Genomic DNA, 55,840 nt, shown 5'->3' on the forward strand with positions numbered 1-55,840 from the left:
CGATTACAGCTATGCCCGCGACTTCTGGCGCGACGAATATCGGCTGAACGCCTATATCGCCGATTACCCCAAGCCGGTGGTCAGCCTGATGCAGGGCTTTACCATGGGCGGCGGCGTTGGCATCGGCTGCCATGGCAGCCACCGGGTGGTTTGCGAGACCAGCCAGATCGCCATGCCCGAGGCCGGGATCGGTCTGATCCCCGACGTCGGCGGCACTTATCTGTTGTCCCGCGCACCGGGGCGGATCGGCGAATACCTTGGGCTGACCGCGGCGCGAATGGGTCCGGGCGATGCCATCCTGGCAGGCTTTGCCGATCACTATATCCCGCGCGACGCCTGGGGCGATCTGATCCAGGAGCTGGAGGCCTCGGGCGATGCTGCACGTGTGGCGGCCCATGCGGCCGAGGCGCCGCAAGGCGCGCTCGCCCAGCATCGGGCCGAGATCGACCGGCTGTTCGCCGACCGGACATTGGCCGAGATCGTCGCCACGCTCGACGCGGCGGAGGGGGAGATCGCCACCAGCGCGAGCAAGGCGGTCCACCGCAATTCGCCGCTGTCGATGGCCTGCACGCTGGAGATGCTGGCCCGCCTGCGCCTTGAGGAGGCCACCATCCGCCAGGCGCTGGAGCTGGAATATCGCTTTACCTGGCGGTCGCAGCCGGAAAGCGATTTCCTGGAAGGCGTGCGGGCGCAGCTGATCGACAAGGATCGCAATCCGCAGTGGCGCCACAGCCTTGAAACGCTGCCCGCGGCGGCGGTGGAAGACATGCTCGCACCGCTGGGAGAGGCGGCGCTGACGTTCAAAGGGGAGGAGAGGATGATGAAGATCGGATTTATCGGGCTTGGCAACATGGGCGGGCCGATGGCGGCCAATCTGGCCAAGGCCGGGCATGAGGTGACCGGGTTCGACATGGCCCCGGTGCAGATCGACGGCGTGACCATGGCCGGATCGGCGGCCGAGGCCGCCACAGGCGCCGATGTGGTGATCACCATGCTGCCCAATGGCGCCATCCTGCGCGACGTGGCGGCACAGGTGATCCCGGCGATGACGGCAGGCGCCTGCCTGGTCGATTGCTCCACCGTCGATGTGGACAGCGCCCGGGCGGTCGCGGCCGAAGCCGAGGCCGCCGGGCTTCTGGCGGTGGATGCGCCGGTCTCGGGCGGCGTCGGCGGCGCCACCGCCGGCACGTTGACCTTCATGGCCGGCGGTTCGGATCAGGCTTTCGCGGTTGCCAAGCCGCTCTTTGACATCATGGGGCAGAAGGCGGTGCATTGCGGCGACGCCGGTGCCGGTCAGGCCGCCAAGATCTGCAACAACATGATCCTCGGCGTCACCATGATCGCCACCTGCGAGGCCTTTGCGCTGGCCGACAAGCTGGGGCTCGACCGGCAAAAGATGTTCGACGTGGTCTCTACCTCCTCGGGCTATAGCTGGACGATGAACGCCTATTGCCCCGCCCCCGGTGTCGGCCCGCAAAGCCCGGCGGACAACGGCTATAAACCCGGTTTCGCCTCGGAACTGATGCTGAAGGATCTGCGGCTCAGCCAGCAGGCGGCCGAAAGCGCCGATGCCGACACCCCGATGGGGGCGCTGGCGCAGCAGCTCTATGCCCAATTCGTCGAGACCGAGGACGGCAAGGGCATGGATTTCAGCGCCATGCTGCCCCGGTTCGAAAAGCGTCACCGCGAATAATTCCCAAAGACAAAGGCCGCCGCAGCCCCTTGCCGGCGGCCTTTCGCCCAAAACACCCTGGGTTTCGCGTGAAATCCGGCGGCAGACCGCCGGCGCGCCTGCCTCCCCGCCTTTGCCCCTTGGCAGCCTGCCGCGACAGCGTCAGATCCCGGGCAGCTAACGGAGGTACAGCCATGCGCAAGACAATCCCGATCCTGGCCGCCGCCCTGCTGGCGCTGGCCCCGCTGACCGCCGAGGCCGGCGGTGCCAAGGGCTGCCCGCCCGGGCTGGCGAAGAAGCAGAACGGTTGCCTGCCACCGGGCCAGGCGCAGAAGATCTATGGCCGGGGTGATGTCATCAGCGGCGATTACATCGTGATCGGCAATCCCGGGCGCTATGGGCTCGATCCCAACCAGAGCTATTACCGGGTGGGCGATTACATCTATCGCGTCGACCCCGACACCAGAAAGGTGCTGAACCTGATCGGCGCCGTGGCGGCGATTCTGAACTGAGCCGCGGCGCCGGTCGCAAGCCTTTGAAGTGAAAAGATAGGGCGTCCCGCGGATCGGATCGGGCTCGGGTCGAGCATCCGCAGGGCGTCCAGCTTGCATCGGGTCCCATCTCGCCTATGATCGGCGGCAGTTTCATGCGGTGTTATCAGGCCCCCATGCCGTCAGCGGACCGAACCATCTGAATAACGCCCTGCGTTTTGAACCGGGGCAGTCGCGCGTCGCCCTTGGCGGCAGCGTCGTTTTCGCCTGCGCGCGAACACTCAAGACATTCAGAGACCCGCAAATGAAAAACCACTTCGAAAGCCCCTTCCGCGGCGTGACGCTCGACAAGCAGGTCACCAACCCGAACATCATTGTCGGACGGTTCAGCTACTATTCGGGCTACTATCACGGCCACAGCTTCGACGACTGCGCCCGATACCTCTTGCCGGACGAAGGCATTGACCGCCTGGTGATCGGCAGTTTCTGTTCCATCGGATCGGGGGCGGCCTTCATCATGGCGGGCAACCAGGGGCACCGGAACGACTGGATCAGCACCTTTCCCTTCTATTGGATGTCAGAGGTGCCGGCATTCGAAGGGGCCGCAAATGGCTTTCTCCCGGCTGGCGACACCGTGATCGGCAATGACGTCTGGATCGGCGCCGAGGCGATCATCCTGCCGGGGGTGACAATCGGCGATGGCGCGGTGATCGGCACGCGCGCGATGGTGACCCGCGATGTGGACCCCTATGCGATCGTCGGAGGCAACCCGGCCAGAGTCATCCGCAGGAGATTCGAGGACAGGATCGTCGCCCTTCTGCTTGAAATGAGATGGTGGGACTGGTCCGAAGATCAGTTGCAGGGCGCAATGCCCATGCTGACCAGCGGCAATGTCGAACAGCTCCATGATCATTGGCGCGATCACATCCGCACGACCTGATCGGATAGCCCTCGCCCTGCGCCGCCGGGCCATGCCCCGCGGCCAGGGCGGTTTCGGCCTCTCGCTGCGCCTTCTCGACCGGCGGCTCAGGCTATGGCAAGCGCGCCTCCCCCGGAGGGCAAACCTTCGGGCAAGACAGGAAACCACGGCTTCCCCCGATTTCGCCCCCTGCTTTGACGGAGGTTTCATCGGTCCGGGGGATAGGCCTTGCCCCCGCCACCAAGGTGCGCCGCGCGCGATCCGGAGAATTTTCGCAACTCTTTCCCGCCGCGACGGCCGGGTCTTCATGCTTCCTTAAGCCGACCGCGCTGATATCGCAGGAGTGCATTAGCGTAACGGAGCAAGCCCAATGTTTACCCCCAATATGAGCACCATCGACCGCATCGGGCGCATCCTTCTGGGGATCGCATTGCTGATCTGCTATACGGTCTTTTCCCCCGCGCGCGGCAGCGAGTTCTTTCTCCTCGGCCTCTTGCCGATGGCAACCGGGCTGATCGGCTATTGCCCGCTTTACAGCCTGCTGAAACTGAACACCCGCAAGACCGAATAACGCCTAGCGCAGCAGCGCCGTGATCCGATCTTCGGCCGCGCGCGCAATCCGGGCGCCTTCGTCGATGGCATGGCCGGCGCGATAGAACTCCAGCGTCGACATGTCGGTGAGCTGCGCCGCCAGCGCCAGATCGGCCGGGTCCGCAGCCTCGCGGGTCTTGCGCAGATATTCCGTCATCACGTCGATCGAGGCCGAGACCACGTCGAAATAATCCGGCGCCATCGGCTCCTTGCTGCGTTCCGGCAGCATGCGGCGCAGCGGATCGGGAAGCTTGTCCAGCAGCTCCGGTGCGCTGAGCGCGGTCCAGAGCCGCCCCTCGGTGGGTTCCCACAGCGGCCCGCCGCCCTTGTCGTTGGGATTGACCGAGAGGATCCGCCCGGCCCCGAGCGCGCGGGCGGCAGAGACGGGAACCGGGTTGATCAGCCCACCGTCGAGCAGCCAGCGCCCCTCGACCCGATGCGGACAAAGGATCGCCGGCAAGGAGATCGAGGCGCGGACCGCATCGGCCAAAGACCCCTGGCGCAGCCAGACCTCGCGACCGGCGGCCATATCAGTGGCGACGGCGGCATAGGGCACCTGCAAATCCTCGATCCGCTCCGGCAGGCCAAGATCGGCCAAAAGCTCCATGATCGCGCCGCCCCGCATCAGCCCGCTGCGATCGAACCGCAGGTCGATCATTCCCATGAAGCTGGTGGTGGTCAGCCCGCGGGCCCAATCCTCAAGCGCATCAAGCCGCCCGGCCGCCCAGGCGGCGCCGATCAGCGCCCCCATCGAACAGCCGGCAACCATCGCCGGCCGGGCGCCCAGACGCTCCAGCTCGCGCAGCACGCCAATGTGGCACCAGCCGCGGGCACCACCCGATCCCAGCGCCAGACCAAGCGGCTGCGGGCCGCTCATTCCGCCGCCACCCGCTTGGCGTCGAGCAGCGGTTTCAGATAGCGTCCGGTATGGCTGAGCGGATTGGCCGCCACCTCTTCCGGGGTGCCTTCGGCCACCACGGTGCCACCGCCGTCGCCGCCTTCCGGGCCGATGTCGATGATGTGATCGGCGGTCTTGATGACGTCGAGATTATGTTCGATCACCACCACCGAATTGCCCTGATCGACCAATTCGTGCAGCACTTCGAGCAGCTTCTTCACATCCTCGAAATGCAGCCCCGTGGTGGGCTCGTCGAGGATATAGAGCGTGCGGCCGGTCGACCGTCGGCTCAGTTCCTTCGACAGTTTGACCCGCTGCGCCTCGCCGCCCGAAAGGGTGGTCGCCTGCTGTCCGACCTTGATATAGCCAAGGCCCACCTGCATCAGCGCATCCATCTTCTCGCGGATCGAGGGCACCGCCTTGAAGAACTCCTGCGCCTCCTCGACCGTCATGTCGAGAACATCGGCGATGCTCTTGCCCTTGAAGGTGACTTCCAGCGTCTCGCGGTTATAGCGCTTGCCCTTGCAGGTCTCGCATTCGACATAGACGTCGGGCAGGAAGTGCATCTCGATCTTGATCACCCCATCGCCCTGGCAGGCCTCGCAGCGGCCGCCCTTGACGTTGAAGCTGAACCGCCCGGGCTTGTAGCCACGCGCCTTGGCCTCGGGGAGACCCGCGAACCAGTCGCGGATCGGGGTGAAGGCGCCGGTATAGGTGGCCGGGTTCGACCGCGGCGTGCGGCCGATCGGGCGCTGGTCGATGTCGATCACCTTGTCGAGCAGCTCCAGCCCCTTGATCGTCTCGCAGGGCGCCGGCGTCTGGCGGGCGCCGTTCAGCCGCATCGAGGCGGTCTTGAACAGCGTCTCCAGCGTCAGGGTCGACTTGCCGCCCCCCGACACGCCAGTGACGCAGACGAACTGTCCCAGCGGGAAATCGACGGTGACGTTCTTGAGGTTGTTGCCGCTGGCCTTGACCACGGTGATCGCCTTGCCGTTGCCCTTGCGCCGTTCGGCGGGCACCGGAATGCAGCGGGTGCCGGCCAGATACTGCCCGGTGAGCGAGGCGGGATCGGCGGCGATCTGCTCCGGCGTGCCATGGGCCACCACGGTGCCGCCATGCACCCCGGCGCCGGGGCCGATGTCGAAGACGTAATCCGACTGGCGGATCATATCCTCGTCATGCTCCACCACGATCACCGTATTGCCCTGATCGCGCAGGTTCTTCAGCGTCTCGATCAGCCGGTCGTTGTCGCGCTGGTGCAACCCGATCGACGGCTCGTCCAGCACGTAGAGCACGCCGGTCAGGCCCGAGCCGATCTGGCTGGCCAGCCGGATCCGCTGGCTTTCCCCGCCCGACAGCGTGCCGGCGTTGCGGCTGAGCGTCAGGTAATCGAGGCCGACGTTATTCAGGAACCCCAGCCGTTCACGGATTTCCTTAAGAATGGCGCGGGCGATCTCGTTCTTCTGCTTGCTCAGGCTCTCCGGCACGGTGCCGATCCAGCCATGCGCCTGCTTGATCGACATCTCCACCACCTGGCCGATGTGCAACCCGCCGATCTTGACCGCCAGCGCCTCGGGCTTCAGCCGATAGCCGCCGCAGCTCTGACAGGGGCGGTTGTTCTGATAATGTTCGAATTCCTCGCGGATCCAGTTCGAATCCGTTTCGCGATACCGGCGCTCCATGTTCGGGATCACGCCCTCGAAGACGCGGGTGACCTGATAGATCCGGCCGCCCTCGTCATAGCGGAACAGGATCTCCTCATCGCCCGAGCCATAGAGGAACACCTGCTGCACCTTGCGCGGCAGATCCTTCCACCGGGCGTTCTTGTCGAAACCGTAATGCTTGGCGATCGCCTCGATCGTCTGCAGGAAATAGGGCGACTTGCCCTTGCGCCAGGGGGCCAGCGCGCCGTCGGCCACCTTCAGGGTCTGGTCGGGCACCACCAGCCGTTCGTCGAAGAACAGCTCCACCCCCAGCCCGTCACATTCAGGGCAGGCACCATAGGGGGCGTTGAAGGAGAACAGCCGCGGCTCGATCTCGGGAATGGTGAAGCCGGAGACCGGGCAGGCGAAATTCTCGGAAAAGGTGATCCGCTGTGGCTCCGCCTCGCCTTCGCGCGGGGCGGTTTCCAGCACGGCGATACCGTCGGCCAGATCCAGCGCGGTGCGGAAACTGTCGGCCAGCCGGGTTTCCATCCCATCGCGCACCACGATGCGGTCGACCACCACGTCGATGTCGTGGCGGAATTTCTTGTCGAGCGTCGGCGGCGTGTCAAGCTCGTGGAACTCTCCATCCACCTTGACCCGCTGGAACCCCTGCTTCCTAAGCTCCAGGAACTCCTTCTTGTACTCGCCCTTGCGGTCGCGCACGATCGGCGCCAGCAGATAGCCGCGCGTTCCTGCCTCGAGCGCCATGACGCGGTCGACCATGTCCTGCACCTGCTGCGCCTCGATCGGCAGGCCGGTGGCGGGGCTATAGGGCGTACCGGCGCGGGCGAAGAGCAGGCGGAGATAGTCGTAAATCTCGGTCACCGTGCCGACGGTCGAGCGCGGGTTCTTGCTGGTGGTCTTCTGTTCGATCGAGATCGCCGGGGACAGGCCGCTGATGTGATCCACATCCGGCTTTTCCATCATGTCGAGGAACTGCCGGGCATAGGCCGACAGGCTTTCGACATAGCGCCGCTGCCCTTCCGCATAGATGGTATCGAAGGCGAGCGAGGATTTGCCCGAGCCCGACAGGCCGGTGATCACCACCAGCTCGTCGCGCGGAATATCCACGTCGATCCCCTTCAGATTGTGCTCGCGCGCGCCGCGCACCTCGATGTTCTTCAACTCGGCCATGACATCCCCGCAAAACCTGCCCCAGAGATAGGCGAGCGCGGCCGAGTCTCCAACCCAAAAGAGTGAACGTAAGGTGAACAATCGCCGTTTTGCGTTTCGGAGACATTGTATTCCAAATCTCGAATGTTATATCGCAGGCGACTGGCCGGGAGGCGGCCGAGAGACTGAGGAAAGGCACCAGAGAATGTTTTTCAGACAAGCGCGCAAACCGGGCATGACTGCGGCCGAGGCCGTGGCCGGCGCCAAGGCCGGCGATGTGATCGTCATCGACGTGCGCGAACAGGGTGAAGTGGCGATGTCCGGCAAGGCCAAGGGCGCGCTGCACCTGCCGCTGATGCGGCTGCAGGACATGGCCGATCCGCGCCATCCGGATTTCTGCGGCAAGCTGACCCCCGACAGCAAGATCGCCTGCTATTGCGCCAGCGGCGGCCGGTCGGGCCGGGCGGTACAGATCCTGGAACACCTCGGCTATGCCGATTGCCACAATATCGGCGGTCTCGGCAATTGGGTCCAGGCCGGCGGCGAGGTCGAGCGCGGCTGAACCACGGCGGATTTGGCGGGGGGAAAGCGCCCCGCCAGTTCCCCCTGACGGCGAGTCCCGATTGATTTCCGCGGTCTCTGCCCTCTAATCTCTCTCCGGTATTTCAGAATTTTCAGGACGGATCGGCGCTGTTTCGCGCCGGATTAGAGGACAAGATTGATGCGACGCATTTCCGCCGCCGCGCTGGCCCTGGGGCCGGCGCTGGCCTTTGCCCCCATGGCGCTGGCCGACCAACCGCCTTCGACCATTCTCGTGCTGGACGGATCGGGCTCCATGTGGGGGCAGATCGACGGCACGCCCAAGATCGACATCGCCAAGGAGGTGGTGGCCGATCTGCTCGCCTCCCTGCCCGAGGATCAGCCGCTGGGGCTGACCGTCTATGGCCACCGGCGCAAGGGCGACTGTAGCGATATTGAAACCCTTGTCCCCCCGGCCCCCAGCACCCGCGCCCGGATCGCCGAAGCGGTCCAGGGCGTCAGCCCCAAGGGCAAGACGCCGATGCTCGACGCGGTGAAACAGGCCGCCGAGGCGCTGCGCTATACCGAGGCGAAGGCGGTGGTGATCCTGGTCTCCGACGGGGTGGAGACCTGCGACGCCGATCCCTGCGCCACCGCCCGCGCTTTGGAACAGGCGGGCGTCGATTTCACCGCCCATGTGGTGGGCTTCGACGTCGACGATCCGAACGCCCTGGCGCAGATGCAATGTCTGGCGCAAGAGACCGGCGGCAGCTTCCGCACCGCCGGCAACGCCGCCGAACTCGCCACCGCCCTGCAGCAGATCGCCAGTGCCGAACCCCCTGCCCCTGCGGCACCGCCACCGCCGTCGCTGCCCGGCCAGATCACCTTTGCCGCGCATGAGACCTTTGGCGAGGAAACTCGCGACGCCGATGTGGTCTGGGAAATCTTCACCGCCGACGGGCAGCAGGTGATCGACGCCACGCAGGTGGCTTCCGGCGCGGCGGAACTACCGCCGGGCGATTATATCGTCCGCGCCCTGCGCCTGAGCGACGAGGCGGTGGAGGAGCGCCGCGTGAACCTGCGTGCGGACACTGCCGTGCCGGTGGAGATCACCTTTGCCGCGGCACTGCCCGAGGCCAGCCTGACCGCCCCGGCCAGTGGCCCCGCCGGGAGCACGGTGCCAGTCACCTGGACCGGCCCGGATGCCAAGATGGACTATATCGACACCGCCCGCCCCGATGCGGACAGCGGCGTCTATGCCACCTATGCATACACCCAGAAGGGCAGCCCGCTGCAGCTGCGCCTGCCGGCAGAGCCGGGCGACTATGTCATCCGCTATATCCTGGCGGAGGGCATGCAGGTGCTGGCAAAAACCCCGATCACCGTGACCGAACGCGCCTTTTCGGTCGAGGGGCCGGCGATGGCCCCGGTCGGCAGCCTGCAACAGATCACCTGGACCGGTGGCGGCTTTGCCGAGGATTTCCTGACCGTGGCGGCCCCAGGGGGCGATGGCAACGCCCATGTCACCTATGCCTATGTCCGCGACGGCAACCCGCTGCCGCTGCGGATGCCGCTGGAACCCGGTGACTATGAGATCCGCTATATCGTCGGCCAGGACAGCTCGATCGCCGCGCGGCAGGTGGTGACGGTGACCGATATCCCCGCCAGCCTGACCGCCGCCACCACCGCCCCGGCGGGCGGCACCCTGTCGGTCGCCTTCGACGGGCCGGCTCATGACACCGATTACATCGCCTTCGTCACCCCGGGCGACGGGCCGCTGGGCTATGTCACCTATGCCTATACCTCGGCCGGCAGCCCCGTCGACGTGCCGGTCCCCGATCAGCCCGGCGCCTATGAGCTGCGCTATGTCTCGACCGTGGCGGGCGAACGCGTCTTCGCGACGCAGAGCGTGACGGTGGAATAAGAAGACCCCCGCCCGGTCTCTCTCCGGGCGGGGGTTTCAAACAGGCGGATCGGACTTGGATCAGAAGTGGATCGCGCGGCCGTAGGCGTCCAGCACCGCCTCATGCATCATCTCGCTCAGCGTCGGATGCGGGAAGACGGTGTTCATCAGCTCGACCTCGGTGGTCTCCAACGTGCGGCCGATGACATAGCCCTGGATCAGCTCGGTCACCTCGGCGCCGACCATATGGGCGCCCAGAAGTTCGCCGGTCTTGGCGTCAAAGATGGTCTTGATCATCCCCTCGGGCTCACCAAGCGCGATGGCCTTGCCATTGCCGATGAAGGGGAAGCGGCCGACCTTGATGTCATAGCCCAGCTCTTTCGCCTTGGCCTCGGTATAGCCGACCGATGCCACCTGCGGCTGGCAATAGGTGCAGCCGGCGATGCTTTCGGGGCGAACGGGATGCGGATGCTGACCCGCGATCAGCTCGGCCACCATGACGCCCTCGTGGCTGGCCTTATGCGCCAGCCAGGGCGCCCCGGCGATATCGCCGATGGCATAGAGCCCCTCAATGCCGGTCCGGCAATAGTCGTCGACCACCACATGGGTGCGGTCGATCTTGACCCCCAGCGCCTCCAGCCCCAGGCCTTCGACATTGCCGACGATGCCCACGGCGGAGATCACCGTGTCGAACTCCATCGTCTCGACCTTGCCGCCGGTCTCGATATGGGCGGTCACCTTGCCCGGCGCCCGGTCCAGTTGCTTGACCATGGATTTCTCCATGATCTTCATGCCCTGCTTGACGAACTGCTTCTTGGCGAAGGCAGAGATTTCGGCGTCTTCCACCGGCAGCACCCGGTCCATCACCTCGACCACCGTGGTATCGGCACCGAGCGTGTTGAAGAAGCTGGCGAATTCGATGCCGATGGCGCCCGATCCGATGACCAGCAGTTTCTTCGGCATCCGCGGCGGGTTCAGCGCGTGCTTGTAGGTCCAGACCAGATCACCGTCGGCCTCCAGCCCCGGCAGGGTGCGGGCGCGGGCGCCGGTGGCGAGGATGATGTTCTTGGCCGCCAGCTCCTCGGCGCCCTTGTCGGTCTTGACGCTGACCTTGCCCTTGGCCGGCAGCGTCGCCTCGCCCATGATGACGGTGACCTTGTTCTTCTTCAGCAGGTGCCCCACCCCGCCGGCAAGCTGCTTGGCCACCCCGCGCGAGCGTTTCACCACGGCGCCAAGATCATAGCCGATCTTGTCGGCGGAGAGCCCGAACTCCTTGGCGCGCTCCATCAGGTGGAACACCTCGGCCGAGCGCAGCAGCGCCTTGGTCGGGATGCACCCCCAGTTCAGGCAGATACCACCCAGATGCTCGCGTTCGACAACGGCGACGTTCAGCCCGAGCTGTGCCCCCCGGATGGCGGCGACATAGCCGCCCGGCCCGGCCCCGATGACGATCAGATCAAATGTTTTGGCGGCCATGGCAATCCCCCGGCGCAGATGAGTTCCAGAACTAGTTTAACATTAAACTACCATATCCACCTCTGCAACAACCGCGCAGCGGAGAAATCGCCAGCAGGCGTAAAAACGCGCCCCCGCGCGCGGGGAGCAACGGGAGACCGCCGATTTCGCTTCCCTGCCGGGCCGTCATCTGAAACGATCCCGCCCATTGGAAGCCGCAGAACGGCGTCGGCTATCACCCGGTTATCGTTTAGAGAGTATGAGACATTCATGGCAAAAGTCATCAAAGACCTGCTGCTTGCCCTGTTGAACGCCACATTGATCCTGGCCGCGATCTGTCTGTTCCTGTTCTGGCGCGTATCCATCACGACACAGGCAGTGATGCATGACTTCACCTTGGGTCAGCAGATCGTGGCTCCGCTGCGCAATGATCTGAAGGACATGACCGCCAAGCTCGAGGACATGCGCGCCACGCTGGCCCGGCTGGAATGGGACAAGGGCGCCGAATCCCCCGCCGCGATCACCCTGATGAATGCACGGCTCGACACGCTCGACGCGCGGATGGAAATGGCCCAAAGCCGGTTGACCCATCTTGCCAACCTGCCGGGAGAGTTGATGGATCGCGCCATCACCACCGGGGTGGACCGGGTGATGGTCCGGGCCACCGAATTGCGCGGCTGCGTGATGCCGAAGCCCGAGGAGGGCTGAGCCCGGGCTCAGCCCGACAAGGGGAACCTCAGCCCGCCTTCTGCAGTTCCCTGAGCGTCTGCCCATAGCCACCCTCGGCCAGATAGGCCTGTTCCAGAGTGGTCGGGCTGCGCCCCAAGGCGGCATTGCGATAGGGGAAGCGGCCGAAACGCCGGATCACCTCGCGATGGGCACGGGCATGGGTCATGTTGTCGGCACCGGTTTCGGGCATACGCTCTAACATCAGCCGCACGCAGCGGTCCTGATCGGTGACGCATTCCGAATGCATCAGCGGCAGATAGAAGAACTGCCGCGCCGGCTCGTCGATCTTCATGTCCCAGCCCTTGGCGATCGCCGCCTTGGCCGCAGTGATCGCGGCGCGGTCGGTGGCAAAGGATCGCGGGTCGCCGCGGAACATGTTGCGGGGGAACTGATCGGCCAAGATGATATAGGCCAGCACCCCGCTGGGATAGGTCAGCCAGAGCGAGAACCGCCCCTCGCCCACCGCCTCCCAGGTGGTCAGGAAACGGCGCCGGATCTCCTCATCCAGCGCATCCTCCTCCACGTACCATTTCGCCGGGCCCGCCTCGTCGAGCCAGAATTTCAGAATCTCATCGGGACCAACCATCGGCCTTCCTCCCTTGCGCCTCTCCAAACCCCTAGCGCAGCCGGCGCCTCTGTAACACTGCGGTGACAGCGACGACTGGCGACAGCTCACAATATTCCGCGCCAAAACTCAAGCCGCGTCCTCCCCCGCCCGCTCGGCCTGGGCGACCAGAGCGTCTTGCACCTCCTGATCGGCGTTGATGGTATATTCCTGCGCCAGTTCCATCGCCACCGGGGTCGAAGCCGGCGAAACCGTGGTGAATGTCCCGGTATCCTCGACCGGGATCGAGGGGCGCTGGGTCATCCGATAAAGCGCGTAAACCGCCAGTGCGAACAGAAGCCCGGTCATCAGCAGGAAAAAGCCCGGGGGGCCGAAAACCTCGTCGCCCATCAGCCAGCCAGTGATCAGCGGCCCGGCGATCGCCCCCAAACCGTTGATGAAGAGCAACCCGCCCGAGGCGGCCGCCATGTCGTCGGGCTCAAGATAATCGTTGGTATAGGCGATCAGCAGGGAATAGAGCGGGTTGGTCATGCCCCCGATCAGGAAGGCGGCGGCCAGCAGCAGCGCATAGACCCCGCCAAGCGCCATCCCCAGCACCGATCCCAGCCCGCCGGCGGCGGCAACCAGCAGGATCAACAGCCGCCGGTCCATCCGGTCGGAGACCCAGCCGAGCGGGTACTGCATGATCAGCGCGCCGACATAGAAGGTCGCGACGAAGCCCGAAATCTCCACCATGCTGAGCCCGACGCTGGCACCATAGACCGCGCTCATCCCGAATTGCGCCGCAAAGACGCCGCCCATCAGGAACATGCCGACACAGCCCAGCGGCGAGGTGCGCATGAGTTGTTTCAGGCTCATCGGTTTGGTGGTGGCGAAGGCGGGCGTCGGACTGATCGACAGCAGAATCGGCGCAAAGGAGACCGAGATCACCACCGAGGCCAAGACGAAGGTGTCAAAGCCCGCCGGATCGCCCAGCAGCATCAGCGCCTGGGCGGTGACGATGCCAGCGGTCTGCACGATCATGTAAAGCGACAGCGCCTTGCCGCGGTTCTCGTTGTCCGACGCGTTGTTCAACCAGCTTTCGGCGGTGACATAGACTCCCGAGAAGCAGAATCCGATCACCACCCGCCCCAGCGACCAGACGATGGGATCGGTGAAAACCGGATAGAGGATCATCACCGCCGAGATGAAGGACCCCAGCGCCGCGAAGACCCGTACATGACCAACCCTTCGGATCATCTCGGGCGTCAACCGCGAGCCGCCGAGGAAGCCGACGAAATAGGCCGACATCACAAAGGACATCTGCAGGGTCGAGAACCCCTCGATCTCGCCGCGCACGCCCAGCAACGTGCCCTGAAGACCGTTGCCGATCATCAACAGGCCGACCCCCAGCAGCAGCGCCCAGGCGCTGGACAGGACTTGTTTCATCGGGGCCTCCGTTTGCCGATCCCGCGTGCATGCCGGACAGGTCCGGCCGTGCTAAAGCCCCCTGCCTAGCACGTCCGCGCCATAGGCGACAGGTCATGTCGCATTCGCGACCCGTCTAGTGTGCGTCCCCGCCCGGTTCCGGAATCAGCAGCGACGCGTCGCCATAGGAGAAGAAGCGATACCCCCCCGCCACCGCATGGTCATAGATGCGCCGAATGGTCTGCTGCCCCATCAGGGCAGAGACCAGCATCAGCAGGGTCGATTTCGGCAGGTGGAAATTGGTCATCAGGGCATCGGTGACCCGGAAGCGGAATCCGGGATAGATGAAGATGTCGGTCTCACCCTCCCAAGGCGCGATGGCGCCCGTCTCCCGCGCCGCCGTCTCGATCAGCCTGAGCGCGGTGGTGCCGACCGGGATCACCCGCCCGCCGGCGGCCTTGGTCGCGGCGATCTCGGCAGCGGCCGTTTCGCTGACCTGGCCCCATTCGGCATGCATCCTGTGGGTGGTCACGTCATCGGCCTTGACCGGCAGGAAGGTGCCGGCGCCGACGTGAAGCGTGACATAGGTGAAGCCCACCCCGATCTCGGCCAGCCGCCGCAGCAGCGGCTCATCGAAATGCAGGGACGCCGTCGGCGCCGCGACGGCGCCCAGGTTCCTGGCCCAGACCGTCTGGTAATCGGTCTTGTCCTGCTCGTCCGCCGCACGCTTGGCGGCGATATAGGGCGGCAGCGGCATGGCGCCGGCCTCGGCCAGGGCGGCATCGAAATCACCGCCCGTGAGGTTGAAGCGCAGATGCGCCTGACCGTCCTCGACCGCCTCCAGCGTTGCGGAAAGATCGCCGGAAAAGACGATCTCCTCGCCCACGCGGATTTTCTTCAGGGGTTTCAGCAGTGCCAGCCAGCAGCCATCGGCGCGCGGCTCCAGCAGCGTCGCCTCGATCCGCGCGGCGGTGTCGCCCTGCGCCCCCGAGCGATGGCGCAAACCGCTCAGCCGCGCCGGGATCACCTTGGTGTCGTTCAATACCAGCCGGTCGCCGGGGCGCAGCCAGTCGGGCAGATCATAGACATGGGCGTCGGTGATCGCGGTCCCCTCGGCCACCAGCAGCCGCGCCGAACTGCGCGGATGGGCGGGACGGGTGGCAATCAACGCCTCGGGCAGGTGGAAATCAAAATCGCTGAGTTTCATGCGCCGCGCTATAGGCCCGCGCGCGGCCTTTGACCATGGGGCAATCAGAGAGATCACCGGCAGGCGGCCGCCAAGCCGTCACTTGCCCCCCATCGCGCCGTCGATCAGGTTGTGCCCATGCGGCACCGGCGCACCGGGAGAGCCATTCGGCCTCGCGGGCGTATCGGGCACGGCGAAGGAATCGTCGCCCTCCACCTTCGGCCGTTCGCCGCGAAACAGGTTGCGCAGCATCCCAGGCGCCAGGCCGGTCAGCGGATTGACCTGGACCGAGGGCGAGGCCGCCGGCCCGCTGAGCGAATAGTTGAAGCCGATCATCCCCTCGCCCTTGCGGGTCGAGAGCACGCTGCCGATGGCGTTGAGCAGGTAGATCGGCGAAATCACCCCCTGCATGTCCAGCGTCGCGGACTTCAGGTTGTAATAGCCATCCATCGACAGGCCGATCGACGGGCCGACGGCGCTGCTTTCCAGCACCACCACCCGATCGGGTTCCAGCCGGAATTTCGCGTCGACCTCGGCGAACTGGATGCCATTGCCGGCAACCTCGTCGAACAGGCCCACGACGCTGACCGCGTTCAACAGCGCTGCGATCGCCGGGGCATCCTTGACCTGCGTGCCGACCACCTTGAGCACGCCGTCGAAATAGCCCTCCTTGTCAGCCACCGGCAGCAGCGACAGGGTGAAATCGCCGCCATAGGCCTGGTTGAGAATCCCGGCAGAGCGGAACACCCCGCCGCCGTCCTTCGAGGTCAGGAAGACGGCGCTGCGGCCGAATTTCGGCTCGATCCGGCCAGCGACCGTGGTTTGCCCGTTCAGCAAGCCGACGAAGGGGCCCGACAACCCGCCCGAGGTCGAGAACTGGCCCTGAAAACTGGTCAGCGACAGCGCGTCGCTGATCTGCAGCAGGTCCAGCGCGACCTGCAGTTTGCCGCCGTTCCCGCCGCCGCTGGAACTGCCGAACCGCGCCCGCCTGAGATCGAGCCGGCCAGAGAGCACATGCACCTCCGGCGCCGCCTTGCCACGGCCGACCAGCTCCACCCCGGCGTCGAGCCAGCCATTGAGCTTGACCGAGGAAAACCGCGCCCGTTCCATCCCGCCGCCCGGCAGGGTGGTCACGCTGCCGAGGGCCTCCAGCCCCGAGGCCTTCAGCGCCAGCCGGTCGACCTCGGCACGCGGGCCCAGACGCACCGTCACCGCGAGACTGCCGCTGTCGGCTTCGGGCTTGCGCCAACTCAGTTGCGGAATCGCCAGTCCGAGGCCGCGCAGATCGGAGATCAGATTGAGTACTGGCGGCGTCTCCTTGGCGAAATCCAGGGTAAACTGCGCCGTGCCCTGGCCGCTGAGGCTGCCGTCCGGCAGGCCGATCGAAAAGGTGTCGACCGCCTTCTGCGACAATTCCACCTGGCCCTCGACCCGGCTGGTTCCGGGCGCGCCCGGGCCGATCGGCTGGGTCCAGCGCGCCACCATGGGAAGCTGCCCGATCCGGCCGGTGCCGGAAAGCTGCACCTGCCCCTGGTCCGCCTCGAGCATGAGCGCCGAGGCGGTCAAGGTCTGCCCCGGCACCAGAACCGTGCTCGAGACATCGGTGAGCCGGCCATCGGCATAAAAGCTCATCTCCTCGTAGCTCATCTTCGGCTTCATCGGGAAGGACATCGTCCCCTCCACCCGCGCCCGCCCCTGCGCCAGATCCACCGGCAGGGCGGTGTCCTTCAGCGCATGGATGGGCGGACCGGCCAGCAACGCCATCAACGAGGTGATCGACCCATCGGCCCGCAGCCGCAGCACCGCCGGCGCGTCGTCCTTGATGCTGATATCGGGAATGATGAAGGAGGTGCCGGCAATGTCGATCGGGCCGCCCTCGTCCGGGGTGACGGTGCCGGCATCGGCGCTGACGACAAACCTGTCCCGGTTCAGCGTCACCTCGCCGGAGGCCTCGTCGGCGGGCGGCAGGAATTTGTTATAGAGAACCTTGGCGCCGGCGAATTCGAAATCGCCATAGATCTCGGGCTTCTGCCCTTCCTTCAATCGCAGAGCGAAGTCGATGTCGGAGAGGGTGCCGGCGCTGATGTTCTGCACCACCCAGTCGCGCGGCTTCGGCGCCACCCGCTCGGGCCAGAGGGTGAGCAGACGCTCGGGGGTGATCTTGTCGACCTTGGCGTCGACCGAAAGCCGCCAGCCCTCACTGCCGGCCCTGGCTTCGCCCTTCAGGTGAAAGCCGCTGTCGCCGTCGACCACATACATCTGCCCGAGGGTCAGCCGGAAGGGATGCAGCTCCAGCCGGAAATCCACCAGGCCGCCGTCAAGCGTCAGCGGCTGCGGATAAAGCCCCGCCGGGTCGAGCTGCATCCGGTTGACGGTGAACTGCCCCACCAGATCGTCGAGCCGGCCGTCCTCGACCCCGCCAAGATAGGCCTGCCCCTCACCCGAGGAGGAGCCCCAGGCGCTGTCCACCGAGAGCTCGTTGAACACCAGCGTATGGGTGGCGGGGGTATAGGTGAAATAGCTGCGCGCGCCGGAGAAAGGGATCGGGCTGGTCGCATCGGTCGGCTGCAGGGCGCCCTCGCCGATCTGCAAGGTCGCCGAGAGCGGCGCCAATGTCCCGTCGCCGTTGACACTGCCCCTCAGCGCCCCCGAGATCGGCGCCCGCAAGACGTCGAGCCAGGCCAGCGCCACGCTTTGCGCCGCGATGTCGGCCGCGTCGATATCGCGCACGGAAACGCCGAATCCCGCCTGCATCTCGCCGATGCGGGCGGTGTAATTGGCCTCGATCGTGCTGGCGTAATCGCGCCCGCTGAGCAGCGCGAAAGAGGCGCCGATCTGCAGGTCCCGATCGTTGCGATCCAGCCGGAGGCGACCACCATCCAACGTCCAGGCCTTGCCGCTGACCGTATCCTCATACCGCAGGGTGACCGCGTCGACATCGACGCTGACTAGGGCGGCAAGCTGAGGATTGAGAAGCTGCCGGTTCCAGCCGGCGATCAACTGCGGCAGACCTTCGGCGCTTTTCGCCGGCGCCGTCCCCATCCCGAAGGCCAGCGAAACCGCACCGTCCTGGTCGCGCCGCAATGTCGCCAGCACGCCACTCAGGGAAATCCGCTTGGGCTGCACCTGACCATGCAGCAGCGGGCGCATTGCCAGGCTCGCCTCGGCGTTCGAAAGCTGCGCGACCACCTGCCCGTCGGGCTGCGACAACACCACGTCGCGCAGCCTGAGGCGCGGACGCCAGCCCTTGCGGATCACCATCTCGATATCACCGAAGCTGATCTGCAGGCCGTTCAGGCTGCGTTCGATCCGCGCCTCGACCCGCGCGCGCAGCCAATCCGGGGTATGGAGCTGGGTGCCCACGAGCATATAGACCGACACCCCCACAAGGATCGCCATCACCAGCGTGCCGCGAAAGGTCCAGATGCCCGCCCGCCGCGCGACATGGGCGGCGCGGCGGCGCCGGGGCGGTTGAGGCTTCGGCTCGGGCACGCTCATCCGGTCACCCCCGTCAGCGGGCATGCCCCGGGGTTTCCGGTTGCCGAAATCGGCCTAATATGGAACCCATCAGTCCAGTTCATTGCCAGCGGAGTGCCCGATGCCCGATCAATCGCCCGTTCTGTCCGATACCGCCCCCGATTTCACCCTGCCCCGCGACGGCGGCGGAGAGGTGAGCCTGTCGGGCCTGCGCGGCGGCATCGTCGTGCTCTATTTCTACCCGCGCGATGATACGCCGGGCTGCACCAAGGAATCCATCGGCTTTTCCGAAGACTTGCAAACCTTTGCCGAGGCCGGCGCCCAGATCTTCGGCATCTCGCGCGATACCGTGGCCAAGCACGACAAATTCGTCGCCAAGCATGGGCTGACGGTGCCGCTGCTGTCCGACGAGGACGGCCAAGTCTGCGAGGCCTATGGCGTCTGGGTCGAAAAGACCATGTACGGCAAGACGTCGATGGGGATCGAACGATCAACCTTCCTGATCGACGCCGAGGGCAAGATCGCCCGCATCTGGCGCAAGGTGAAGGTGCCGGGCCATGTCGAAGAGGTGCTGGAGGCGGTCCGGGCGCTCAAGGCCTGATCCCCACGCGCAACCGGCGACGCCTCCTGAAGGAGGCGCCGTCCCTGCACGCCCCCTGAAGACGGCCGTTCCACCGGAAAGACGACGATGACAGCCCCCCTCTCTCTCGCCCAACGCGCCGAGGCGGTGTTGCGCACCCCCGACGGGCGCGCCAAGACTGCCCTGTCCCGCCAGCACGCCGCCGCCTGGTTCGCCTCCCGCGGCGCTGGTGCCGCCCCGATGGAGATCGGCACCGCCGCCCCGCCCCGGCATCCCGAGCGCCCCGAGCGGCCGGAACTCCTCTCCCCCCGCGAGGTGCCCAAGCGCAAGCCCGGTTCGCCCGCCGGACGCATCGCGCTGCTGCATGCGGTGGCGCATATCGAGTTGAACGCGGTCGATCTGCACTGGGACATCATCGCCCGGTTTTCACATGTGCCGATGCCGATCGGGTTCTACGACGATTGGGTGAAATCGGCCGACGAGGAGAGCAAGCATTTCAACCTTGTCTGCGACTGCCTAGAGGCGCTTGGCAGCCATTACGGCGCCCTGCCCGCCCATGCCGGCATGTGGCGCGCCGCCGAAGATACCGCCGACGACCTGATGGGGCGCCTCGCCGTGGTGCCGATGGTGCTTGAGGCGCGTGGCCTCGACGTCACGCCGGGAATGATCGAAATCTTCCGCAAAGCGGAAGTTGATCAGGCGGTGAAGGCGCTGGAAACCATCTATGCCGAAGAAGTGGGCCATGTCGCCTATGGGTCGAAATGGTTCCATTTCCTCTGTGGTCGGGAGAATGCCGACCCAAAGGAGGTGTTCCACGCGCTGGTGCGCAAATACTTCCATGGGGCACTAAAGCCCCCGTTCAACGAGGAAAAACGCGCCGAGGCCGGGCTGCCGCCGGATTTCTACTGGCCGCTGGCCGACCAGATACCGGCAAAGCGGTGAAAAATCAGACAGGCGCGCCCGGCCCCGGCCTCTGCCGTGACGCCCGCAGGCAAGCCCTTGAAGTCGGCGGATTTTCGCCCAATGGCCATCCTCCGCCGATGATCTGGCGCAACAGCGGCCAACAAACTTGCCCAATGGTCCCCCCCCGGTTATGCAATCGGCCCATGGGGTCGGACCGCCTGTGCGGGTAGGTCCGGGGATGGGACAAGGACGACGACTTGCGCACGAGATTCGCGATCAAGCTGCATGCGGTTCTGGAGAAATACTTCCCCGAACGACGTGTCTTTCTGAAATCGGATGCGGATACACGATTTATCCGCCTCAGACCGGGGACGCAGCTTGCCGCCTATGCCGGCACCTTCCTGATCGTCGCCTGGGCCATCGTCGCCAGCGCCATCGTGCTGATGGACAGCATCGGCGCCGGCAACTTCCGCGAACAGGCCCGCCGCGATCAACGCATGTACGAACAACGGCTGAACCAGCTTTCGACCGAACGCGACGCCCGTGCCGAAGAGGCGCTCGCCGCCCAGGCCCGGTTCAACAGCGCGCTGGAACAGATTTCGCTCATGCAGTCGGAACTGCTCTCGTCGGAAACCCGCCGCAACGAGCTTGAGACCGGCATCGAGGTGATCCAGTCGACCCTGCGCCAGACCATGCGCGACCGCGAGACCGCGCGCAAAACCCTCGCCGTGCTGAAGGACGAGGGCGCCGCCAGCCCCGCCACCGCCCCCAGCGCCCCGGCGCAGATGGCCTTCATGACCGCCGCCCTGACCGAGGCCGCGGAAGAGCGCGACCAGGTTCGCGCCGATGCCCAGAGCGCGCTGGACGAACGCGACGCGCTGGAAACCGAAATCAAGCTGATGCGCGAGCGCAACGACCAGATCTTCCGCCAGCTCGAAGAGGCGATGGCGGTCTCGGTCGAGCCTCTCAACAAGATGTTCCGCCAGGCCGGCATGGCGCCCGACCGCATCCTTGAACAGGTGCGGCGCGGCTATGACGGCCAGGGCGGCCCGCTGACACCGATCACCTTTTCGACCCGGGGCGAACAACCCGACCCCGACGAGCTGCGCGCCAACAAGCTCCTGAACCAGATGGATCAGCTCAACCTCTATCGGCTGGCCGCGCAGAAGGCCCCCTTCGCCAAACCCGTGCACGCCTCGGTCCGGTTTTCCAGCCCCTTCGGCTATCGCCGCGACCCCAAGACCGGCGGCCGGCGGATGCATAACGGCGCCGATTTCGCCGGCCCCGTTGGCACCGACATCTTCGCCACCGCCGATGGCGTGGTCACCTATGCCGGCTGGATGTCGGGCTTTGGTCGCCTGGTAAAGATCCGCCACGCCTTCGGCATCGAGACCTATTATGGCCATACCTCCCGGCTCTACGTGAAGGTGGGCCAAAGGGTCTCGCGCGGGGATCACATTGCTGATATGGGTAACTCCGGAAGGTCCACCGGCACCCATCTGCATTACGAAGTCCGCGTCAACGGCAGACCGGTGAATCCCATGACTTACATCAAGGCTGCGAGAAATGTTTTCTAAGAGCAAAATCAACGATCCCGGTCCCAAGGCCTCCGAAAGCACCAGCTCCACCGCCCCGGCGACCCCGGCCGCCCCGGCGCCGAGCGATTTCAAATCGACCGCGCCCAAGGCCAAGCCGCCGGCATCGGTGCTGTCCTCGGATCTGCACGTCACCGGCAATCTGAAGACCACCGGCGACATCCAGGTCGAAGGCACCGTTGAAGGCGACATTCGCGCCCATCTGCTGACCGTCGGCGAAACCGCCACCATCAAGGGCGAAATCTCGGCCGATGACGTGGTGATCAACGGTCGCATCGTCGGCCGGGTGCGCGGGCTGAAAGTGCGGCTGACCTCGACCGCGCGGGTCGAAGGCGACATCATCCACAAGACCATCGCGATCGAGAGCGGCGCCCATTTCGAAGGCTCGGTTCAACGCCAGGACGACCCGCTCAGCGCCGGTCCGAAAGCCCCGGCAGCGCCGAAACCCGCCTCCGAGGCGTAAGCAATATAGACCCTCGCGGGACATCCGAGATGTCCCCGCAACGGCGCCGCGGTCTTCTGCGGCGCTTTTTCTTTGCGCCGCTGCCGGCGCCTTCGATCTGGCAAAAATATCCTCGGGGGTGAATTGGCCCGCAGGGACAAGAGGGGGCAGACAGCCCCCTGCCTCACCTCAGCGCGAAGCGGAACGCCCGGCGCAGTTCTGCGGCCCCCTCCGCCCCATAGCAGGCGCCATGGGCCAGGATCACCCGCTCCGGTCCCCAATCCAGCATCTGCCGCACCGAGGCCCCCAGCGCGGGTTTGTCGAAGGTCGCACGCATGTCCGGCGGCATATGGCCGCGCGGCGCGCTGATCCCGGCCAGGCGCACAAGCGGGCGCATCCACCAGGGCAACTTGCGGGGTTCGAAATTCTCGATCAGATCGGTGAGGATCAACGTCCGGCTGGAGCGATGAAAGAACACCGCCTCGCGATGAACCTTGCTGCCCTTGACGATCGTCTGGTCGATCTCGCCCGCCCAGGCCGGCGGAGCCTGGTCGGTCAGCGCGTGATCGAACTGGAGTGCCATGCCGCGCGAGGCGGCGCGTTCGGCCACGCCCGGCGCCGCCCAGCTTTCCGCCTGCGGGAAAGCCGCCTGCCACTCGGCGACGAAAGCGTAGTGGATCCAGTTCGGCGCCACCAGATGGCGCACCGGGCCGAGCGCGGCAATCTCCTCGCGCAGCGGCTCGATCAGCTCGATCGGGGAATGCACCCAGAGCCCGCCATCGGCCAAGCGGATCACCGTCGCGCGGGTGGAAAAGGGCATGTGGTAGAAGCGGATCGCCGGCCCGTCGACAATCCAGAGATCGCGCGCCACCGGCTTGAGCGTATAGAGCGGCTCGTACCCCGTGGCGCGCGGATCGTCGTTCATTCGCTGACCGTGACCTTCGTCATCACGTCCGGCTTGCCGATGACGGCACCATTCTGGCCTTGGCCGCGCTTGATCTTGTCGACCACATCCATGCCCTTAACCACGTGCCCGACCACGGTATATTGCCCATTCAGGAAATAACCCGGCGCAAACATGATGAAGAACTGCGAATTGGCGCTGTCAGGGTTCTGCGACCGCGCCATGCCGACCACGCCGCGTTCGAACGGCAGGTCCGAGAATTCCGCCTTCAGATCCGGCAGATCGGAGCCGCCCATGCCGGCCCGGCGCATGTCGCCGCCGAGCTTGCCATATTGCACGTCACCGGTCTGCGCCATGAAGCCGTCGATCACCCGGTGAAAGACGACACCATCATAGGCGCCCTCTTTCGCCAGTTTGGCGATCTGCGCCACATGCTGCGGCGCCACGTCGTCGGCCATGTCGATGACGATGGTGCCATTGGCCCCCTCGCCGGCGACCTCGATGGTCAGCTCGGTGGCGAGCGCCGGGCCCGCCAGCAGGGCGGCGAAGGCCGCCGAAAGCGCCAGCTTACGCATCGACATCTGCCGCAACCTTGACGCTGATCATCCGGTCGGGCTGTGCCGGCGGCTCGCCGCGGACGATGGCATCGACGAAATCCATGCCCCCGATCACCCGGCCATAGACGGTATATTGGCCGTTGAGGAAATGGTTGTCCTTGAAGTTGATGAAGAACTGCGAATTCGCCGAATTCGGGTTCATCGACCGCGCCGCGCCCAGGGTGCCGCGATCATGCGGCAGGCGGGAGAATTCGGCCGGCAGGTCGGGCAGGTCGGAGCCGCCGGTGCCAGCCTGGCGCAGGTTGAAATCCTTCTCCATATTGCCGTTCTTCACGTCGCCGGTCTGCGCCATGAACCCGTCGATCACCCGATGGAAGGCGACATTGTCATAGGCCCCGGCGCGGGCCAGTTCCTTCATCCGTTCGGAATGCTTCGGCGCCACCTCGGGCAGCAGTTCGATCACCACGGTGCCATCCTTAAGTTCGATCAGGATGGTGTTTTCGGGATCCTTGATTTCGGCCATTTTTCGCTCCTCAATAAGCAATTGCCCAGATACCTAAGAGCAGCGCGGCGGAATGCCAAGTGACGCATTGACGAACGGCGGAAATGCGGAGAAACAACAGCCGGATTACCACCAACTGATTTTGGGATGTAAGATGCGCTGGAACACACTGGATGACATGGAACTTGCCGGAAAGCGGGTGCTGGTCCGTGTCGACATCAACGTGCCGATCGAAGACGGGATCGTCACCGACGATACCAGAATTCGCCGTCTGAGCCCGACCCTTAAGGATATCATGCAGGCCGGCGGCAAGCCGATCCTGCTGGCGCATTTCGGCCGCCCGAAAGGCAAGTACAACCCCGAGATGTCGCTGCTGCCGCTGATCCCGGCGCTGGAAAAGGCCTTTGACGTGCCGGTGAGCTTCTGCGCCGATTGCCGCGGCCCCGCCGCCCGCGCCGCCGTCGCGGCGCTTGATGATGGCGCCATCCTGATCCTGGAAAACACCCGCTTCCACCCTGGCGAGGAAGAGAACTGCCCCGACATGGCGGCAGAAATGGCCCAACTGGGCGATGTCTTTTGCAATGATGCCTTTTCCGCCGCGCATCGCGCCCATGCCTCGACCGAAGGGGTGGCGATGCTGATACCCTCCTGCGCCGGCCGGCTGATGCAGGCCGAACTCGAGGCGCTGCAAGCCGCACTTGGCGAGCCGCAGCGGCCGCTGGTGGCGCTGGTGGGCGGGGCCAAGGTCTCCTCCAAACTGGAGCTGCTGGGCAATCTGATCGAAAAGGTCGATCATCTGATCATCGGCGGCGGCATGGCGAATACCTTCCTCGCCGCCCAGGGCATCAACGTCGGCAAATCGCTCTGCGAACGCGAGATGACCCCGATCGCCGCCGATATCCTCGCCAAGGCGGCAAAGACCGGCTGCCACATCCTGTTGCCGAAGGACATCGTCGTCGCCCGCGAGTTCAAGGCCGGCGCCGCGCATGAGACGCTGCCGGTCACCGCCTGCCCTGCCGATGCGATGATCCTGGACGCCGGCCCCGAAACGGTGGCCGAGATTGCCCAGGTGCTGGAAGAAGCCAAGACGCTGATCTGGAACGGCCCGCTCGGCGCCTTCGAGATCGAGCCCTTCGACGAGGCGACCAATGCCGCCGCCCGCAAGGCGGCCGAGCTGACCCGGGCTGGCCGGCTGGTCACCGTGGCCGGCGGCGGCGATACCGTGGCGGCGCTGAACCAGGCCGGTGTGGCCGATGACTTCACCTATATCTCCACCGCCGGCGGTGCCTTCCTGGAATGGATGGAAGGCAAGACCCTTCCCGGCGTCGCGGCGCTGAACCACAAGTAGGCACCCGGGCGCCGGGCCGCGCGAAGAGCCGCCGGCCCGGTGTCTGCCACCCCCCGGGGGCGCGCAAATCCGTTGCAACACGACGCCCTCTTGCCTATGCACGGGTCTATGCGAGGGGCGAAGGCGAGCGTCCCCCACCCACCGAAAAACACAGTCAATTTGGGCGGAAAACCATATGTCGAAAGAAAAGCAAACCGATCAGATTCGCGCGGCGCAAGGCTTCATCGCCGCCCTCGACCAGAGCGGCGGGTCGACCCCCAAGGCGCTCAAGCTCTATGGCATCGAAGAGGATGCCTATGGCTCTGAATCCGAAATGTTCGACCTGATCCATGAGATGCGCTCGCGCATCATCAAGTCGCCCGCCTTCAGCGGCGACAAGATCATCGGTGCGATCCTGTTCGAGATGACCATGGATCGCGAGATCGACGGCATCCCCACCGCCACCTACCTGTGGGAAGAACGCGGTGTCGTCCCCTTCCTGAAGGTCGACAAGGGGCTCGCTGACGAGGTCGACGGCGTGCGGCTGATGAAGCCGATGCCCGATCTGGACAAGCTGCTGGAAAAGGCCGTCTCCAAGGGCATCTTCGGCACAAAGATGCGCTCGGTCATCGACGCCGCCTCGCCCAGCGGCATCGCCGCCGTGGTCGATCAGCAATTCGAGATCGGTGAGAAGATCCTGTCGCATGGTCTGACCCCGATCATCGAGCCGGAAGTCACCATCACCATCGCCGACAAGGCCGAGGCCGAAAACATCCTGCTGGCCGAGCTGCAAAAGCACCTCGACGCGCTGCCGGGCGACAAGCAGGTGATGCTGAAGCTGACCCTGCCGGAGGTTGCCAACCTCTACAAACCGCTGGTCGATCATCCCCGCGTGATGTGCGTGGTGGCGCTCTCGGGCGGCTATTCGCGCACCGAGGCCAACGACCGGCTGTCGAAGAACACCGGCATGATCGCCTCCTTCTCGCGCGCGCTGACCGAGGGGCTGAGCGCGCAGCAGACGGCGGACGAATTCGATGGCACCCTGGGTGCCACCGTCGAAGCGGTCTATACCGCCTCGATTGCCGGCTGAGGTCGTTTCCCGATTTGACGGATCAAGGCCCGGGCAATCGCCCGGGCCTTTTTCCTGCGGTCTTCTCTGTACCTGTCCCGACCCAGTCCGCGCCGTTCGCGGGATTGCCTGCGCTCGCGCAACGGGGCCGGGCCCAAGGCCACATCCCGCAGAGACTGCAGGGAAATTTTCCAAAATTCCCGGACATTTTCTTTCTCAAGACAATCCGATCGACGGAGGGCATCCCGAAGCCGAGCCCCCCCCGAGCATCCGGCGAGACCTCGCCATCTGGCTGGTTTTACAAAAGTTTTGGGATTCACACGGCGAATCGCCTGTGGCATAGTGATCCCAGACGCCCGAAAAGGGCGCACCCGAGGCAGACCCAAGATAGCAAAGTAAGCGAAGCAGACCCATCGTGACCCGCAGCACCCGACCCGGTTTCGGCCCCCTGATCTTCTTCGCCACCGCCTTCGCGCTTGGCATCTATTTCACCTTTGCCGCCGTGCAGGGGGATTATGGCCTGTTTCGCCGGATCGAGATCGCTGCCGAACAGGAAGGGCTGCAAAAGGAACTGGACCGGCAGAACCAGGAAATCGCCCGGATGGAAAATCTCACTCATCGGCTGTCGGACGATTACCTCGACCTCGATCTTCTCGATCAGCAGGCCCGCTCGGTCCTGGGCATGCTGCGCGCCGACGAGATCGTGATCCGCTGACGCCGCCCCTGAACCGCAGCCCCGGCGTCAGAATCCCCCTCGTCACCGAAGACGAAATCCTGTAATAGATAGTTTAACGTTGAACTATCCTTTTCAGGAGGAGGGGCATCGCCATGGCGACGCGAAAAAGCTCTGTAAAACCAAATGTTTCCGCAGAAGAGCTGCTGACCTATTACCGCGAAATGCTGTTGATCCGGCGATTCGAGGAAAAGGCCGGCCAGCTCTATGGCATGGGTTTGATCGGTGGCTTCTGCCACCTCTACATCGGTCAGGAAGCCGTTGTCGTCGGCCTTGAGGCCGCCGCGGAAGAGGGGGACAAGCGGGTCACCTCCTATCGCGACCACGGCCATATGCTGGCCTGCGGCATGGACCCCAAGGGGGTGATGGCCGAGCTTACGGGACGCGAGGGCGGCTATTCCAAGGGCAAGGGCGGCTCCATGCACATGTTCAGCAAGGAGAAGCACTTCTATGGCGGCCACGGCATCGTCGGCGCCCAGGTGCCGATCGGCGCCGGCCTCGCCTTCTCGGACAAGTACAAGGGCAACGACCGGGTCACCTTCGTCTATTTCGGCGATGGCGCTGCCAACCAGGGTCAGGTCGCCGAGACCTATAACATGGCGCAGCTCTGGGATCTGCCGGTGGTCTTCGTGATCGAGAACAACCAATACGCCATGGGCACCTCGGTGCAGCGCGCCACCAAGTCGCCCGACTTCTGGGAACGCGGCGCCGCCTATGGCATCGCCGGCGAGATGGTCGACGGCATGGATGTGCTGGCGGTGAAGGAAGCCGGCGAAAAGGCCGTCGCCCACTGCCGCGCCGGCAAGGGCCCCTATATCCTCGAAGTGAAGACCTATCGCTATCGCGGCCACTCGATGTCCGACCCGGCGAAATACCGGACCCGGGAAGAGGTGCAGAAGATGCGCGAGGAACGCGACGCCATCGAACATGTGCGCCAGCTTCTGCTGACCGGCAAGCATGCCAGCGAGGACGACCTGAAGGCCATCGACAAGGAAATCAAGGATATCGTCAACGCGGCGGCCGATTTCGCCAAGGAAAGCCCGGAGCCCGCGCTGTCGGAGCTCTGGACCGATATCTACGCCTGAGGGGATGAAGTAACATGGCAACCGAAATTCTGATGCCCGCCCTGTCGCCGACCATGGAGGAAGGCACGCTGGCCAAATGGCTGGTGAAAGAGGGCGATACCGTTTCCTCCGGTGACATCCTGGCGGAGATCGAGACCGACAAGGCCACGATGGAGTTCGAGGCGGTCGACGAAGGCGTGATCGGCAAGCTGCTGATCCCCGAAGGCACCGAAGGGGTCAAGGTCAACACCCCGATCGCGGTGCTGCTGGCCGAGGGTGAAAGCGCCGATGACATCGCCGCCGCCCCGGTGGCGGTCGCCCCCGCAGCCCCCGCACCGGTCGCCGCAGCCGCAGCGGCCCCCGCCGCGCCCAAAGCGCCCGAGGTGGATCTGAGCCCCGACTGGCCGGAAGGCACCCCGATGAAGAGCCAGACCGTACGCGAGGCGCTGCGCGACGCCATGGCCGAAGAGATGCGCGCCGATGATCGCGTCTATCTGATGGGCGAGGAAGTCGCCGAGTATCAGGGCGCCTATAAGGTGTCGCAGGGGCTTTTGGACGAATTCGGCTCGAAGCGGGTGATCGACACGCCGATCACCGAACACGGCTTTGCCGGCATCGCCGTCGGCGCCGCTTTCGGCGGGCTGAAGCCGATCGTCGAGTTCATGACCTTCAACTTCGCCATGCAGGCGATCGACCAGATCATCAACTCGGCCGCCAAGACGCGCTATATGTCCGGCGGCCAGATGGATTCGCCGATGGTCTTCCGTGGCCCCAACGGCGCCGCCGCGCGCGTCGGCGCCCAGCACAGCCAGGACTATGCCGCCTGGTACATGCAAATCCCCGGGCTGAAGGTGGCGATGCCCTATTCGGCGGCCGACGCCAAGGGTCTGCTCAAGACCGCGATCCGCGATCCCAACCCGGTGATCTTCCTGGAGAATGAAATCCTCTACGGCCGCAACTTCGAGGTGCCGGAGATGGAGGATTTCACCGTCCCCTTCGGCAAGGCCCGCATCTGGCGCGAGGGCAAGGACGTCACCATCGTCAGCTTCGGCATCGGCATGCAGTTCGCGCTGGAAGCGGCCGAGAAGCTGGCCGAGGAAGGCATCGACGCCGAGGTGATCGACCTGCGCACCCTGCGGCCGATGGACACCGACACCATCATCCGCTCGGTGATGAAGACCAACCGCTGCGTCACGGTCGAGGAAGGCTGGCCGCAGGGATCGGTCGGCAGCTACATCTCCTCGGTGCTGATGCAGCAGGCCTTTGATTACCTGGACGCCCCGGTGATCAACTGCACCGGCAAGGACGTGCCGATGCCCTATGCCGCCAATCTGGAAAAGCTGGCGCTGATCACCACCGATGAGGTGATCGCGGCGGTCAAGCAAGTGACCTATCGGTAAGGAGCGGAGCGATGCCCACTGAAATTCTGATGCCCGCCCTCTCCCCCACGATGGAGGAAGGCACGCTGGCGAAATGGCTGGTCAAGGAGGGCGACACGGTGCAATCCGGCGACCTTCTGGCCGAGATCGAGACCGACAAGGCGACGATGGAATTCGAAGCCGTCGACGAAGGCATCGTCGGCAAGCTGTTGATCCCCGAGGGCACCGAGGGGGTCAAGGTCAACACCCCGATCGCGGTCTTGCTGGCCGAGGGGGAAAGCGTCGATGACATCGCCGCCCCCGCCGCGACCGCCGCCGCGTCCCCGGTTGCCGCCGATGGCGGCCGCATCTTCGCCTCGCCGCTGGCGCGCCGGATCGCCGCCGACAAGGGGCTCGACCTGAGCGCGATCAAGGGCTCCGGCCCGCATGGCCGCATCGTCAAGGCGGATGTGGAAGGCGCCACCGCCGCGCCGAAACCCGCAGCCGCCCCGGCGGCCGTCACGGCACCGGCAACCCCGGCCACGGCCCCGACGCTTGCGACCGGCCCCTCGACCGAGACCGTGCTGAAGATGTATCAGGACCGAGAATTCGAAGAGGTCAAGCTGGATGGCATGCGCAAGACCATCGCCGCGCGGCTGACCGAGGCGAAGCAGTCGATCCCGCATTTCTATCTGCGCCGCGACATCAAGATCGACGCGCTGCTGAAATTCCGCGGCGAGCTGAACAAGCAGCTCGAATCCCGTGGCGTAAAACTCAGCGTCAACGACTTCATCATCAAGGCCTGCGCGCTGGCGCTGCAAGCCGTGCCGGCCGCCAATGCGGTCTGGGCCGGCGACCGCATCCTGCAGCTGAAACCCTCGGACGTGGCGGTCGCGGTTGCCATCGACGGCGGGCTGTTCACCCCGGTGCTGAAGGATGCCGAGATGAAATCGCTCTCTACCCTGTCGGCCGAGATGAAGGATCTGGCCCTGCGGGCCCGCGACCGCAAGCTCGCGCCGCATGAATACCAGGGCGGCAGCTTCGCGATTTCCAACCTCGGCATGTTCGGGATCGACAATTTCGATGCCGTGATCAACCCGCCGCATGGGGCGATCCTGGCGGTCGGCGCCGGCGTCAAGAAGCCGGTGGTCGATGCCAATGACCAGATCACTGTCGCCACCGTCATGTCGGTCACGCTCAGCGTCGATCACCGGGTGATCGACGGCGCGCTCGGCGCCCAGCTTTTGCAGGCGATCGTCGAGAACCTGGAGAACCCGATGCTGATGCTGGCCTGAGCCGGCAACCTGCAACGATCTGACCCTGCGCCAGTTCCCCGGACGGGCCGCCCTCAGCGGCCCGTTTTCATGTGCGCCAAGCTCCCCGCCGGCCTAGACAGATTATTGTAACAGAAATACCGGCGCAGCCATTCTGCATGCGCATGACCCGGTTGCGATAAGCACAGTTGTGTCACCGGGGCAAAAGGGTAGTTTCGGCCACATCTTCGGTGGCCTTGTCGTCGCCCGTCGATCTGTCTCCTGACAACCTGCTTTCCTTCGGCTGTTCCCAGCCCCCAGCCTTTCGGAGACCGTCATGGCCCGTTCCGACCGTCAGGCATCGCTGACGATCCTCTCGCTCGCCATCGGCGCCTTCGGCATCGGGGTGACGGAATTCGCCACCATGGGGCTTTTGCCCTTCTACGCCAGCGATCTCGGCGTCAGCGAACCGCAGGCCGGCCATGCGATCAGCGCCTATGCGCTCGGCGTCGTCATCGGTGCGCCGGTGCTGTCGCTGCTCGGTGCGCGGCTCGAGCGCAAGCGGCTGTTGATCCTGCTGATCGCCTTCTTCGGGCTCGCCAATCTGATAGGGGCCTTCGCGCCCAGTCTCGACCTGCTGATCGCCGCCCGCTTTGCCGCCGGTCTGCCGCATGGCGCCTATCTGGGGGTTTCCATGCTGTTCGCCGCCGAACTCTCGCCCAGCCGACGCAGCGCGGTGGCAGTCGCCCAGGTGCTGATGGGGCTGACGGTTGCCAATATCGTCGGCGTCCCTCTGGCCGGGGCGGTCGGGCAGATGTTCGGCTGGCGCTGGAGCTTCGTCATCGTCGCGGCGATTGCCGCGCTATGCGCCCTGGCGATCGCACGAACGGCGCCGGCGGTGCGCGACGGCGTTCCCAGCAACCCCGTCAGCGAACTGCGGGCGCTCGCCAATCTGTCGATCTGGCTGACCCTGGGGATCGGCGCTGTCGGCTCGGGTGCCATTTTCGCCGTCTATTCCTATCTCTCGGCGGCGATGATCGACGCCGCCCAGGCCCCGGCCTGGAGCATTCCCCTGGCGCTCTCCTGCTTTGGCATCGGATCAACCGCCGGCAGCTATCTCGCCGGCCGGCTCACCGCCTGGTCGCAATTCGGCGCCTCGCTGCTGCTGCTGATAGGTCTTGCGATGTCAGCATTGCTCTATGCCGCCGTGGTCGGGAGCTGGCCGCTGATGGCGCTGTCGGTGCTGCTGATGGGGCTGATGTCCGGTCTGGTGATCCCGCTGCAGATGCGGCTGATGCAGGTCGCGGGTGAGGCGCAGACCTTGGCGGCCGCGCTGAACCATGCCGCCTTCAACGCGGCCAACGCGCTGGGGCCGCTGCTGGCGGGCCTGGCGCTGTCTGCGGGCTATGGCTGGGCCTCCTCCGGGGTGGTCGGCGCCGGCCTGGCGATCGGCGGCATTCTGGTTCTGGCGCTGGCCTGGGCCCATGCCCGTCGCCCACGTCCGCCGATGGCCGTGCAAAGACCAACAGCACTGTGATCGCGCTTCAGTTCAGTCTATGATAATAGGCGAGCGCGTCTTTCGCGCCACAACCTGAACATGAGCCCCTTTCAGGAGGAACAGATGAGTTGGACAACCACCTTGACCGAAGCCCAAGCCGGGATGGAGGATTTCGCCGCAGGCCAAACCGCCACCGCCGAAAGGTTTGACGCTCTGCACGGCACCTCGATGGAGGCCGGAGCGCTCGACGCCAAGCAGAAGGAACTGATGGCACTGGCGATCGGCATCTCAAAGCAATGCGTCGACTGCATCGCCTTTCACGTCCAGGCCTCGATCGAGGCGGGTGCGACCCGGAAAGAGATCGAAGAGACCATCGGCGTCTGCATCCTGATGGGGGGTGGGCCGGCCTATATGTACGGGGTCAAGGCACTGAAGGCCTTCGACGAATTCACCGCTTCCTAGTCCCCGAAACGACAAGGGGCGCCACCGGCGCCCCGTTCGATATCAGCAAGCCGCTCAGCCGCCGCAGACGCAACCGCTCAGGTTCTGATCCATATTGACCGAAGGTTGCTCGCAGCCCGCCTCACCGACGATCTTGGCCGGCACGCCCGCCACCGTCACACAGGGCGGCACGTCCTGCAACACCACCGAGCCCGCGGCGATACGGCTGCAATGGCCGACCCGGATGTTGCCCAGCACCTTGGCACCCGCGCCGATCAGCACGCCGTCCTCGATCTTCGGGTGGCGGTCCTGCTCCTCCTTGCCGGTGCCGCCCAGTGTCACCGAATGCAGCATCGACACGTTGTCGCCCACCACAGCAGTTTCACCGATGACGATCGAATGGGCATGGTCGATCATGATCCCCTTGCCGATCCGTGCCGCGGGATGAATATCGACGCCGAAAATCTCGGAAATCCGCATCTGGAAGAAATAGGCCAGATCATGCTGCCCGCGCGTCCACAGCCAATGGCCGATGCGATAGGCCTGCATCGCCTGATAGCCCTTGAAATAAAGGATCGGCTGCACCAGCCGGTGGCAAGCCGGGTCGCGCTCGAACACCGCCATCAGATCGGCCCGCGCCGCCTCGACCAGCGCCGGCTGATCGGCATAGGCCTGATCGGCGATTTCGCGCAGCACCATCATCGACATCTCGTTCGAATTCAGCTTGGCCGCGATCCGATAGGACAGCGCCTTGTCGAGGGTCTGATGATGCAGGACACAGGCATGCACCAGCCCGCCCATCAACGGGGCATCACGGATGATGTCCCGCGCCTCGTCGGTGATGCGGTCCCAAACCGGGTCGATCGGGGTGAGGGTTTTGCGCGTTTTCAGCATGGCGAGAAATCCTTTCCTGCGCTCAGAATAGCCATTTAGGATAGATTTCGCCAAAGGCAAAGTTGTGATGCCTTCGATCAGCGCCACTGATGTTTCCGCCGATTGCCGCTCTCGCGTAGAACCGCAGGCCCGCAGTGCCTGCAAGATCAGGATCATGCAGGCGCAATAGTCGGGATCATCAAAGCCGGGCTCCACCGCCAGCGGATATCGCCGCGCCGCCCCCATCAGCGAGCCGTTGCCCCACTGCGGATGCAACCGCCCGGTGCGCAGACGATGACGATCGGCCGCCTCGGCCTGGTCCAGAAACCGCGCGCCCAGCGCCTGACGATCCTCCGCTGCCGCCGCCAGCAATGCCCGAGCGGCAGCGCTGACGTCCCCATGCAAGACCGGGCGCATCGGGCTTCAGGCCGACAGGGCGACCTTGGCCGCCGGCCCGGCCCCGAAGCGGGCGGAAAGCTGCGCCACCTCCAGCACCGCCGGCAACACCAGCCCGTCCGCCGCCTGCGCCGCCATGCCATAGGTCCATTCCGGCGCCGTCACCTGGACCTCGCGGATCAGCGTCCCCCCCTGCAGGACCCGGATGCGATAGGCCTCGACCTCCTCGCCCAGCGGCACCTCCTCCAGCGCCCAGTCGCTGCCGTCGACCAGCCTGGTGCGCCGGATCCAGCTCGCGGTGAAATCGCCTGCGCCGCTCCGCGTCAACTCCAGATGGCAGGGGCGATAGGGCCTGAGGCCGATGCCGTCGAAAGCCTCGACCAGATGCACGTAAGACGGATCGTCATACCCCCGCCGCGCCGGTCCGATCCGGTAATGCCGCGCCACCCGCCGTTGTGCCGAGGTCAGGGTGATCTGCGGTTGCGCCCCATTCAGGAGCGCAAAATAGGATCCCACCGGCCAGATATCGGGCATGATGCCATCCGTCCCCGACTGTCCCCTGAGCCGCCCCGACAGCAGATAGGTGTCCGCCGCCACCAAATCGGCCTGACGGAACTGGAACAGCTCCCAATTGCCCGGCGACCCGTCGCCGATGGCGGCGAGGTTCGCACCATTGAGCACCGCCAGCGCCTCGCGCGATTCCAGTGTCCCGCTCAACAGCTTCACCTGCAGCGCATCGCCCTCGTCCCAGAACCCGGCGCTCGCGGCCCGCATCGGCGTTTCCGTGAGCCCGATGACCGAGCGCATGGCAATGATCTGATCCAACGCATAATTCTCATCCGCCGCCGAGGCATAAAGCGCGACGGTCCCCGGCCAGGGACTGGCCGTCACCGCCAGATGCGGCGCCTGCGGCACCTCGTCCCCGGTGATCAGCGGCAAATCCATGAACAGCGGCAGCACCGGCACCGGGGCGGCAAAGGCGGTCGCATCCGGCAGCCCTTCGATCTGTTCCGAGGGTGTATAGACCGCCGGCTCGATCCGCACCGCCTCGATCAGCTGCGACTCCGCCTGGTCCACCCGGTCGATCCGATAAAGCCCGGTGCCCTCGTCCCCGGGCAATTGCACAATATCCCCGGCGCCCAGCGCCATGCGCGACGGCGGCAGGGCGAACCGGGCGTTGTCACGCGCCACCTGCGCCTCGGTCAGCCAGCGCTCGGCCACCGCCCGCGCCTCGCCCCGGGTCATCGCCAGCGACAGATCGGTGACCGAGATCGCATGGGTCTCTTCATCGGGCAGCACCGCCTCTTCCGCCGCGATCTCGTGATCGCCGCCCCATTCGACGAATTGCACCTGCACCCGGCCCGCCAGTTCGCTATCGGCCTCGCGGGTCCGTTCGATCGTGCCGTCGAGATCGCCGTGCACCGCCAGGCGATCCCGCTCCAGCACCTCCGTCCCCAGCCCGCTGCGGGGCAGGAACCGCAGCACCCCGTCGCGTTCGATGGCATCAAAGCCATAGCGCAGCATCAGCGGTTGCAAGGCGGCGCGGATATCGTCGATCCGGTCGATGGAAAAGCCGCGCACCATGTCGTGCAACCGCGCGGTGTCGGTCTCGGTCACCCCACCGCGCCGGCAAAGCTCTTCCACCACCGAAGCGAGCGTCCTTTGCCCCACCCGCCCGTTCAACCAATGGCCACGGATGTAATTCTCCCCATCGCTCCACAGATCGGTCAGGTTCGGAAAGGCCGGAAAAGGCCGCGCGTCCCAGGCCCAGACATAGGCGTTCTCCAGATCCAGCATCTGTCCGCCATAGACCTCCGAGACCGGGTTATTCCCCGCATCGGCCCAATGGCTCAACTGCGCCTGCAGATAGGCGCGCTGGATCAGATCGTCCCGCAGACCGTTGCTGTACTTCGGCAAGCTCGATTCCGAGGATTTGGGATCGAGGAACTTGTTCGGCTGATTGGTCCCCTTGTCGATGGCGGCACAGCCCAATTCGGTGAACCAGATCGGTTTCATCCCCGGCTCCCACCCCGTGGGCATACTCTGCCTCACCCCGCCGATCCGCTCGTGATGGGCGTTCCCCCACCAGCCGCGCAGATCCTTATAGCGCCATATCCAAGGCTCCCCATGATCTTCATCGACAATAGGCGTCCTGATCTGCGCCGCCTCCGCCGCGCTGGAGTGGTAATACCAATCGTACCCCTCGCCCCCCTCGACATTGGCGTCGAGATAGGCGGGATCATAGATGCTCTCCCAGCCGGCCTTGGCATCCAGATGACCATTGCCATCGCGCCAATCCGACAGCGGCATGTAGTTGTCGATACCCACGAAGTCGATATTCGCATCTCCCCAGAGCGGATCGAGGTGGAAATACCGGTCGCCACTGCCGTCCTGGGGTTGATAGCCGAAATATTCCGACCAGTCGGCGGCATAGCCGATCTTCACCGTTTCCCCCAACAGCAGCCGCACCTCGGCCGCCAGATCGCGCAGCGCCTCCACCGCCGGAAACCCGCTCGCCCCCCGGATCTGGGTCAGCCCGCGCAGCTCGGAACCGATGCAAAAGGCCTCGACCCCGCCGGCGGCGGCGCAAAGCGCTGCATAATGCAGGATGAACCGCCGCAGCCCCCAATCCTCCGGGCCGGTGTAGGCAACCGTCCCATCCCCCACCGCGAAATCACTGGCCGAGGCCACACCGAAGAACGCCGCGACCTCCGCCTCGGCCGCAGCAGTCCGGTCAGGGCTCCCCTCGATCCCAGGCGCGAAGGACAAGGTGATACGCCCCCGCCAGGGCAGAGCAGGCTGCTCCGCCTCGCCGCTCCAGGGGTTGATCAGCGTGTTCCCCGCCATCTGGTCCATCAGGATGAAGGGATAGAACATCACTCGGCTGCCCGCCTCGCGCATGTGGCGGATCGCCTCCACAACAGAGGCATCTGCCGGTGTGCCGCCATAGATCGGCCGCCCCTCCAGCTCGGCGATCTGATCGGCCGTCGCCCGCGTCAGCCCCGAAACCGTCCAGGGCATATTGCTGCCCTCATAGTCCTTCTGCTCCAGCTTGGGCGCGATCCGGCATTCCCCACAGCGCAGATCGCCGCCGAACCAAGACACCACCAGAGAGACCGCGCCGCAATTGGGCAGCTCCTCGGTCAGCTGTTCATAGGACCGCGGCAAATCCGCCATCCCGGCAGGCGTGTTCTGGTTGGCCGCCCAGCGCGCGCCGACACTGCCGTAATAGACTGGCGTGGTGGCCAGCGCATATTCCCCGGTCCCGGGCATCAGCGCCACGCCCCGCACGATCTGCCCCAGATCGCGGGCATACCCCTCGGCCTCGGGCTGTTCGGCCCGCAGCACTTCAAAAGACAACTGCGGCACCCGATTGCCATAGGGCGACAGGTCCAGATCCTCGATCACCACATAGGCGGTGCCGCGATAGGCCGGCACCCTGCCCGCGCCCTCAATCGCCTCCATCAACGGGTCGGCAAGCTGATCGGCGCTGCCGGGATAGACCCGCATGTTCAGATCGCCGCGCGCCACCTCCTCGCCATCGGCCCAGACCCGGCCGATGCTGGCGATCTCCCCCTCGCAGACGGCCACGGCAAGCGACACCGAATAGCTGTATTCGGTCACCTTGGTGCCGGGCGCAGAGCCCTTGCCGCCACCGCTGGTCGTGGCGCTTTCCTGAAAGTCCGAGGCCCAGATCACCTGCCCCCCGACCCGCATCCGGCCATAGACCTGCGAGATCGCCCCCCCTTCGCCCGCCTGCAGCAGGCGGAACCGGTCGACCTTGCCGCTCTCCACCGCCTTCGAGCCAGAACCCAGCAGCCGTTCGTCGATCAGCCGACCCAGGGTTGCCCCCACCGCCCGGCCGATCACCACCGAGGACAGACCGGCGACCGTGCCGCCGATCGAGCCGCCAATCGCCGCCCCTGCGGCGGAAAGAACTATGGTCGCCATCAGACGTCCCCCTCAGGTCCTTCAGGAAAGGCGAACCGCGCCACCACGCGGCGCGCCCAGGGGCCGCTCAGCGGGCTTTCCACCACGCCGTGGCCCGAATAGGCGTGGATGAAGCGCGCGCTCGCGCCCACCTCCGCCACGATCCCCAGATGTTTCGCCACCGATCCCGCCCGCATCCGGAACAGGATCACATCGCCGGGCATCACCGCCCCCCTGCGCTCGCAGAGATAAAGCCGCGCCGCCTGCCACAGCCGTTCCTCCCCCTGCGGTTCGGACCAGTCCATCGTATAGGCGGGCACCTCGGCCGGCTCGCGCCCGCAAACCTCGCGCCAGACCCCACGCACCAGCCCCAGGCAATCGCAACCCGCCCCCTTGCAGGCTGCCTGATGCCGATAGGGCGTGCCGATCCAACCGCGCGCCGCCGCCACCACATCGGCCCGCGGCGGCATCCCCAAATGCAGGCTCACCGCAGGCTCCCCCCAGTATTGGGTCGGGTGGATTTCGGCACCGCCACCACCCAGTCCTCGCCGGGGATATCGGGAAAACCCTGATAGTTCAGAAGGTTGTTGAACTTCAGCCGACAAGTCTCCATCTGCTTGTCGCAGCCGGCCTCCAGCCGCACCCCATCGCCCGCCGCGATCCCGGCCTGCAGCGGCTGCCATAGCTCGATCACCCGGGCGCCGCCCTCGCTCCGGTCCCGCTTGATCAGCGCCCAGAGCCCGGCACCCGCGCCCGAGATCACCACCAGCCGACCGCGCGCGAACCAGCCCGGTTCGAAGCCTGCCAGATCGTCCCAACGGAACACTCGCGCCTCTTCGACCTCCCCGACCACCTTCCCGGCGACATATCCCGGCGTGCCCATGTCGAACCGACACCGACTATCCCCCAGAACCGCCGTGCAGGGGGTCTGGTATATCCGCCCCAACGGCCGGTTCAGCGCCTGGGTCAGCCCGCGCAGATCGGCGCGAAAGGCACCCCCAACCCGCTGAATTTCCCCGATTGCGCCGCGAAACTGCAACCACCGGACCGAGACATCGGCCCAATTGACCAGCCAGGCCCGCACCTCGGCCCCGTCGAACCGCCCCGCCTCGATCTCGGCCTCGCTCAGCCCCGCATCGGTCAAGGCCCCCATGGCCTCGGTATTGTCGACCGACAGCCCGGTCGCCTGCTGCAATGCCGCCGCGGTCAGCCCGGTCTCGGCCCGAAAGGTGAAGCTGTCAAAGCTCAGATCCCGGTCGTGATCGGTAAAACCATATTGCGCGCCGTCCTTTCGCGTCACCGCCCAGCAGCGGCAAAGCGTCGTGATCCCACCCGCGACATGGCTGCGAAACGCCTCCCCCATGGTCATACCCGCACCTCCACCACCGGCACGTTGGGCATTTCGCCAGCCTGAAAGCTCGCCACACTGGTCTGGATGCTGTCAGTATCGAACCGCACCGGCACATCGAATTCGAACCCCGCCGTCACATCCTGCCCGATGCCCGGGGGATGGGCGAAAGTGATCAGCCCAGTCGCTGTGTCGACAGTGTAATCCACCGCCTCCTGCAGCTCGTCCTGCTCCAACCCGATCCGCACACTGCCCACCACGGGTTTCGAGATCGGTCGTTGATAGGTGAAAGCCCCCGACCGATAGGTCTTGGCCAGCTGAAATTCGACCCTCGCCCCATCTCCCTGGGCAATCACCTGATCGTCGAACTGCACTTCGGCCCGGGCGCGACCGGATTTGTAATCCGACCAGTCCTTCCAGCGGAACCCGTACATCTGGCCCATCCGCGCCTCGAAAAACGCGATCAGCGTCTCGATATCGTCAAGCGATCGCATCCCCAGCCCGGCGTCATAGCGCCGCCGCGCATGCGCCCAGGGGGTGTTGCGTTCCTCATACCCGTTGGCGAGCGTGACGATATCCGTCCGCCGCTCGGGCCCGCCGGCCGAACCGAAGCTCAGCGAGGCGGGAAACCGGACCTCATGAAAGTTCATCTCGCCCCCTCACAAATTGCGCGACCCGCGGCCCAGGGCCCGGCTCATCTGTGCGGCGATCTGGCCGCGGCTGCGCTGGAACCCGGCCACATCGGGCGTTGTCACATTCATCACCACACGGACGCCGCCGCCGCCCGACCGCACGCCCAGCCTGCCATCGGCACCGCGCGCCAAGGGCAGGATCGCCTCCGGCCCCGCCTCGCCCATCAGCCCGGTGCCGCCGCGCATCGCGAAAGCCGTGGCTCTCTGCACCACCCCGCCCGAGGCAAAAGGCATCACCCGCCCCTGTGCGAACCCCGCCCCTTTGGCAAAGGGCAACAGCCCCGACAGCAGGCTTTCCACCCCGGTCCCCAGAAAGTTACCCAGCTGATCCGTCACCGGCTTCACCGCCGCGGAATAGCTGGTCTGGATCATCGTCCGCGCCAAACTGTCCAGTGCATCCGACAGGCTCTCACCATCAAAGACCACATCCTCGAAAGCCCGCCTCAACCCCTTGGAGAACCCCCGCTCCAGCGAAGAGACATCGCGCCCCGTCGCCGACAAGGCCGCCCGCATCCGCGTCAGCTCGGTCTCGAATTCCACCGCCATGGTGCTGGCCGCCCCCAGGCTCACCTCCAGCCCATCCGCCGCCGCGCTCAGCGCGTCCACCGCGTCCTCACCCGCCATCGTCCTGATCCTTCTTCCGATCCGGCCAGCGCGCCAGAAGCGCCGCCAGCCCCGCCCGCGTCATCGGTCGCCGGCCATAGCCCTGCCCCAGCATCAGCGCCAGTTCCGCCGGGGTCAGCCGCCAGAACTCCTCGGGCCTGAGCCGCAGCCCCTGCATCCCGGCCCGCATCAGCACCGGCCAGTCGATCCGGCTCATCCGTCCCCCGGCACCGTGAAGGCGCGGGCCAGCAGCGCCGCCGCCGCCCGCGCCGCCACCACCGGGCCGCCCTCGATCTCAAGCCGCAGCAAATCCGCTGCCTCCAGATCGGCACCACCGCCCCGTAACCCGGCCAGGATCAGCGCCATCAGATCGCGGCTGGAAAACCGCCCGCCCTCGAACCGTCCGACCAGATCAACCAGCGTGTCGGCGCCCAGGCGCTCCTCCAGCTCGGCCAGGGCGCCCAGCGTCAACTTCAGCACGCGCCGCTCGCCACCGACCACCAGCGCCACCTCTCCCGCCCAGGGGTTCGCCATGGCTCAGAGCGCCGTGAACACCAGCGCCCCGGCGCTGGCCATCGACATCTCATAGGTCGCCTCGCCGTCGTGATTGCCGGCATATTCCAGCGCAGTCACCTGAAACGGCCCCTCGACCACGCCGAAATCCGGAATGATCACCTGGAACTCCGGCGTTTGCCCGTCGAAGAAGATCTGCCGCGCCCGCTCATCTGTGCCGGCATCCTTGAACACGCCCGAGCCCGAGATCGTCGCCGATTTCACCCCGGCCCCCGACAACAGCTCGCGCCACCCGCCCGAGCTTTCCAGACTGGTGACATCGACACTCTCGGCGTTGAAGCTCACCCGCGTGGCGCGCAGCCCCGCGATGGTCTCGAACAGACCGCCGCCGTTCATATCCACCTTGATCAAAAGATCCTTGCCGTTCTGGGCACCCATCTGCCACCTCTCAGGTTTGCGTTGATCACTCATCCTCGACCCGGGCGCGGAAGATCAGGTCGATCTGCCGTCCCTGGCCAGCGCTGCCGGTACGCCGCGCCACCGCCTTTTCGAACCAGAGCCCGACGACACGGCCCCGGCTCAGGCTCGGGCTCCCACCCTCCAGCGCATCGCACACCGCCGCCGCTACCGCCTTCGACGCGGCGAACCCCGCCGCCTCGGAGATCACCGAAACGGTGAACCGGTGCAGCGCCCCGGCACCGCCCTTGTCGGACTTGTCCTGCACCACCTCGGAGCCAAGGCTCACATAGGTCTCGGGGATGGCACCGGCGGGCAGCCCGTCATAGATCGCCCCCGCCACCAGCGCATCAAGCGCGCCATCGGCCACCAGCACCTGATAGATCGCCGCCTGCAGCGGCCCGGCCAAGGCATAGCTCATGCCGCCACCTCCTCATCGGCGAAACAGGTCAGATAGCGGCCCGCCGCGTCATATTCGGTCACCGCCCGGATCAGATAGAGCCGCGCGCCATCGCGAAACCGCTGCTCCGGCGCCGGCCGCCGCAGTGATCCCACCGGCGCCCCGCGCACCACGATGCGATAACTCACGGTCGAAACCGCCGCGCCCGCCTCCGCCCGCTCGCGCCCGGTACGCGAGCGCACCTCGGCCCAGAGCTCTCCCAGGGTCGACCAGCTCCGGATCGCGCCACCGGCGCCATCCGACAACCGCACCGGCGCCTCCAGCACCAACCGACGGCTGAGAACCGGCACGCTCATCGCACCGCCCCCAGACCCAGCCGCATCCGGCGATAGCGCTCGATCAGGCTGGTGACCCCGAAGGGCATGCAGCCTACCGCAAGCGAGGTCTCGTCGCGATATTCGTAGTAATGCGCCGCCAGCAGCAGCACCGCCTGGCCCAGATCGGCCGGCAAGCCGCCCCAATCCACCGCCATGCCGGCGGTGAACCCGATCCGCGCATATCCGTCTGTCGGAATCGTCGGCAGCAAGACCCCCACCGACCGCAGCAGCGGCACCTGAGCATCAGGCTCCAGCCGATATGCCCCCGCCTCCAGCACCACCTCGCCGCCCTCGGCATCGACCAGAACCACCGCGCTCACCGCAGTGACCGGGGCCACCGGAAAGGGCTCGGCCATCCCGTCGAGCCATTCCTCCACTCGCAGGCTGAACCCCCGCGCGATCAACACCTTGCCGGTCCGCGCCTCGATCGCCGCGACGGCGGCACGCAGAAACCCCAGCAGCAGATCGTCCTGCAAGCCATCCTCGCCAAAGCCGCTACCCAACCGCAGATGGGTCCGGAACTGCGCCACCGGCAGCGCCGCATCGGCATAGCTGCTCACTTCGCTCAACATCATTCGTGTCTCTCCGATACGTGCCGCCGCGCCTCCCGGGCACGGACGCACGCCGCGCTCCCGTGTCGCTCGGACGGAGGGGAGCAGCTAGACAACACGGGGAACGGTTATCCCCGGCGCACGCCCGCCGCGGAGCCGCACCCCGCGGCCCCGCGATCCGACCCGCTCAGGCGGTGCCGAATTTCAGCAGCTTGATCGCCGCGAAATCGCTGACATCGCCGCCGACCCGCTTGGTGGCATAGAACAGCACATGCGGCTTGGCGCTGAAGGGGTCGCGCAGCACCCGCAGGTCGGGACGTTCGGCGATGGTGTAACCGGCGCGGAAGTCCCCGAAGGCGACCGAATAGGAATCGGCGGCGATATCGGGCATGTCCTCGGCGATCAGCACCGGATAGCCCATCAGCCGCGCCGGCTCCCCTGCGGCCAGCCCGTCCGACCACAGGAAGCGGCCGTCCAGATCCTTCATCTTGCGCAGCACACCCGCGGTCTTCGAATTCATCACGAAGGTGCCATTCGCGCGATATTCGGCACCCAGCGCATAGACCAGATCAACCACCGGGTCGGGGTCGGTGATATCCCCCGACACGCCGGTCACGACATAGCCCAGATCACCCCAGGCCCAGCTGTCGTTCGCCACCTTGTCATGATGCAGAAAGCCGGTCGGCTTGTCGGTGCCATTGCCGCTGACAAAGGCCGCCGCCTCGGCCCGGGCGAACCGTTCGGCGATGCGACCGGCCAGCCAGGCCTCGATATCAAAGGCGCTGTCGTCCAGCAGCCGCTGGCTCGCCTTCGGCAGCGCGCTCAGCTCATGCAGCGGGATCGCGATGCGGTCGATCTGCGGCGTGCCCGTCTCCGTGGTCGTGGCGGTTTCCGAGGCCCAGCCGGCGCCCAGCTCGGTATGGTCGATCAGCACGTCGTAGGAGGTCGCCTCCACATGCACCACCGTCGCCACCGCGCGGATCGACGCAGTCGCCCGCAGCACCGACAGCACCGCCTCCGAGGTCTGCGGATCGACCAGATAGCCGCCGTCGCCGTTGACGGCGCTGGACATTGCCTTGCCCTCCAGCTCCAGCCCGCGCAGCCCGTCGTCATCGCCATGACGCAGATAGGCGTTGAAGGCCTTGCGATGCGGGGCACCCGTCTCGGTCATGGCTGCCAGGGGCGGACGCCCGCCGGCAAGAGATTTACGATCCAGCATGGTCAGTCGCTCTTCCGCTTGTTGAAGTTTTCTCTCAATACTCAAACGAAACCCACTGATTTCACTGATGAAACCGGAAAGCTCCCGCTTCATCTCCAGCACCATGGGTCCCGCGCCCCCGGGCATCCCCGGTCCTTGCGTCTCGGTCATTCCCGCCTCCCGTCTTCGGCCTGTTCCCCGGCGCGGTCGCCCCGCGCCATCTCGATCCGTGCGGCGCGCAGAATCTCGGTCAACTGACGCCAACCTTCCGCGCTCTCGTCGCTCTTGGCGGCGATCCGCGCTTCGGGCAGCATCGGGAAGGTCACCAGCGACACCTCCCACAGCTCCACCTCGGTCAGCAGCCGGCCCCCCTCCGCCGCGCGCTCCGCCCGCTTGGTGCGATAGCCGATCGACAGCCCGTCGATGGCGCCGGCCTCGACCAGCGCCGCCGCCTCGCGCCCCCTCTGGGTGGCAGTCAGCAGCCGCCCCTTGACCCAGAGCCCACGGGCATCCTCGCGCAGCTCCTCCCAGACACCGATTGGCTGCGCCGGATCGTGCTGCCACAGGAACTTGACGCTGCGCCCCGCCGCCGCCAGCGCCTTGAGCGATCCCGCATAGGCCCCTTTACGGACCACATCACCACCCTGATCGACCTGGCCGAACAGGCTCGCGTAGCCGGTGATCACCGCGCCGTCCTGCAGGCTCAGCCCCTCGCCGAAGCGCGCGAATTTGGTCTCCAGCCCCAGGCTGGGGCTCCAGTCCTGATCCATCCGTCTCTCCTCAGATTGTCGCCAGCCCTCAGTGGCCGCCGGCCACCAGCATCGACTGCAAGGCCTGGGTCAGGATCACCGCCACCACGCCATAGACGGTCAGCCACAGCCGCCGCTCCAGCCGCTCCATCATCTCTTCCAACCGGTCGAGCCGGCGGCAGATATTGTCGTTCTGGATCTGGCTGACCCGCTCATGCGCCGCCAACCGCAACCCCGGCGCGCAGTCAAAGGGTGCCTCACGCGGGTCAATCATCCGCAGCCGCCCCGGGCCGCGCCGGCAGCCCCAGAAGCACGCGCTTCTCCGCCTCGGTCAGAAACTCCGCCTTGGCGACCCGGGTCCACTGCGCCTCCCGCTCGGCCGCCAAGGCCGGCACCTGATCCAGATCGGGCCGCAGCTCCAACAGCTCACCGGCGAACCGCGCCAACCAATCCGAAAGCGCCGCCACCACCCGGCCTGCCAAAGGCAACACCGTCAGCCGATAGAACGCCCGGTTCGCCTCCTGATAATTGGCGTAGGTCGCATCCCCCGGGATCCCCAGCAGCATCGGCGGCACCCCGAAGGCCAGGGCGATCTCGCGCGCTGCCGCCTCCTTGGTCTGCCGGAACTCCATGTCGCTGGGGCTGAACCCCATCGGCTTCCAGTCCAACCCGCCTTCCAGCACCATCGGCCGCCCGGCGTTCCTGGCGCCGCGATAATTCGCCTCGATCTCCTCCGACAGGCGGCGAAACTGCTCCTCCGCCATCACGCCCTGGCCATCGCCACCGCGCCAGACCAGCGCGCCAGAGGGGCGTGCCGCATTGTCCAAAAGCGACTTCGACCAGCGCGAGGCGCTGTTGTGCACATCCACCGCCATCGCCGCCGCCTGCAGCGGCGAAAACCCGTAATGATCATCCTGCGGATGGAAATTCTTGATATGACAGACCACCGGCACCGGCCCGGCCAGATCGAAGCGATGCTTCTTCGCCCCGACCTCATAGTCATAGGCGACCGGCCAGCCATCCGTCCCCGGCACCACCCGCATCCGGTCAGAGCGCAGAACATGCAGCTCCAGCGGCAGCTCCGCAGGCGCCGGCTCCCGCCGCATCACCGCCTCGACATAGGCGTTGCCTGACAACAGAAGCTGGGCATAGAGCGCCTCCAGGAACTCCGCCCGGCCCTGGCCGGCATTGGGCCGGGCGATCAGCGCCAGGATCGGATGCGTGTCGAACCGACGCCGCCGATCCTGCAGCACCAGCGGCAGGGCGGCGGCGGCCTCGGCGATCATCTTGACCGACCGATGCGCCACCGGGTTGCCCAGATAGCCCGTCCGCGTCAGCGAGGCGGTATCGCGCGGCGACCAGGCCACCCGGCCGGCCCCGTGCCAGGCCAGCACCGGGCCCGCGGCGCTCACCTTGCGCTCCTCTGCGCCCATCGCCGCCGCCTCTGCCCGCCGCCGCAGGAAATCAAATGCCATGGGGGATGCTCCTTCTGCCTCCGTCCTGGATGGGCAGGTTATGACAGCCAGAGACGAACAGGCTGGAAACGGGCCGCACGCAGGCATGGCAACGGCCCGTCCCAAAGCATGCTTACAGCACCCGCAGCCGCGGCCGCAGCCAGCTCGCCGAAGGTCCGACGACCAGCTCGTGCAGCGCCCAGACCAGCGCATCGACCCGGTCGGGCGACCCCGGACCATCGTATCCGCGCTGGGTCATCCGGCACATCTGCTCCTCCAGCGCCACCAGCCCGCGCAGGTGCCTGACCCGCCCCTGTTCATAGAGCGCCGCCACCGGCTCCGCCCGCGCCACCTTGCCCCGGCTGGCGCGCACCGCACGGAAAGGCACCAATGGGTCGACCTGGCGCAGCACCTCCTCGACCAGTTGCCCGCCCTGATTGACCTCGGCCACCAACCGTTCGGCACCGAACTCCTCCATCGCCCGGATCGCCGCCCGGGCCCAATCCGCCGGCCCCACGCCGCGCACCGTCCGATCCGCCAGCACATAGGCACGCCAGTCCTGCGGCGGCCCCTGCAATTGCGCGCCGGCCACCACGATGCCACAGGCGTCCGCCGCAGCCCCGCCGGTCACCGCCGGGTCCAGCGCCACCACCACCCGGTCCAGCGCCGGCACCTTGTCGACCCGCGCCCCCTCCAGCATGCCAGAGGTCCAGAGCGCGCCTTCGGCATCCTCCAGCAGCACCCCGTCCAGCTCTTGCCGCCCCAGCCGGGTGCCGGCATAGCGCGCCCGCACCTCCGCCAGAAACGACGCCGCCAGATTGGCCCGGTTCGCCTCGGTCGGGGCCTGCGTCGCCACGGTCGAGGGTGCCGCCAGCAGAGATTTCAGCGCCGTCACATTCCTCGGCGTCGTGGTGACGCAGACCCTTGGGTCATCCCCCAGCCGCAGGGCGAATTGCAGCATGTCCCAGGGCTCCTCCGCCTTCGGCCACTTGGCCAGCTCGTCGGCCCAGGCGGCATCGAACTGCGGGCCGCGCAGCCCATCGGGATCCTGCGCAGAAAACGCCTGCGCCTCGGCCCCGTTGGGCCAGATCAGCCGCCGCTCCGACGCCTTCCAGACCGGCCGCCGATCCGGCGGCGAACAGGCCAGGATGCCGCTGTCGCCCTTGATCATCACATCGCGCACCTGATCATAGGTCTCGCCCAACAGCGCCAGCCGTCGGCACCGTCCCTTGTCCAGCGGCCGCGCCCCTTCGATCTGGGCGCGCACCCATTCGGCGCCCGCCCGGGTCTTGCCCGCGCCGCGTCCGCCCATGATCACCCAGGCGCGCCAGTCTCCCCCCGGCGGCAACTGATGCGGCAAGGCCCAGAACTCGAACAGAAAAGGGAGGGCGCAAAGCCCTCCCTCACCGATCTCTTCCAGAAACTGTTCACGGATTGCAGCCGGCGCGGAGGCGAGCCAGGCGGCACCCGATCTCAAGTCTGGCGGCATCGAGATCGAGCGCATATCCGCCCTGAGCGATGCCGGTTTGGCGTTGTTGCTGTTCGACAAAACATTCCTCCACTTTCTGACAGGACCGGATCAGGCGCCCCGCCTGCTCCAATTCGCGCGTACGTGCGGTGACATCCGCGGGCTCCCCGGCCTCGATATCCGCCCTCAGGCTTTCCGCCACCTGCCGTAGCTCTCGCACCGATTGTTCGAGCGAGCGCAGCAGATCCGCAGTCTTCGAAACCCGCTCCTCCGGGGTAATCAGGATCATCTCTGCCCATTGACCTCATGCGTGCGTGATCTCCGCACGAGAGAACGAAAAAACGGCCGGCGGGTATCCCCGCGGCCGTTTGCCCAGTCCTTCTAGCATGCCACAACCTATAGGCGAAACCGCGCGCAAAGTCAAGCAGGAATGAAATGAGGACCGGCGGCTAACCGCGCGGTCCTCTTAATAAATCCCCAATCCGCTCCCTTTGGGAACTTGGGCGATCACTCGCTTTGCTTGGCGCGATCCGCTTCGATCTGGCGCCATTTGGCGACATTGCGGTTATGGTCTTCCAAGGTCGAGGAGAACACATGGCCGCCGGTCCCATCGGCAACGAAGAACACATAATCGGTCACCGCCGGGTCCACTGCGGCCTCCAGGCTCGCCAATCCGGGATTGGCGATCGGGGTCGGCGGAAGCCCTTCGATCACGTAAGTATTCCAGGGCGTTACACGTCGAAGCTCACTTTGCCGCAGTCCGCGCCCAAGAACGCCTGCGCCCTTGGTCAGACCATAGATCACCGTCGGGTCGGTCTGCAGCCGCATGCCCGCCTTCAGCCGGTTGACAAAGACGCTGGCAACCGCGCCGCGCTCGTCCGGCACCCCGGTCTCCTTCTCGATGATCGAGGCGAGAACCAGCATCTGCTCCGGCGTGCTGAAAGGCAGACCTTCCTGTCGCTTGGCCCAGACCTCGTCGATCCGCTTCTGCTGCAAGGCCTGCATCTGCCCCAGCAGCGCCTCGCGCTCGGTGCCACGGGTGATCTCATAGCTGTGCGGGGCGAGCATGCCTTCGGCGGGGACATCGGTAATCTCGCCGCTCAACACGTCAATCGCCTTCAGCGCCTCGACCACCTGCCAGTTGGTCACCCCTTCGGCCACCGCGATACGGAAACTGGTGTCTGCCCCGGCCGTCTTCTCGGCGAAAACCGCAGGCACCTCGTCACTGGTTCCCAGATCGAACTTCGCCAGTTCCACCTCGGTCATCGTGTCGGGATCAAGCTCGCGCAGCTCGGCCCGGCTGCGGGTCACACCGATGCGATAGACCACTTCGGCGCCGCAGGTGCTGGCGCCGCCGCGAGTGATCGCATCGACGATCCCCTCCATCGAGGCACGCGGCGGCACCAGAAAGTTGCCGGCCTTCAATTGGCTGTTCTTCTCGGAATATTGCGCGCCCAGCCGGAACACTGTGCCGCTGCTGATGGCGCCCTGATCCACCAGATTGCGGCTGACCTTGCTCATGGTCGAGCCACTGGCAACCCTCACGCAGACCGCGTGATCCAGCGGCCCTTCCGCGACATATTCCCGTTGACCCCAGAGGATCAGCCCCGCCAGAAGGAACAATACGACGGCCAGAACCGTCAGCATGTTGGATGCCAGGCTGCGCCACATTTATTCAGGCTTTCCGAACAGCACGCTCGCGTTGGTGCCACCGAAACCAAAGCTGTTCGACAGCGCGATCTTGATCTCGCGCTCACGCTTCTGGTTCGGGGCCAGATCGACGGGCGTTTCCACCGCCGGATTGTCCAGGTTGATGGTCGGCGGCGCCACCTGATCACGGATCGCCAGGATCGAGAAGATCGCCTCGATCGCGCCGGCAGCGCCCAACAGGTGTCCGGTCATCGACTTGGTGGACGACATGGTAACCTTGGCCGCCGCATTGCCCAGCAGGCGCTCCACCGCGCCCAGCTCGATGGTGTCGGCCATGGTCGAGGTGCCATGCGCGTTGATGTAATCAATATCGCCCGGCTCCAGCCCCGCGTGCTTCAGCGCCGATCGCATCGACCGTTCGGCGCCGTTGCCATCCTCCGACGGGGCGGTGATGTGATAGGCATCGCCCGACAGGCCATAGCCCAGCACCTCGGCATAGATCTTGGCGCCACGCGCCTTGGCGTGTTCGTATTCCTCAAGCACCACGATGCCGGCGCCCTCGCCCATCACGAAGCCGTCGCGATCGGTGTCATAGGGGCGGCTGGCCGCCTGCGGGTTATCGCCGAATTTGGTCGACAGCGCCTTGCAGGCGTTGAAGCCGGCGATCCCGATCTCGCTGATCGCGGCCTCGGCACCACCGGCGATCATCACATCGGCATCGCCGTATTTGATCAGCCGGGTGGCGTCACCGATGGCATGCGCCCCGGTCGAACAGGCGGTCACCACCGCATGGTTCGGGCCCTTGAAACCGAAACGGATGCTGACCTGCCCCGAAATCAGGTTGATCAGCGCCCCGGGGATAAAGAAGGGCGACACTCGGCGGGGGCCACGCTCCTTGATCAGCACGGCGGTTTCCGCGATCGAGTTCAACCCGCCGATGCCCGACCCGATCATCACGCCGGTGCGCTCGCGGCTTTCCTCGTCTTCGGGCATCCAACCGGAATCGCGCACCGCCATATCGGCCGCGGCGATCCCGTACAGAATGAAATCATCGACCTTGCGCCGTTCCTTCGGTGCCATCCAGTCGTCGGGGTTGAAGGTGCCGTTGCTCCCGTCACCCAACGGAACTTCGCAAGCATAGGTGGTCGCCACCCCGCTCGCCACCGCATCGAACCGAGTGATCGGTCCAGCGCCGGATTGCCCCGCCAGCAGCCGAGCCCAGGTTTCTTCGACCCCGCACGCCAAGGGAGTCACCAATCCCAGCCCGGTTACAACGACTCTGCGCATCTACAGCCCTCTTGCCTCAATTCGTTCGAGAACCGCTCTTACCCCGCTCGCCCCCTCGGGGGCAAGAGAAACGGCATAATCCCGCAATTGCCTACCGCTGCCCGCCGATCAGACCAAGGACCGAGGTCAGAAGCTGCGCCGCCGTGCGTGCCCCCTCGCCGTCCCGATCGCGCGCAGCCATGAACTCCACCATATCGAAGGAGACGATCCGCCCCCGCGCCGCCACCGCCCGGATCAGCCCCAGCGCCTGCGCATAGCTCAGCCCGCCGGCCGTCGGTGCGATCACCGCCGGCATGATCGAGGGGTCGAGCGCGTCGCAATCAAAGCAGATGGCCACACGCGCCCCCGCGGGGATCAGATCGGCCACCGCCTGCGGATCGCCGAACTGATGCGCCGGGACCAGGTGCACACCCCAGTCGCGCGCCGCCTGCAGATCGGTCATGCCGGCCGATCCGACCCCACGGGCACCGACCTGGATGATCCGCTCCACATGCGCCATCTCGCTGGCCCGTCGCATGGTCGAACTGAGACCCAAGGGCTCCCCCTCGACCGACTCGCGCCAGTCGATATGCGCGTCGATCTGCAGAATGGTCAAAGGCGCATCACTATCGCCAAGCGCCTCGATCAGCGGGATCGGCAGAGAATCATCTCCCCCCAGCAGCACCGGCACCGCACCAGCCGCCAGAATCTGCCGCGTCGCGGCGGCGATGGCGGCCCGGTTGCCGGCGCCGTCAGCGGGATCGACCGCCAGATCGCCAGCATCAACCGCGCGCACGCTGGCAGGCAGCACCGGCCCCAGCAGGTCAAAATTCACCTTGCCCAGATTGCCGGAATAGGCCGCAGCCCCCGCCCGGATCGCCGCCGGCCCACCGGTGCAATAGGCGCCCACCGACGGGTAAGGCGTGGCGCAATCGGCGCCGAAGATCACGATATCGGCCTCGAGCGCCTCAAGATCGCCCGCCGGCAGCCCCAGAAACCGCGTGGCCTCGCCTCCGCCGAACATATCCGCCAAATCCGCCATGCCGTGCCCCTCCCTCATGGATCGCCCCAGCAAGATGCCAGCGCCGCCGGCCGGACAAAAGCCCCGACCGGTGAAAACCCCGTCGCAGCATAGAAAAAGGCGCCTTCCCGTCTGGGAAAGCGCCTTTCGAATTCCAGCGATCCGAGGTCAGATCAGGAGGCTTCGGTGATGAATTTCACCGCGTCGCCGAAGGTCTGGATGGTCTCGGCCGCGTCATCCGGGATCTCGATGCCGAACTCTTCTTCGAAGGCCATCACCAGCTCAACGGTGTCGAGGCTGTCAGCGCCCAGATCGTCGATGAACGACGCATTCTCGGTCACTTTATCCTCTTCAACACCCAGATGCTCAACAACGATCTTCTTCACGCGATCTGCGACGTCGCTCATGTCTCTTCCTCATTCCATAGAGGCCTAAGGCCCCAGTTTCGCCCTTACCCGGTCGGGATGGCTCTCGGTTTATGCCCGGTCCGGGCGGCTCGATCCCGGTGGCCCGGGATATGGACAGACGGCCCCACAGACATGGGCGCCGCCCCGAATATTCGCCGGCTATAGCATAGTCCGGCGCAGAGGCAAACGCTTTCGCACGCGGGCGAAAACCGCCCCTTAAAGCATGGCCATCCCGCCGTTCACATGCAAGGTCGCACCTGTCACATAAGCGGCCTCGGGACTGGCCAGGTAAAGAACCGCCGCCGCGATCTCCTCGGGCTGGCCCATCCGGCCCGCCGGGATCTGCGCGTCGATCTTGGCCTTCTGATCGTCGGTCAGCTTGTCGGTCATCGGCGTGGCGATAAAGCCCGGCGCCACCGCGTTGACGGTGATTCCCCGGCTGGCGACCTCATAGGCCAGAGATTTCGACATGCCGATCAGCCCAGCCTTGGCGGCGGCATAGTTGGCCTGCCCCGGGTTGCCGGTGGCGCCGACGATCGAGGAGATATTGATGATCCGCCCCCAACGCGCCTTCATCATGCCGCGCATCACGCCCTTGCTCAGCTTCATCGCCGCAGTCAGGTTGACGTCCAGCACCGATTGCCATTCGTCGTCCGACATCCGCATGAACAGGTTGTCGCGGGTGATCCCGGCATTGTTGACCAGAATGTCGACGCTGCCCATCGCCTCGGCGGCGCGCTTCGGCAGCGCCTCGACCTCGGCCGGATCGCTCAGGTTGCAGGGCAGCACGACGGCGCGCTCGCCCAGCTCGGCGGCCAGCTCCTGCAGCGGCGCCTCGCGCGTGCCGGACAGCGCCACAGTGGCCCCCGCCGCATGCAGCGCCTTGGCGATCGCCCCGCCGATGCCGCCCGAAGCGCCGGTGACCAGCGCCGTCTTCCCCGTCAAATCGAACATCTCATCTCTCCCAGCCGCCCACGGCGGCGCAAAAGTTTTCAAAAACTTTTGCCAAGATTTTCGCGAAAATCTTGGCGCTTGATGGCAACCGCTCAGCCCAGGCTGTCGACCAGAGCCTTCACATCCTCGGGCGTGCCCACCGCCTTGCAGGCGATCTCCCGGTCGATCTTGCGGATCATCCCCGACAGCGCCTTGCCGGCACCGATCTCCCAGGCCTCGGTCACCCCTTGCGCGGCCATATAGAGCACGCTCTCGCGCCAGCGGACCGAACCGGTCACCTGCTCGACCAGCAGCGCCCGGATCAGATCGGGATCGCTCACCGCCTCGGCGCGGACATTGGCGATCAGCGGCACCGCCGGCGCCTTGATCTCGACCCCGGCCAGGGCCTCGGCCATCACGTCGGCGGCCGGCTGCATCAGCGCGCAATGGAACGGTGCGCTCACCGGCAGCATGATGGCGCGCTTGGCGCCCCTCTCCTTGGCGATGGCGGCGGCACGTTCCACCGCCGCCTTGGTGCCGGAAACGACGACCTGGGTGGGATCGTTGTCATTGGCGGCCTGGCAGACCTCGCCCTGGGCGGCGTCCTCGGCCACGGCACGCACCGCCTCCAGATCAAGACCCAGGATCGCGGCCATCGCCCCCTCGCCCACCGGCACGGCGCTTTGCATCGCCTGGCCACGGGTGCGCAGCAGCCGCGCGGTATCGGCGACCGAAATCGCCCCCGCCGCCGCCAGCGCCGAATATTCGCCCAGCGAATGGCCAGCCACAAAGGCAGCTGACGCGATCGTGATCCCCTCGGCCTCAAGCGCCCGCATCGCCGCCAGCGAGGTCGCCATCAGCGCCGGCTGGGCGTTCTGGGTCAGGGTCAGGGTGTCAATATCCCCCTCCCAGATCAGGCTGCTCAGGCTTTCGCCCAGGGCCTCGTCCACCTCGTCGAACACGGCTTTCGCAGCCGGATAGGCGGCGGCCAGCGCCTGGCCCATGCCGATGGTTTGCGCCCCCTGTCCGGGGAAAACGAATGCACGGCTCATGCCGGTCCTCCTGACTAGTTTGCCGATCGAAATAGACTGCGCGCCCGCTCTGTGCAATGGCGCGCCCAGCCTGTGCCCTTGCGCGGCTTGTTAGAATCCCCGCACTCCCTACCCTGACGGCAAATTGCTAGGAGAGCTTTATGACCCTCGCCAATACCACGCGCAGCTACGGCGCCGTGACCAAGACCTTCCACTGGCTGACCGCGCTGCTGATCTTCACGGTTCTGCCGCTGGGCTGGTTCGCCGCCGACCTGGCCGAGCAGGTGCGCGACCCCGCCGCTTCGGCCAGTGATGCCGAAATCGCCCGCGCGGCGCTGCTGTTCTCACTGCACAAGACCGTGGGCGTGACCATCTTCTTCGTGGCGCTCCTGCGCATCCTCTGGGCGCTGACCCAAAGGAAGCCGGGCCTCTTGAACGCCGAAAACCGGCTGGAGGCGACCGCGGCCGAGATCGCCCACTGGCTGCTCTACGGTTCTCTGGTGTTGGTGCCGCTGACCGGCTGGATCGACCATGCCGCCACCACCGGATTTGCCCCGATCCTCTGGCCCTTCGGCCAATCGCTGCCCTTCGTGCCGAAAAGCACCACGGTCTCGGCCATCGCCGGCGGCGCGCATGTCATCCTGATGTGGGTGCTGGTCGGAGCCCTGGCGGCCCATATCGGCGGCGCGCTCAAGCACTTCGTCATCGACCGCGATTTCACCCTGCAACGGATGCTTCCTGGCTTCGGCGAAGGCCCGCAACCACCCGCCGGCAAGCATGGGGTGCTGCCGGCGCTTGTCGCCGTCGCCATCTGGATCGCAGCCCTTGGCGGCGGCGCGGCCACCGGCATGCTGACCCCGCCGGAGGGCGCGCCGCAGGCGGCCAGGCTGGCGGAGGTCGCCTCTGATTGGACCGTCGAGACCGGCAGCCTCGCCATCACCGTCCAGCAGATGGGCAAGCCGGTCGCCGGCAGCTTCTCCGACTGGACCGCGGCGATCACCTTCGACGACCCCAGCGCCCCCGGCCCGGCCGGCAAGGTCGACGTTCAGGTCGCCATCGGCTCGCTCACCCTCGGGTCGGTCACCACGCAAGCCTTGGGAGCAGATTTCTTCGACGCCGGGCAATTCCCGACCGCAACCTTCGCCGGCCAGATCGAAAAGACCACCGATGGATACGTCGCCAAGGGGCCGCTGACCCTCAGGGGCGCGACCGTCGATATCGAGCTGCCCTTCACCCTGGCGCTCGACGGCGATACCGCCACGATGGAGGGTTCAACCACGCTCGACCGCATGGCCTTCGGTATCGGCACCAGCATGGCGAACGAAAGCTCCCTGGGCTTCAGCGTCAAAGTCGAGGTCAATCTGACCGCCACGCGCGGCCATTGATCTCCACCGAGGCCGTCGCAGACAGCTGCGGCGGCCTTGGCGACACCGCCCGCCGAGGCGGCGGATCACCTCGTAACTCCGGCCCCCGGTATAAACGCCCCCTTCGACCTGGAGGCAAATATCCCGGGGGAAACGGCCAAAGGCCGTTGGGGGCAGCGCCCCCTCTCTCCGACGCGCGATGCGCTCCCTCCCTCAGCCCTTCTCCGCCCAGAGCGAGACCCCAAGACGGAAAAACCGCCGGCCCCTCCTCGGGGACCGGCGGTCTATCGCTTTAGACCTCTG

At 66.0% G+C, this 55,840-nt stretch carries 54 protein-coding genes and 1 pseudogene (1 of these 55 only partly in view); 21 read left to right on the forward strand and 34 right to left on the reverse strand.

Translation table 11 applies throughout. From position 1 onward, the window contains the following. The 5 genes and pseudogenes from ACN0V4_RS12390 to ACN0V4_RS12410 form a co-directional block, all read left to right on the forward strand. Positions 1–736: pseudogene (locus tag ACN0V4_RS12390) on the forward strand (enoyl-CoA hydratase/isomerase family protein); its annotated part reaches 230 nt to the left of the window's first position; the annotation flags it as partial. A gap of 84 nt (positions 737–820) precedes the next feature. Next, positions 821–1,693, forward strand: coding sequence for a 3-hydroxyisobutyrate dehydrogenase (gene mmsB / locus ACN0V4_RS12395; RefSeq protein ID WP_417676978.1), 873 nt, complete (start codon positions 821–823; stop codon positions 1,691–1,693). Positions 1,694–1,866: 173 nt separating this feature from the next. Continuing rightward, positions 1,867–2,184 (forward strand): excinuclease ABC subunit A, encoded by a 318-nt coding sequence (locus ACN0V4_RS12400; protein WP_417676503.1) that lies wholly within the window; start codon positions 1,867–1,869, stop codon positions 2,182–2,184. A 283-nt stretch (positions 2,185–2,467) separates the two neighbouring features. Further along, positions 2,468–3,103, forward strand: a complete 636-nt coding sequence (gene catB / locus ACN0V4_RS12405; RefSeq protein WP_417676505.1) for a type B chloramphenicol O-acetyltransferase — start codon at positions 2,468–2,470, stop codon at positions 3,101–3,103. Between the two features lie 349 nt (positions 3,104–3,452). After that, on the forward strand, positions 3,453–3,653 hold the full coding sequence (locus tag ACN0V4_RS12410) for a DUF2892 domain-containing protein (protein ID WP_417676507.1): 201 nt from the start codon (positions 3,453–3,455) through the stop codon (positions 3,651–3,653). Between the two features lie 3 nt (positions 3,654–3,656). Here the strand turns inward: ACN0V4_RS12410 and ACN0V4_RS12415 are convergent, their stop codons facing one another. Both ACN0V4_RS12415 and uvrA read right to left on the reverse strand, forming a co-directional pair. Continuing rightward, on the reverse strand, positions 3,657–4,550 hold the full coding sequence (locus ACN0V4_RS12415; RefSeq protein WP_417676509.1) for a patatin-like phospholipase family protein: 894 nt from the start codon (positions 4,548–4,550) through the stop codon (positions 3,657–3,659). Further along, the gene (gene uvrA / locus ACN0V4_RS12420) at positions 4,547–7,411 is read right to left on the reverse strand and encodes an excinuclease ABC subunit UvrA (RefSeq protein ID WP_417676511.1); all 2,865 of its coding nucleotides are present in this window, start codon (positions 7,409–7,411) and stop codon (positions 4,547–4,549) included. The genes ACN0V4_RS12415 and uvrA overlap by 4 nt, the downstream gene beginning before the upstream one ends. A gap of 184 nt (positions 7,412–7,595) precedes the next feature. On the opposite strand from uvrA, the gene ACN0V4_RS12425 reads away from it, so the two are divergent. Then, complete coding sequence (locus ACN0V4_RS12425) at positions 7,596–7,952, forward strand: rhodanese-like domain-containing protein (RefSeq protein WP_417676513.1); 357 nt, start codon at positions 7,596–7,598, stop codon at positions 7,950–7,952. Between the two features lie 159 nt (positions 7,953–8,111). After that, positions 8,112–9,833: a vWA domain-containing protein gene (locus ACN0V4_RS12430; RefSeq protein WP_417676515.1), complete on the forward strand. Its 1,722-nt coding sequence runs from the start codon at positions 8,112–8,114 to the stop codon at positions 9,831–9,833. 60 nt (positions 9,834–9,893) lie between these two features. Here the strand turns inward: ACN0V4_RS12430 and lpdA are convergent, their stop codons facing one another. After that, positions 9,894–11,288, reverse strand: a complete 1,395-nt coding sequence (lpdA, locus tag ACN0V4_RS12435) for a dihydrolipoyl dehydrogenase (RefSeq protein WP_417676517.1) — start codon at positions 11,286–11,288, stop codon at positions 9,894–9,896. A gap of 249 nt (positions 11,289–11,537) precedes the next feature. On the opposite strand from lpdA, the gene ACN0V4_RS12440 reads away from it, so the two are divergent. Continuing rightward, a complete protein-coding gene (locus ACN0V4_RS12440) occupies positions 11,538–11,975 on the forward strand; it encodes a hypothetical protein (RefSeq protein WP_417676519.1) in 438 nt (145 codons plus the stop codon). Between the two features lie 28 nt (positions 11,976–12,003). Here ACN0V4_RS12440 and ACN0V4_RS12445 read toward each other — a convergent pair whose 3' ends face one another. The 4 genes from ACN0V4_RS12445 to ACN0V4_RS12460 all read right to left on the reverse strand — a co-directional run bounded on the left by ACN0V4_RS12445 (position 12,004) and on the right by ACN0V4_RS12460 (position 18,676). Beyond that, on the reverse strand, positions 12,004–12,582 hold the full coding sequence (locus ACN0V4_RS12445) for a DUF924 family protein (protein WP_417676521.1): 579 nt from the start codon (positions 12,580–12,582) through the stop codon (positions 12,004–12,006). Between the two features lie 108 nt (positions 12,583–12,690). After that, positions 12,691–13,989: an MFS transporter gene (locus ACN0V4_RS12450; RefSeq protein WP_417676523.1), complete on the reverse strand. Its 1,299-nt coding sequence runs from the start codon at positions 13,987–13,989 to the stop codon at positions 12,691–12,693. Positions 13,990–14,104: 115 nt separating this feature from the next. Then, entirely contained in the window at positions 14,105–15,175 is a 1,071-nt protein-coding gene (gene queA, locus ACN0V4_RS12455) for a tRNA preQ1(34) S-adenosylmethionine ribosyltransferase-isomerase QueA (protein ID WP_417676525.1), read from the reverse strand. 78 nt (positions 15,176–15,253) lie between these two features. Further along, a complete protein-coding gene (locus tag ACN0V4_RS12460) occupies positions 15,254–18,676 on the reverse strand; it encodes an AsmA family protein (protein WP_417676527.1) in 3,423 nt (1,140 codons plus the stop codon). 76 nt (positions 18,677–18,752) lie between these two features. Here ACN0V4_RS12460 and ACN0V4_RS12465 point away from each other — a divergent pair, with 76 nt between their 5' ends. From ACN0V4_RS12465 to ACN0V4_RS12480, 4 genes are all read left to right on the forward strand, one after another. Then, positions 18,753–19,232, forward strand: coding sequence for a peroxiredoxin (locus ACN0V4_RS12465; protein ID WP_417676529.1), 480 nt, complete (start codon positions 18,753–18,755; stop codon positions 19,230–19,232). An 87-nt stretch (positions 19,233–19,319) separates the two neighbouring features. Then, positions 19,320–20,153 carry a ferritin-like domain-containing protein gene (locus tag ACN0V4_RS12470; RefSeq protein ID WP_417676531.1) on the forward strand — a complete coding sequence of 278 codons (834 nt, stop codon included), beginning with the start codon at positions 19,320–19,322 and terminating at the stop codon, positions 20,151–20,153. A 218-nt stretch (positions 20,154–20,371) separates the two neighbouring features. Beyond that, positions 20,372–21,691, forward strand: coding sequence for a DUF5930 domain-containing protein (locus ACN0V4_RS12475; protein ID WP_417676533.1), 1,320 nt, complete (start codon positions 20,372–20,374; stop codon positions 21,689–21,691). Next, on the forward strand, positions 21,681–22,172 hold the full coding sequence (locus ACN0V4_RS12480; RefSeq protein WP_417676535.1) for a bactofilin family protein: 492 nt from the start codon (positions 21,681–21,683) through the stop codon (positions 22,170–22,172). The genes ACN0V4_RS12475 and ACN0V4_RS12480 overlap by 11 nt, the downstream gene beginning before the upstream one ends. A gap of 163 nt (positions 22,173–22,335) precedes the next feature. Here the strand turns inward: ACN0V4_RS12480 and ACN0V4_RS12485 are convergent, their stop codons facing one another. Genes ACN0V4_RS12485 through ACN0V4_RS12495 form a run of 3 tightly spaced genes read right to left on the reverse strand, consistent with a single transcriptional unit; the run spans position 22,336 to position 24,135 of the window. Next, positions 22,336–23,076 carry a DUF4336 domain-containing protein gene (locus ACN0V4_RS12485; RefSeq protein ID WP_417676537.1) on the reverse strand — a complete coding sequence of 247 codons (741 nt, stop codon included), beginning with the start codon at positions 23,074–23,076 and terminating at the stop codon, positions 22,336–22,338. Then, positions 23,073–23,630, reverse strand: coding sequence for a peptidylprolyl isomerase (locus ACN0V4_RS12490; RefSeq protein ID WP_417676980.1), 558 nt, complete (start codon positions 23,628–23,630; stop codon positions 23,073–23,075). The genes ACN0V4_RS12485 and ACN0V4_RS12490 overlap by 4 nt, the downstream gene beginning before the upstream one ends. Continuing rightward, the gene (locus tag ACN0V4_RS12495) at positions 23,623–24,135 is read right to left on the reverse strand and encodes a peptidylprolyl isomerase (protein WP_417676539.1); all 513 of its coding nucleotides are present in this window, start codon (positions 24,133–24,135) and stop codon (positions 23,623–23,625) included. The genes ACN0V4_RS12490 and ACN0V4_RS12495 overlap by 8 nt, the downstream gene beginning before the upstream one ends. A gap of 133 nt (positions 24,136–24,268) precedes the next feature. Between ACN0V4_RS12495 and ACN0V4_RS12500 the strand changes: the two genes are divergently transcribed. The 8 genes from ACN0V4_RS12500 (at position 24,269) to ACN0V4_RS12535 (ending at position 32,878) form a co-directional block, all read left to right on the forward strand. Then, positions 24,269–25,462 carry a phosphoglycerate kinase gene (locus ACN0V4_RS12500; RefSeq protein WP_417676541.1) on the forward strand — a complete coding sequence of 398 codons (1,194 nt, stop codon included), beginning with the start codon at positions 24,269–24,271 and terminating at the stop codon, positions 25,460–25,462. A 175-nt stretch (positions 25,463–25,637) separates the two neighbouring features. Beyond that, complete coding sequence (locus tag ACN0V4_RS12505; protein WP_417676543.1) at positions 25,638–26,531, forward strand: fructose bisphosphate aldolase; 894 nt, start codon at positions 25,638–25,640, stop codon at positions 26,529–26,531. Between the two features lie 394 nt (positions 26,532–26,925). Further along, positions 26,926–27,225, forward strand: coding sequence for an FtsB family cell division protein (locus ACN0V4_RS12510; RefSeq protein WP_417676545.1), 300 nt, complete (start codon positions 26,926–26,928; stop codon positions 27,223–27,225). Positions 27,226–27,338: 113 nt separating this feature from the next. Further along, the gene (pdhA, locus tag ACN0V4_RS12515; protein WP_417676547.1) at positions 27,339–28,328 is read left to right on the forward strand and encodes a pyruvate dehydrogenase (acetyl-transferring) E1 component subunit alpha; all 990 of its coding nucleotides are present in this window, start codon (positions 27,339–27,341) and stop codon (positions 28,326–28,328) included. Between the two features lie 14 nt (positions 28,329–28,342). Next, positions 28,343–29,707, forward strand: a complete 1,365-nt coding sequence (locus ACN0V4_RS12520) for a pyruvate dehydrogenase complex E1 component subunit beta (RefSeq protein WP_417676549.1) — start codon at positions 28,343–28,345, stop codon at positions 29,705–29,707. A gap of 11 nt (positions 29,708–29,718) precedes the next feature. Further along, positions 29,719–30,960: a 2-oxo acid dehydrogenase subunit E2 gene (locus tag ACN0V4_RS12525; protein WP_417676551.1), complete on the forward strand. Its 1,242-nt coding sequence runs from the start codon at positions 29,719–29,721 to the stop codon at positions 30,958–30,960. Between the two features lie 295 nt (positions 30,961–31,255). Then, on the forward strand, positions 31,256–32,455 hold the full coding sequence (locus ACN0V4_RS12530) for an MFS transporter (protein WP_417676553.1): 1,200 nt from the start codon (positions 31,256–31,258) through the stop codon (positions 32,453–32,455). An 84-nt stretch (positions 32,456–32,539) separates the two neighbouring features. Then, positions 32,540–32,878, forward strand: a complete 339-nt coding sequence (locus ACN0V4_RS12535) for a carboxymuconolactone decarboxylase family protein (protein ID WP_417676555.1) — start codon at positions 32,540–32,542, stop codon at positions 32,876–32,878. A 54-nt stretch (positions 32,879–32,932) separates the two neighbouring features. Here ACN0V4_RS12535 and cysE read toward each other — a convergent pair whose 3' ends face one another. From cysE to fabD, 24 genes are all read right to left on the reverse strand, one after another. Then, positions 32,933–33,751 carry a serine O-acetyltransferase gene (cysE, locus tag ACN0V4_RS12540; RefSeq protein ID WP_417676982.1) on the reverse strand — a complete coding sequence of 273 codons (819 nt, stop codon included), beginning with the start codon at positions 33,749–33,751 and terminating at the stop codon, positions 32,933–32,935. 402 nt (positions 33,752–34,153) lie between these two features. Beyond that, on the reverse strand, positions 34,154–38,077 hold the full coding sequence (locus tag ACN0V4_RS12545; RefSeq protein WP_417676557.1) for a baseplate multidomain protein megatron: 3,924 nt from the start codon (positions 38,075–38,077) through the stop codon (positions 34,154–34,156). Further along, positions 38,077–38,526, reverse strand: a complete 450-nt coding sequence (locus tag ACN0V4_RS12550) for an NlpC/P60 family protein (protein WP_417676984.1) — start codon at positions 38,524–38,526, stop codon at positions 38,077–38,079. Before ACN0V4_RS12550 ends, ACN0V4_RS12545 begins: the two co-directional genes overlap by 1 nt. 14 nt (positions 38,527–38,540) lie before the next feature. Continuing rightward, the gene (locus ACN0V4_RS12555; protein ID WP_417676559.1) at positions 38,541–39,425 is read right to left on the reverse strand and encodes a DUF2163 domain-containing protein; all 885 of its coding nucleotides are present in this window, start codon (positions 39,423–39,425) and stop codon (positions 38,541–38,543) included. Next, a complete protein-coding gene (locus ACN0V4_RS12560; RefSeq protein WP_417676561.1) occupies positions 39,422–40,054 on the reverse strand; it encodes a TIGR02217 family protein in 633 nt (210 codons plus the stop codon). Before ACN0V4_RS12560 ends, ACN0V4_RS12555 begins: the two co-directional genes overlap by 4 nt. Positions 40,055–40,063: 9 nt before the next feature. Further along, a complete protein-coding gene (locus ACN0V4_RS12565; RefSeq protein ID WP_417676563.1) occupies positions 40,064–40,720 on the reverse strand; it encodes a phage tail tape measure protein in 657 nt (218 codons plus the stop codon). Continuing rightward, the gene (locus tag ACN0V4_RS12570) at positions 40,710–40,916 is read right to left on the reverse strand and encodes a rcc01693 family protein (protein WP_417676565.1); all 207 of its coding nucleotides are present in this window, start codon (positions 40,914–40,916) and stop codon (positions 40,710–40,712) included. Before ACN0V4_RS12570 ends, ACN0V4_RS12565 begins: the two co-directional genes overlap by 11 nt. Continuing rightward, a complete protein-coding gene (locus tag ACN0V4_RS12575) occupies positions 40,913–41,233 on the reverse strand; it encodes a gene transfer agent family protein (protein ID WP_417676567.1) in 321 nt (106 codons plus the stop codon). Before ACN0V4_RS12575 ends, ACN0V4_RS12570 begins: the two co-directional genes overlap by 4 nt. A gap of 3 nt (positions 41,234–41,236) precedes the next feature. Continuing rightward, positions 41,237–41,650: a phage major tail protein, TP901-1 family gene (locus ACN0V4_RS12580; protein WP_417676569.1), complete on the reverse strand. Its 414-nt coding sequence runs from the start codon at positions 41,648–41,650 to the stop codon at positions 41,237–41,239. Positions 41,651–41,675: 25 nt separating this feature from the next. Further along, positions 41,676–42,089, reverse strand: a complete 414-nt coding sequence (locus ACN0V4_RS12585; RefSeq protein WP_417676571.1) for a DUF3168 domain-containing protein — start codon at positions 42,087–42,089, stop codon at positions 41,676–41,678. Continuing rightward, positions 42,086–42,424, reverse strand: coding sequence for a phage head closure protein (locus ACN0V4_RS12590; RefSeq protein ID WP_417676573.1), 339 nt, complete (start codon positions 42,422–42,424; stop codon positions 42,086–42,088). The genes ACN0V4_RS12585 and ACN0V4_RS12590 overlap by 4 nt, the downstream gene beginning before the upstream one ends. Continuing rightward, positions 42,421–43,020, reverse strand: a complete 600-nt coding sequence (locus ACN0V4_RS12595; protein WP_417676575.1) for a head-tail connector protein — start codon at positions 43,018–43,020, stop codon at positions 42,421–42,423. The genes ACN0V4_RS12590 and ACN0V4_RS12595 overlap by 4 nt, the downstream gene beginning before the upstream one ends. A gap of 163 nt (positions 43,021–43,183) precedes the next feature. Next, entirely contained in the window at positions 43,184–44,308 is a 1,125-nt protein-coding gene (locus ACN0V4_RS12600) for a phage major capsid protein (protein ID WP_417676986.1), read from the reverse strand. A 53-nt stretch (positions 44,309–44,361) separates the two neighbouring features. Then, positions 44,362–44,964: an HK97 family phage prohead protease gene (locus ACN0V4_RS12605; RefSeq protein WP_417676577.1), complete on the reverse strand. Its 603-nt coding sequence runs from the start codon at positions 44,962–44,964 to the stop codon at positions 44,362–44,364. Positions 44,965–44,992: 28 nt separating this feature from the next. Further along, complete coding sequence (locus tag ACN0V4_RS12610; protein ID WP_417676579.1) at positions 44,993–45,217, reverse strand: GTA head formation protein, RCAP_rcc01685 family; 225 nt, start codon at positions 45,215–45,217, stop codon at positions 44,993–44,995. Further along, a complete protein-coding gene (locus ACN0V4_RS12615; RefSeq protein ID WP_417676581.1) occupies positions 45,210–46,418 on the reverse strand; it encodes a phage portal protein in 1,209 nt (402 codons plus the stop codon). Before ACN0V4_RS12615 ends, ACN0V4_RS12610 begins: the two co-directional genes overlap by 8 nt. 112 nt (positions 46,419–46,530) lie before the next feature. Then, complete coding sequence (locus ACN0V4_RS12620) at positions 46,531–47,901, reverse strand: DNA-packaging protein (RefSeq protein ID WP_417676583.1); 1,371 nt, start codon at positions 47,899–47,901, stop codon at positions 46,531–46,533. Further along, positions 47,825–48,154 carry a hypothetical protein gene (locus ACN0V4_RS12625; protein ID WP_417676585.1) on the reverse strand — a complete coding sequence of 110 codons (330 nt, stop codon included), beginning with the start codon at positions 48,152–48,154 and terminating at the stop codon, positions 47,825–47,827. Before ACN0V4_RS12625 ends, ACN0V4_RS12620 begins: the two co-directional genes overlap by 77 nt. 218 nt (positions 48,155–48,372) lie before the next feature. Then, positions 48,373–49,536 (reverse strand): endolytic transglycosylase MltG, encoded by a 1,164-nt coding sequence (mltG, locus tag ACN0V4_RS12630; protein WP_417676587.1) that lies wholly within the window; start codon positions 49,534–49,536, stop codon positions 48,373–48,375. Beyond that, positions 49,537–50,802, reverse strand: coding sequence for a beta-ketoacyl-ACP synthase II (gene fabF / locus ACN0V4_RS12635; RefSeq protein ID WP_417676589.1), 1,266 nt, complete (start codon positions 50,800–50,802; stop codon positions 49,537–49,539). 91 nt (positions 50,803–50,893) lie between these two features. Continuing rightward, positions 50,894–51,823, reverse strand: coding sequence for an arginase family protein (locus ACN0V4_RS12640; protein WP_417676591.1), 930 nt, complete (start codon positions 51,821–51,823; stop codon positions 50,894–50,896). A 152-nt stretch (positions 51,824–51,975) separates the two neighbouring features. Then, positions 51,976–52,209, reverse strand: coding sequence for an acyl carrier protein (locus ACN0V4_RS12645; protein ID WP_028091986.1), 234 nt, complete (start codon positions 52,207–52,209; stop codon positions 51,976–51,978). Positions 52,210–52,425: 216 nt separating this feature from the next. After that, positions 52,426–53,163 carry a 3-oxoacyl-ACP reductase FabG gene (gene fabG / locus ACN0V4_RS12650; RefSeq protein ID WP_417676593.1) on the reverse strand — a complete coding sequence of 246 codons (738 nt, stop codon included), beginning with the start codon at positions 53,161–53,163 and terminating at the stop codon, positions 52,426–52,428. Between the two features lie 92 nt (positions 53,164–53,255). Further along, positions 53,256–54,194 carry an ACP S-malonyltransferase gene (gene fabD / locus ACN0V4_RS12655; RefSeq protein WP_417676595.1) on the reverse strand — a complete coding sequence of 313 codons (939 nt, stop codon included), beginning with the start codon at positions 54,192–54,194 and terminating at the stop codon, positions 53,256–53,258. 140 nt (positions 54,195–54,334) lie between these two features. Between fabD and ACN0V4_RS12660 the strand changes: the two genes are divergently transcribed. Then, complete coding sequence (locus ACN0V4_RS12660) at positions 54,335–55,558, forward strand: cytochrome b/b6 domain-containing protein (protein ID WP_417676597.1); 1,224 nt, start codon at positions 54,335–54,337, stop codon at positions 55,556–55,558. The last annotated feature ends 282 nt before the right edge of the window (positions 55,559–55,840 follow it).

Source organism: Pseudodonghicola sp., from assembly GCF_048268305.1.
Lineage (GTDB): Bacteria > Pseudomonadota > Alphaproteobacteria > Rhodobacterales > Rhodobacteraceae > Pseudodonghicola.

Coding starts and splice junctions, on each gene's coding strand:
- mmsB (WP_417676978.1), top strand. CDS start 821: ATGAAGATCGGATTTATCGGGCTTGGCAACATGGGCGGGCCGATGGCG.
- ACN0V4_RS12400 (WP_417676503.1), top strand. CDS start 1,867: ATGCGCAAGACAATCCCGATCCTGGCCGCCGCCCTGCTGGCGCTGGCC.
- catB (WP_417676505.1), top strand. CDS start 2,468: ATGAAAAACCACTTCGAAAGCCCCTTCCGCGGCGTGACGCTCGACAAG.
- ACN0V4_RS12410 (WP_417676507.1), top strand. CDS start 3,453: ATGTTTACCCCCAATATGAGCACCATCGACCGCATCGGGCGCATCCTT.
- ACN0V4_RS12415 (WP_417676509.1), bottom strand. CDS start 4,550: ATGAGCGGCCCGCAGCCGCTTGGTCTGGCGCTGGGATCGGGTGGTGCC.
- uvrA (WP_417676511.1), bottom strand. CDS start 7,411: ATGGCCGAGTTGAAGAACATCGAGGTGCGCGGCGCGCGCGAGCACAAT.
- ACN0V4_RS12425 (WP_417676513.1), top strand. CDS start 7,596: ATGTTTTTCAGACAAGCGCGCAAACCGGGCATGACTGCGGCCGAGGCC.
- ACN0V4_RS12430 (WP_417676515.1), top strand. CDS start 8,112: ATGCGACGCATTTCCGCCGCCGCGCTGGCCCTGGGGCCGGCGCTGGCC.
- lpdA (WP_417676517.1), bottom strand. CDS start 11,288: ATGGCCGCCAAAACATTTGATCTGATCGTCATCGGGGCCGGGCCGGGC.
- ACN0V4_RS12440 (WP_417676519.1), top strand. CDS start 11,538: ATGGCAAAAGTCATCAAAGACCTGCTGCTTGCCCTGTTGAACGCCACA.
- ACN0V4_RS12445 (WP_417676521.1), bottom strand. CDS start 12,582: ATGGTTGGTCCCGATGAGATTCTGAAATTCTGGCTCGACGAGGCGGGC.
- ACN0V4_RS12450 (WP_417676523.1), bottom strand. CDS start 13,989: ATGAAACAAGTCCTGTCCAGCGCCTGGGCGCTGCTGCTGGGGGTCGGC.
- queA (WP_417676525.1), bottom strand. CDS start 15,175: ATGAAACTCAGCGATTTTGATTTCCACCTGCCCGAGGCGTTGATTGCC.
- ACN0V4_RS12460 (WP_417676527.1), bottom strand. CDS start 18,676: ATGCCCGCTGACGGGGGTGACCGGATGAGCGTGCCCGAGCCGAAGCCT.
- ACN0V4_RS12465 (WP_417676529.1), top strand. CDS start 18,753: ATGCCCGATCAATCGCCCGTTCTGTCCGATACCGCCCCCGATTTCACC.
- ACN0V4_RS12470 (WP_417676531.1), top strand. CDS start 19,320: ATGACAGCCCCCCTCTCTCTCGCCCAACGCGCCGAGGCGGTGTTGCGC.
- ACN0V4_RS12480 (WP_417676535.1), top strand. CDS start 21,681: ATGTTTTCTAAGAGCAAAATCAACGATCCCGGTCCCAAGGCCTCCGAA.
- ACN0V4_RS12485 (WP_417676537.1), bottom strand. CDS start 23,076: ATGAACGACGATCCGCGCGCCACGGGGTACGAGCCGCTCTATACGCTC.
- ACN0V4_RS12490 (WP_417676980.1), bottom strand. CDS start 23,630: ATGCGTAAGCTGGCGCTTTCGGCGGCCTTCGCCGCCCTGCTGGCGGGC.
- ACN0V4_RS12495 (WP_417676539.1), bottom strand. CDS start 24,135: ATGGCCGAAATCAAGGATCCCGAAAACACCATCCTGATCGAACTTAAG.
- ACN0V4_RS12500 (WP_417676541.1), top strand. CDS start 24,269: ATGCGCTGGAACACACTGGATGACATGGAACTTGCCGGAAAGCGGGTG.
- ACN0V4_RS12505 (WP_417676543.1), top strand. CDS start 25,638: ATGTCGAAAGAAAAGCAAACCGATCAGATTCGCGCGGCGCAAGGCTTC.
- pdhA (WP_417676547.1), top strand. CDS start 27,339: ATGGCGACGCGAAAAAGCTCTGTAAAACCAAATGTTTCCGCAGAAGAG.
- ACN0V4_RS12520 (WP_417676549.1), top strand. CDS start 28,343: ATGGCAACCGAAATTCTGATGCCCGCCCTGTCGCCGACCATGGAGGAA.
- ACN0V4_RS12525 (WP_417676551.1), top strand. CDS start 29,719: ATGCCCACTGAAATTCTGATGCCCGCCCTCTCCCCCACGATGGAGGAA.
- ACN0V4_RS12530 (WP_417676553.1), top strand. CDS start 31,256: ATGGCCCGTTCCGACCGTCAGGCATCGCTGACGATCCTCTCGCTCGCC.
- ACN0V4_RS12535 (WP_417676555.1), top strand. CDS start 32,540: ATGAGTTGGACAACCACCTTGACCGAAGCCCAAGCCGGGATGGAGGAT.
- cysE (WP_417676982.1), bottom strand. CDS start 33,751: ATGCTGAAAACGCGCAAAACCCTCACCCCGATCGACCCGGTTTGGGAC.
- ACN0V4_RS12545 (WP_417676557.1), bottom strand. CDS start 38,077: ATGGCGACCATAGTTCTTTCCGCCGCAGGGGCGGCGATTGGCGGCTCG.
- ACN0V4_RS12550 (WP_417676984.1), bottom strand. CDS start 38,526: ATGCCGCCGCGGGCCGATGTGGTGGCGGCGGCGCGCGGTTGGATCGGC.
- ACN0V4_RS12555 (WP_417676559.1), bottom strand. CDS start 39,425: ATGACCATGGGGGAGGCGTTTCGCAGCCATGTCGCGGGTGGGATCACG.
- ACN0V4_RS12560 (WP_417676561.1), bottom strand. CDS start 40,054: ATGAACTTTCATGAGGTCCGGTTTCCCGCCTCGCTGAGCTTCGGTTCG.
- ACN0V4_RS12565 (WP_417676563.1), bottom strand. CDS start 40,720: ATGGCGGGTGAGGACGCGGTGGACGCGCTGAGCGCGGCGGCGGATGGG.
- ACN0V4_RS12570 (WP_417676565.1), bottom strand. CDS start 40,916: ATGAGCCGGATCGACTGGCCGGTGCTGATGCGGGCCGGGATGCAGGGG.
- ACN0V4_RS12575 (WP_417676567.1), bottom strand. CDS start 41,233: ATGGCGAACCCCTGGGCGGGAGAGGTGGCGCTGGTGGTCGGTGGCGAG.
- ACN0V4_RS12580 (WP_417676569.1), bottom strand. CDS start 41,650: ATGGGTGCCCAGAACGGCAAGGATCTTTTGATCAAGGTGGATATGAAC.
- ACN0V4_RS12585 (WP_417676571.1), bottom strand. CDS start 42,089: ATGAGCTATGCCTTGGCCGGGCCGCTGCAGGCGGCGATCTATCAGGTG.
- ACN0V4_RS12590 (WP_417676573.1), bottom strand. CDS start 42,424: ATGAGCGTGCCGGTTCTCAGCCGTCGGTTGGTGCTGGAGGCGCCGGTG.
- ACN0V4_RS12595 (WP_417676575.1), bottom strand. CDS start 43,020: ATGATGTTGAGCGAAGTGAGCAGCTATGCCGATGCGGCGCTGCCGGTG.
- ACN0V4_RS12600 (WP_417676986.1), bottom strand. CDS start 44,308: ATGAAGCGGGAGCTTTCCGGTTTCATCAGTGAAATCAGTGGGTTTCGT.
- ACN0V4_RS12605 (WP_417676577.1), bottom strand. CDS start 44,964: ATGGATCAGGACTGGAGCCCCAGCCTGGGGCTGGAGACCAAATTCGCG.
- ACN0V4_RS12610 (WP_417676579.1), bottom strand. CDS start 45,217: ATGATTGACCCGCGTGAGGCACCCTTTGACTGCGCGCCGGGGTTGCGG.
- ACN0V4_RS12615 (WP_417676581.1), bottom strand. CDS start 46,418: ATGGCATTTGATTTCCTGCGGCGGCGGGCAGAGGCGGCGGCGATGGGC.
- ACN0V4_RS12620 (WP_417676583.1), bottom strand. CDS start 47,901: ATGCGCTCGATCTCGATGCCGCCAGACTTGAGATCGGGTGCCGCCTGG.
- ACN0V4_RS12625 (WP_417676585.1), bottom strand. CDS start 48,154: ATGATCCTGATTACCCCGGAGGAGCGGGTTTCGAAGACTGCGGATCTG.
- mltG (WP_417676587.1), bottom strand. CDS start 49,536: ATGTGGCGCAGCCTGGCATCCAACATGCTGACGGTTCTGGCCGTCGTA.
- fabF (WP_417676589.1), bottom strand. CDS start 50,802: ATGCGCAGAGTCGTTGTAACCGGGCTGGGATTGGTGACTCCCTTGGCG.
- ACN0V4_RS12640 (WP_417676591.1), bottom strand. CDS start 51,823: ATGGCGGATTTGGCGGATATGTTCGGCGGAGGCGAGGCCACGCGGTTT.
- ACN0V4_RS12645 (WP_028091986.1), bottom strand. CDS start 52,209: ATGAGCGACGTCGCAGATCGCGTGAAGAAGATCGTTGTTGAGCATCTG.
- fabG (WP_417676593.1), bottom strand. CDS start 53,163: ATGTTCGATTTGACGGGGAAGACGGCGCTGGTCACCGGCGCTTCGGGC.
- fabD (WP_417676595.1), bottom strand. CDS start 54,194: ATGAGCCGTGCATTCGTTTTCCCCGGACAGGGGGCGCAAACCATCGGC.
- ACN0V4_RS12660 (WP_417676597.1), top strand. CDS start 54,335: ATGACCCTCGCCAATACCACGCGCAGCTACGGCGCCGTGACCAAGACC.